The sequence below is a fragment of the Sneathiella sp. HT1-7 genome (assembly GCF_020731145.1).
GTDB lineage: Bacteria > Pseudomonadota > Alphaproteobacteria > Sneathiellales > Sneathiellaceae > Sneathiella.
Genome location: NZ_JAJFZN010000003.1, coordinates 57672 through 115342, shown reverse-complemented (window position 1 = coordinate 115342; position 57671 = coordinate 57672). Strand labels below are relative to the sequence as shown.

General features: G+C 50.8%; 45 protein-coding genes (2 of these 45 cut by a window edge). 4 read left to right on the top strand and 41 right to left on the bottom strand.

Translation table 11 applies throughout. The features are described 5' to 3' along the window. From LKE13_RS10280 to LKE13_RS10240, 9 genes are all read right to left on the bottom strand, one after another. Positions 1-1133, bottom strand: the 5' portion of a protein-coding gene (locus LKE13_RS10280) for a PEGA domain-containing protein (protein WP_227950957.1). Its footprint begins 874 nt before the window's first position; only the first 1133 of its 2007 coding nucleotides appear in the window; the start codon lies at positions 1131-1133; the stop codon falls past the left edge of the window. Next, on the bottom strand, positions 1120-2586 hold the full coding sequence (locus tag LKE13_RS10275; protein WP_227950955.1) for a hypothetical protein: 1467 nt from the start codon (positions 2584-2586) through the stop codon (positions 1120-1122). Before LKE13_RS10275 ends, LKE13_RS10280 begins: the two co-directional genes overlap by 14 nt. 9 nt (positions 2587-2595) lie before the next feature. Continuing rightward, complete coding sequence (locus LKE13_RS10270) at positions 2596-3825, bottom strand: hypothetical protein (RefSeq protein WP_227950953.1); 1230 nt, start codon at positions 3823-3825, stop codon at positions 2596-2598. A gap of 27 nt (positions 3826-3852) precedes the next feature. Continuing rightward, a complete protein-coding gene (locus LKE13_RS10265; protein ID WP_227950951.1) occupies positions 3853-4461 on the bottom strand; it encodes a hypothetical protein in 609 nt (202 codons plus the stop codon). A gap of 193 nt (positions 4462-4654) precedes the next feature. Beyond that, positions 4655-5524, bottom strand: coding sequence for a ChaN family lipoprotein (locus LKE13_RS10260; protein WP_227950949.1), 870 nt, complete (start codon positions 5522-5524; stop codon positions 4655-4657). Between the two features lie 16 nt (positions 5525-5540). Then, the gene (locus LKE13_RS10255; RefSeq protein ID WP_227950947.1) at positions 5541-7265 is read right to left on the bottom strand and encodes an ABC transporter ATP-binding protein/permease; all 1725 of its coding nucleotides are present in this window, start codon (positions 7263-7265) and stop codon (positions 5541-5543) included. Positions 7266-7346: 81 nt separating this feature from the next. Continuing rightward, entirely contained in the window at positions 7347-9623 is a 2277-nt protein-coding gene (locus LKE13_RS10250; protein ID WP_227950944.1) for a TonB-dependent hemoglobin/transferrin/lactoferrin family receptor, read from the bottom strand. Between the two features lie 381 nt (positions 9624-10004). Then, the gene (locus tag LKE13_RS10245; protein ID WP_227950942.1) at positions 10005-11066 is read right to left on the bottom strand and encodes a TauD/TfdA family dioxygenase; all 1062 of its coding nucleotides are present in this window, start codon (positions 11064-11066) and stop codon (positions 10005-10007) included. A 34-nt stretch (positions 11067-11100) separates the two neighbouring features. Further along, complete coding sequence (locus LKE13_RS10240; RefSeq protein WP_227950939.1) at positions 11101-11937, bottom strand: PhzF family phenazine biosynthesis protein; 837 nt, start codon at positions 11935-11937, stop codon at positions 11101-11103. A 119-nt stretch (positions 11938-12056) separates the two neighbouring features. On the opposite strand from LKE13_RS10240, the gene LKE13_RS10235 reads away from it, so the two are divergent. Next, positions 12057-12515 (top strand): Lrp/AsnC family transcriptional regulator, encoded by a 459-nt coding sequence (locus tag LKE13_RS10235; protein WP_227950937.1) that lies wholly within the window; start codon positions 12057-12059, stop codon positions 12513-12515. 68 nt (positions 12516-12583) lie between these two features. Here the strand turns inward: LKE13_RS10235 and LKE13_RS10230 are convergent, their stop codons facing one another. From LKE13_RS10230 to LKE13_RS10195, 8 genes are all read right to left on the bottom strand, one after another. After that, entirely contained in the window at positions 12584-14110 is a 1527-nt protein-coding gene (locus tag LKE13_RS10230) for a class I adenylate-forming enzyme family protein (protein WP_227950935.1), read from the bottom strand. A 73-nt stretch (positions 14111-14183) separates the two neighbouring features. After that, positions 14184-15734 carry a class I adenylate-forming enzyme family protein gene (locus LKE13_RS10225; RefSeq protein ID WP_227950933.1) on the bottom strand — a complete coding sequence of 517 codons (1551 nt, stop codon included), beginning with the start codon at positions 15732-15734 and terminating at the stop codon, positions 14184-14186. 21 nt (positions 15735-15755) lie between these two features. Next, positions 15756-16994 (bottom strand): thiolase family protein, encoded by a 1239-nt coding sequence (locus LKE13_RS10220; protein WP_227950930.1) that lies wholly within the window; start codon positions 16992-16994, stop codon positions 15756-15758. A 16-nt stretch (positions 16995-17010) separates the two neighbouring features. Further along, entirely contained in the window at positions 17011-17712 is a 702-nt protein-coding gene (locus tag LKE13_RS10215; RefSeq protein WP_227950928.1) for an ABC transporter ATP-binding protein, read from the bottom strand. After that, entirely contained in the window at positions 17709-18473 is a 765-nt protein-coding gene (locus LKE13_RS10210; RefSeq protein WP_227950926.1) for an ABC transporter ATP-binding protein, read from the bottom strand. The genes LKE13_RS10215 and LKE13_RS10210 overlap by 4 nt, the downstream gene beginning before the upstream one ends. Then, entirely contained in the window at positions 18470-19417 is a 948-nt protein-coding gene (locus tag LKE13_RS10205; protein ID WP_227950924.1) for a branched-chain amino acid ABC transporter permease, read from the bottom strand. Before LKE13_RS10205 ends, LKE13_RS10210 begins: the two co-directional genes overlap by 4 nt. Continuing rightward, positions 19414-20271, bottom strand: a complete 858-nt coding sequence (locus LKE13_RS10200) for a branched-chain amino acid ABC transporter permease (RefSeq protein ID WP_227950922.1) — start codon at positions 20269-20271, stop codon at positions 19414-19416. The genes LKE13_RS10205 and LKE13_RS10200 overlap by 4 nt, the downstream gene beginning before the upstream one ends. Positions 20272-20350: 79 nt before the next feature. Next, on the bottom strand, positions 20351-21541 hold the full coding sequence (locus LKE13_RS10195; protein ID WP_227950920.1) for an ABC transporter substrate-binding protein: 1191 nt from the start codon (positions 21539-21541) through the stop codon (positions 20351-20353). 535 nt (positions 21542-22076) lie between these two features. Here LKE13_RS10195 and LKE13_RS10190 point away from each other — a divergent pair. Then, positions 22077-22586 (top strand): MarR family winged helix-turn-helix transcriptional regulator, encoded by a 510-nt coding sequence (locus LKE13_RS10190; RefSeq protein WP_227950918.1) that lies wholly within the window; start codon positions 22077-22079, stop codon positions 22584-22586. 29 nt (positions 22587-22615) lie between these two features. Here the strand turns inward: LKE13_RS10190 and LKE13_RS10185 are convergent, their stop codons facing one another. The 3 genes from LKE13_RS10185 to LKE13_RS10175 all read right to left on the bottom strand — a co-directional run bounded on the left by LKE13_RS10185 (position 22616) and on the right by LKE13_RS10175 (position 26417). Further along, positions 22616-23440 (bottom strand): SDR family NAD(P)-dependent oxidoreductase, encoded by an 825-nt coding sequence (locus tag LKE13_RS10185; RefSeq protein WP_227950916.1) that lies wholly within the window; start codon positions 23438-23440, stop codon positions 22616-22618. A gap of 207 nt (positions 23441-23647) precedes the next feature. Beyond that, a complete protein-coding gene (locus tag LKE13_RS10180) occupies positions 23648-24829 on the bottom strand; it encodes a lipid-transfer protein (RefSeq protein ID WP_227950915.1) in 1182 nt (393 codons plus the stop codon). A gap of 28 nt (positions 24830-24857) precedes the next feature. Then, the gene (locus LKE13_RS10175; RefSeq protein WP_227950914.1) at positions 24858-26417 is read right to left on the bottom strand and encodes an acyl-CoA synthetase; all 1560 of its coding nucleotides are present in this window, start codon (positions 26415-26417) and stop codon (positions 24858-24860) included. 196 nt (positions 26418-26613) lie between these two features. Between LKE13_RS10175 and LKE13_RS10170 the strand changes: the two genes are divergently transcribed. Beyond that, the gene (locus tag LKE13_RS10170; protein ID WP_227950913.1) at positions 26614-27231 is read left to right on the top strand and encodes a TetR/AcrR family transcriptional regulator; all 618 of its coding nucleotides are present in this window, start codon (positions 26614-26616) and stop codon (positions 27229-27231) included. Between the two features lie 149 nt (positions 27232-27380). Here LKE13_RS10170 and LKE13_RS10165 read toward each other — a convergent pair whose 3' ends face one another. The 8 genes from LKE13_RS10165 to LKE13_RS10130 form a co-directional block, all read right to left on the bottom strand. Next, positions 27381-29150, bottom strand: coding sequence for an AMP-binding protein (locus tag LKE13_RS10165; RefSeq protein ID WP_227950912.1), 1770 nt, complete (start codon positions 29148-29150; stop codon positions 27381-27383). A gap of 15 nt (positions 29151-29165) precedes the next feature. Then, complete coding sequence (locus LKE13_RS10160; protein WP_227950911.1) at positions 29166-31559, bottom strand: amidase; 2394 nt, start codon at positions 31557-31559, stop codon at positions 29166-29168. A 3-nt stretch (positions 31560-31562) separates the two neighbouring features. Beyond that, entirely contained in the window at positions 31563-32279 is a 717-nt protein-coding gene (locus LKE13_RS10155) for an ABC transporter ATP-binding protein (protein ID WP_227950910.1), read from the bottom strand. Beyond that, positions 32272-33303: a branched-chain amino acid ABC transporter permease gene (locus LKE13_RS10150; RefSeq protein WP_227950908.1), complete on the bottom strand. Its 1032-nt coding sequence runs from the start codon at positions 33301-33303 to the stop codon at positions 32272-32274. Before LKE13_RS10150 ends, LKE13_RS10155 begins: the two co-directional genes overlap by 8 nt. Next, positions 33303-34169, bottom strand: a complete 867-nt coding sequence (locus tag LKE13_RS10145; RefSeq protein WP_227950906.1) for a branched-chain amino acid ABC transporter permease — start codon at positions 34167-34169, stop codon at positions 33303-33305. The genes LKE13_RS10150 and LKE13_RS10145 overlap by 1 nt, the downstream gene beginning before the upstream one ends. 111 nt (positions 34170-34280) lie before the next feature. Further along, on the bottom strand, positions 34281-35501 hold the full coding sequence (locus LKE13_RS10140; protein ID WP_227950903.1) for an ABC transporter substrate-binding protein: 1221 nt from the start codon (positions 35499-35501) through the stop codon (positions 34281-34283). 15 nt (positions 35502-35516) lie between these two features. After that, positions 35517-37127 carry a flotillin family protein gene (locus LKE13_RS10135; protein WP_227950901.1) on the bottom strand — a complete coding sequence of 537 codons (1611 nt, stop codon included), beginning with the start codon at positions 37125-37127 and terminating at the stop codon, positions 35517-35519. Positions 37128-37345: 218 nt separating this feature from the next. Further along, on the bottom strand, positions 37346-38488 hold the full coding sequence (locus tag LKE13_RS10130; RefSeq protein ID WP_227950899.1) for a substrate-binding domain-containing protein: 1143 nt from the start codon (positions 38486-38488) through the stop codon (positions 37346-37348). Between the two features lie 125 nt (positions 38489-38613). Here LKE13_RS10130 and LKE13_RS10125 point away from each other — a divergent pair, with 125 nt between their 5' ends. Next, the gene (locus LKE13_RS10125) at positions 38614-39057 is read left to right on the top strand and encodes a MarR family winged helix-turn-helix transcriptional regulator (RefSeq protein ID WP_227950896.1); all 444 of its coding nucleotides are present in this window, start codon (positions 38614-38616) and stop codon (positions 39055-39057) included. A 132-nt stretch (positions 39058-39189) separates the two neighbouring features. Here LKE13_RS10125 and ppc read toward each other — a convergent pair whose 3' ends face one another. The 13 genes from ppc to LKE13_RS10060 form a co-directional block, all read right to left on the bottom strand. After that, positions 39190-41958, bottom strand: a complete 2769-nt coding sequence (gene ppc / locus LKE13_RS10120; protein WP_227950894.1) for a phosphoenolpyruvate carboxylase — start codon at positions 41956-41958, stop codon at positions 39190-39192. Between the two features lie 249 nt (positions 41959-42207). Continuing rightward, positions 42208-43563 (bottom strand): acetyl/propionyl/methylcrotonyl-CoA carboxylase subunit alpha, encoded by a 1356-nt coding sequence (locus LKE13_RS10115; protein ID WP_227950892.1) that lies wholly within the window; start codon positions 43561-43563, stop codon positions 42208-42210. Between the two features lie 79 nt (positions 43564-43642). Continuing rightward, complete coding sequence (locus LKE13_RS10110; RefSeq protein ID WP_227950890.1) at positions 43643-45586, bottom strand: TRAP transporter permease; 1944 nt, start codon at positions 45584-45586, stop codon at positions 43643-43645. 174 nt (positions 45587-45760) lie between these two features. Beyond that, positions 45761-46741 carry a TAXI family TRAP transporter solute-binding subunit gene (locus LKE13_RS10105; protein ID WP_227950888.1) on the bottom strand — a complete coding sequence of 327 codons (981 nt, stop codon included), beginning with the start codon at positions 46739-46741 and terminating at the stop codon, positions 45761-45763. A 74-nt stretch (positions 46742-46815) separates the two neighbouring features. Beyond that, positions 46816-48432 carry an acyl-CoA carboxylase subunit beta gene (locus tag LKE13_RS10100; RefSeq protein WP_227950886.1) on the bottom strand — a complete coding sequence of 539 codons (1617 nt, stop codon included), beginning with the start codon at positions 48430-48432 and terminating at the stop codon, positions 46816-46818. Then, on the bottom strand, positions 48414-48635 hold the full coding sequence (locus LKE13_RS10095; RefSeq protein WP_227950884.1) for an acetyl-CoA carboxylase biotin carboxyl carrier protein subunit: 222 nt from the start codon (positions 48633-48635) through the stop codon (positions 48414-48416). Before LKE13_RS10095 ends, LKE13_RS10100 begins: the two co-directional genes overlap by 19 nt. Positions 48636-48659: 24 nt before the next feature. Then, positions 48660-50219: an acyl-CoA carboxylase subunit beta gene (locus LKE13_RS10090; RefSeq protein ID WP_227950882.1), complete on the bottom strand. Its 1560-nt coding sequence runs from the start codon at positions 50217-50219 to the stop codon at positions 48660-48662. Further along, the gene (locus tag LKE13_RS10085) at positions 50216-51502 is read right to left on the bottom strand and encodes a CaiB/BaiF CoA transferase family protein (RefSeq protein WP_227950880.1); all 1287 of its coding nucleotides are present in this window, start codon (positions 51500-51502) and stop codon (positions 50216-50218) included. The genes LKE13_RS10090 and LKE13_RS10085 overlap by 4 nt, the downstream gene beginning before the upstream one ends. 14 nt (positions 51503-51516) lie before the next feature. After that, complete coding sequence (locus LKE13_RS10080; RefSeq protein WP_227950877.1) at positions 51517-52215, bottom strand: GntR family transcriptional regulator; 699 nt, start codon at positions 52213-52215, stop codon at positions 51517-51519. A 366-nt stretch (positions 52216-52581) separates the two neighbouring features. Then, positions 52582-54108: a sugar ABC transporter ATP-binding protein gene (locus LKE13_RS10075; RefSeq protein WP_227950875.1), complete on the bottom strand. Its 1527-nt coding sequence runs from the start codon at positions 54106-54108 to the stop codon at positions 52582-52584. After that, a complete protein-coding gene (locus LKE13_RS10070) occupies positions 54108-55220 on the bottom strand; it encodes an SMP-30/gluconolactonase/LRE family protein (RefSeq protein WP_227950872.1) in 1113 nt (370 codons plus the stop codon). Before LKE13_RS10070 ends, LKE13_RS10075 begins: the two co-directional genes overlap by 1 nt. After that, positions 55220-57343, bottom strand: coding sequence for an ABC transporter permease (locus tag LKE13_RS10065; protein ID WP_227950870.1), 2124 nt, complete (start codon positions 57341-57343; stop codon positions 55220-55222). The genes LKE13_RS10070 and LKE13_RS10065 overlap by 1 nt, the downstream gene beginning before the upstream one ends. Positions 57344-57426: 83 nt before the next feature. Beyond that, positions 57427-57671: the 3' portion of a sugar ABC transporter substrate-binding protein gene (locus LKE13_RS10060; protein WP_227950868.1), read on the bottom strand. It continues 787 nt past the right edge of the window; 245 of the gene's 1032 nt are visible here — the last part of the coding sequence; the start codon falls outside the window, past its right edge; its stop codon occupies positions 57427-57429.

The window sequence follows — 57671 nt, the reverse complement described above, 5'->3', positions numbered from 1 at the left end:
TTCTGATCAAGTTTTATAACTTTATTGACGCTCACATAGCCCGGCCGTTGAAGAGTGAAATCATGCGCAGTTGCCGGAAGCCTAACGATAAGCGGCGTGTTTCCTGCTGGCTTGCCATCAATGAGAATTGATGCGGGGGGCGTGGACGTGATATGGATTTCGCCAATTTTAAGCGCCATATCAAACGTCACATCCAGATGCTCATCCGGCTTGAGATTAATTTCCTCTTCCTTCGAGCCATAGCCGTCTTTTTCATATCTCAAATAGTATTTTTTATTGGCCGAGAGTTGCAATTCTTTCCCCGCCGAGACCGACTTGCCGTTTAATGTAAGGCGTCCGCCTTTCGGAGTGGTGGAAACAGTTACATAGGCAGGCTTTTTTTGTAACCGGTAGTGTCGCTCGATCTCATTCTGCTGGAAGGTCAGATTAATGACATCCTGTATCGGCGCAAATCCGTCTTTTGTTACCTCAATCTCATATTGCCCTGCTTCTATGCTGATTTCCGCAGGAACTTCGCTGACGGATTGTCCGTTGAATATCACATTGGCATCAGAAGGCGTGACATTCAGACGTATGGTGCCGACAGCTCTTTCGAGAGAAAGTTCATCTGAATAGCTTTCCCCCCGCTCCAGATCGTATTCCCGCTCCACCGGCTGAAAGTAGGGATGCTCTGCGCGCACAACGTAGTGCCCTGCGTCAAGTTCCGCCTCCAACTGTGATGTCGATGGATAGGTTTTCCCATTGATACGCCAGTTCAACGCCTCTTCCGGCGCTGCGACCTTCACCGTCAATTTAGCAGGGAGTTCCCGGAGGACAACTTCAACAGCCGCTCCCTCCTCAGAGGGGCCAATTTCTCGCTCGGCCGTTACATATCCCTTTGCCGCCGCAGAGATGACAGGATAGCGAGAGAGTGAAAAAAGCGACCCTTGGAAATAAATCGCAGCTCCTTTCTCGACAGTAACAACTGCCTCTGTTGCGGCAGGAACCGGAGATACCTTAACCGGTGTTACCTTCATCAGCAGAAAGCCGACGGCTACCACCAACATAAAGCCGAGACCGAAACCACCAAAGCCCAGAAGCAGGAGCCGTTGACGGCGAGCGGCATTCTCGATTTGTTGTTTAAATTCGCTCATCGCTTTTGACTGTCACCTCAAGCTGACTATCTTCCGGAGAAATCGTGATCTGGACCGATTTCGTCCTGAACCCTTCACGGCGCCCTTCGAACGTATATTGCCCCGGCTTCAAACGTATTTTATATCGCTCCACCATACCGACCTTGCCGACGCCCCGCACAGTTACATTTGTCAATTTATCGGAAAGGACCCAGACTTCAATTTCCTTGTTTCGTTGGATAATTTCCGTCTGCAACCGTTCAACATCATTCGCAAGAGCCGGGCTCATCGCACTATAGATTTCCGCATCAGCAATTGCCTGTTCTGCGGCCTGCCGTATATTATCCACCGATAATCGTGATGCATTTTTAAGAAACCCCTGAACTTCCCCACTCATACGCAATATTTTCTGCGATAGAGAAATAGCCTCCTGGACTTCTATTTTGTCCGGATATAGTGCCGACGCATTCTGGTAGGAAGCAAGAGCATCTCGCCAATTGTCTTGTTGAATTGCGGTGTCTCCCTCCTTTACGAAGGTGCGAAAGCGCAACTCGCGTTTTAGCTCTTTTAAAAGGGATGCAAGGTTCTTCGTTTCCTCTCGCGACGGGAAAAGAGCATTTGCCTGATCATATGCACTTTGGAGATTCCCAAGCTGTTCTTTTTTGCTCGCGATCAGGCCTGAAGTAACGATCTTTTCAAATCGTGCTTCACGCAGCAAAACATCAATCTCCTCTATCCGCTCTTGATACAGTACGCGTGTCGGATCAAGCCGTATAATTTCAACGGATAAATTTCGTTCCTCTTCCAGATTATTCTCTATATTCGCGACGCGCGCTTTTTCCATTAATTCAAATAATTGCGGAAGCTTTTTAATTTTTTCTTGCAACTCCAGAGCAACGGCGTCATCCGGTTTGAGCTCAAGCGCTCGTTCCACTTCAATTGTTGCCCGCGTCACATCCTCAGCCTCATAGGCGCGTATCGCATTTGCCATCGCTTCTTCAAAGACAATCTCATACTCACTTACTGCGGTGGAGGCATCTGCGATTAGATTATTTACTTCTTCGAATGCTCGATCCGTTTCGCCATTCGCGAGATCCGTGATGACTTTGTCTTTTCGCGTGATCAGATCATGCTGCAAGCTGCCGTTCCATTTACCGAACCCGCCCGATTGGATAATACCTTCAAACTCTTCTTCATACCGGCGCAGCGCTCCGACCACCTCCTCGGTGGTACGATTTTGCTTTATCTTTTCATCGGCGGGTTTTGACTGCTGAACTGGTGATATCTTCGGAGAGATCTCTATATTTTTCTTTTCGGCCTCAATCCCGGATACATTTGAAGTTTGTTGTAACGAGAGCTGCGTTATAAGAAAAGCAACGGCACCCCCCAAAATCAGGATAGCGACCAACAGTAACAACACAAACAATTGTTGCCGGGATTTCCGGGCAGCTTCTTCTAGTTTTTTTTCAAACATTGTCGTTACTTAAAGCTGTTTTTCTGGTGTTTTTTCCTGTTCATATACTTGTTTCAGAAAACTTCTCCATTCCGCAAACTGTTTCGCAGCATTACCCGTAAGTTTTTTTGTCTCACCCTCGAACTCAACAACCTGTGGTGCCAATTCAGAATCCACAGACTCGCCTAGCTCTTCAAGAGTACTCGCATGAAATTTTGTCTCATTGCCCGTTTTAAATCCTTCTGAGAAGAGAATAACCGATCCAACACCGGCGGCCGCAGCCCCGGCAAATGCTCCTGCGGACCGGGCGGCATTTCCACTGTTTGAACTTGCAGCCGCGAGACCAACCCCCAAAATCGCCAAAAGAACACCCCCGACGATTTGCGTCGTCTGCTTCACTCTTGCCTCGTTCAACGCGATCTGGGCTTCCTGGCTCTGTTTCTGCCAGACGGTATAACTCGGGGCCATCTTGGCATTGAACGCCTCATAGTGCTGTTGAAGATTATCCACATACAGTTGATCTCGGACCCAAATCGCCCTGATCCGGCGTAACATTGGATCATCCTCACTTGGCAGGCCGGTCAATTCAATCTCTCCGCCGTCATCTTTGATATACTCAGAGAAGGATTCCTCAGAAAAATTCGCTCCAAAACGCATTTCTGTCACAGGTTTCAGCAAGGCAAGTTCGGTATCATCCGCATCATCCAAATGCTCGACTAGGTCTTGCGCGGCTTCCACGAAGACAGGGTCATATGGGTCTTTCCCTTTATTTCGTATGGACATAAAGAATTTCTCCGGCACTTCATGCTCATATTCTTCATCATACCATTTTGCACCTGAGATATCAAAAACGTCGACACCGATTTCCACGTCCAATCCGTTGGATTCTATGATCTTACCAATGACATATAAGTCTCCCGTCGCCTCAGCATTCGGCGTCACGCGAACGGCACCAAATTTTCCAGTTGCTTCAATTTTTTCTTTTAATATCAAGGCAAAGCGTACGGCCTCTGCGCGCCGCAACTCCGGCCAGACTTCTTCATCATCTTCGAGAGCAGCGTCATCCTCCGGGATGCCCGGATCGAACACCGGAATGATGACATCAAGCTTGGGTTTCGGCGAAGAAGGGTCAATTTTTGCCGCAGTCATGACTTCGCTAGAAACCCGGGGACCAACGCGCGACGACATTCCGGGCGTGACACAGCTCGTCAACAAAAAGCAGCTACAGATCAACCAGCCGACAAAACGCTGAACGTTCATCCTATCTCTCTCACTTTGCTTTCAACCTTAAATTTGCGATAAGCCCTTAAGCTTACGATATTCATTCCACAACTTGGCACGTTTTTCGGGGTCAGGCTCATTCATCGCCGCCTCTTTCACCTTTTGTTGTAGCACAGTGTCGTTGTCAGACGACGGAATATCATCGGGCAGCTTACCATTTGGCAGCACCTTATCCTGCGTTTGCGCTTGTGCCTGTTTATTTTCAGCGGCGTCAGCTGCCGTCGTGGGCGAACTGGATTTATCCGTTGTGTCGGTTTTCTCCGTCCCCTGAATACCGGCAGACGCCGTTGAGGAGGAAGCCTCCGTACCAACCGCATTTCCATTGGCACCATTGATACCTTGGGAACCGCTGGCTCCGTTAGCGGAAGCCGCACCGCCAGACTGAGATTGTTGTAGGCAATCGTCATATTTATTGAGCGACTCGAACAGAGCCCTGTCCATCCGGTCTGTAATTTCTTCTTTTGTCAGACCTTCCGTCTGCTGGTAATCGACGCCATATTCCTTGCATTCTTGCGCGTCTGTTCCAGTCTCTGTTGCCTGTGCAACCGCAGTATCGATATCAGTCAACAGAATTGCCAACATAAAAATGACTAAAAACAGAGTGAATTTACTCATTCAAAAATCAAGCTTCCAACATAAATATTATTATAAAAATCTAATTAAATACGATCATTACGTCAATTTCAGAAAGAATATCATATTATCAATTAGCATGGCCTTAACGCAAAATAATTACAAGGCCATGCTATGTCAGTGTCATTGAACGGAAAACTCCGTTTATACAGCGCGATGGGTTTCCTGTTTTCGCTTATTCAGGCTCCGCCTCACAGCAATCCATGTCTCCTCTCTCGTGAACATTTGGCAGGCAAAAACAAGCGCGGGCAATACCGGGCTGCTGCTCTCTTTTCCCGGATTCTCCTTTAGATGGGAGAAGGACTGAGACCTTGTCGATGCCGAGATCTTCCAATTGATATGGCGTCCCATGCCCAAATTCCAAATGCCCACGCCCAATGATCCCGATGACGAGCGGTGGATTATCACCCGTTTGCGTCGCGGCGATATTACAGGCAAAAGCGCGATCCCATGTCTGCTGCGCACGGGTAAAACGATCTTTGCGCGCTTCGGCTTCCTCTGACTTTGTTAGAAAAATACCGTCCGGGCCAGAAACGAGCGAGAAGAGATAGTCGCGATAGGCTTCGGTAGCGGGCTTTGCGGGTGTCAGACCGTCACGATCCTCCTCAGCGACGGCCTCCCACCCCTCCTTGCCGACGCGGGTCACCAGCGCGCGATAGCAATTAAGCGCGATCATCCGAACTCCGACTTCCCGACAAAAGCGGAAGATCGGCAAGTAAAGCTCCGGCGGAAAGCCCCAGACTTTTTTCCAGTCGACCTTTTCCAGAAACGCCTCCTCCGACAAATCGCCCGCCGTCCATTTGTCCAAAATAGGTTGGGCGCTTCTTGGAAACATCTCGAAACCGACTACGATATTCGAGTTATAGGCATGAAGTGCGGCCGTCACATAAAGCTGCCAGCGATGGATGTCGTACTGATCATGGGTCTCCCCCAGCAAGACAACGCGATTTTGCGCAAGTTCTGAGATTAACGCAGCATGCGGAATCAAGGCGCCGGTATCTGGATCAAGCCAGCTTGAAACGGGATGTGGGTAACTTGCTGTCATTTAGAATAACTTCCTTTTACTTAGTGAGATCGAATATAGGAATTCCCGGGTTTGGGGAGAGCGGAATATAACGCAATTCGCCAAAGCCGTCGGGCGGACGATGCGCCACAAGAATAAAGGTCGTGTTCGGTAACCGCGCCCGCAGCCGGGCGAAAATTTCTGCTTCGCTATCACTGTCAATAGCGCTGCTGGCCTCGTCCATGAACACCCAGTCCGGCTTTTCAATCAATAGCCGCACAAGTGCCAGGCGTTGCAGCTCTCCTCCGGAGAGGCCCGAAATATCCGGCTTTAATCCCGCCTGCAACGCCCGAGCCTGATCCGGCAAACCAACGGCCTCCAGGTAATCCGACGCCTCATCAAGACTGATGCTCCCCTCTTCCAGGGGATAAACAGCGCTTTCGGCAAGACTTGTTCCGTTGATCGTGCTCCGCTGAGGAATAAAGGCACACGACTTTCCATCCGGAATTTGGATCTCGCCATGACCATAGGGCCAGATATTTGCAAGCGCCTTTAGGAAAGTGCTCTTGCCGAGACCGGAAGGGCCGGAAATCCAGACATGCTCCCCGGACTTCAGGTCCCACTCGGACGGAATTTGCAAAGATTTTCCGACCGGGCTTTCAAGGGTTAATTTCTTGACATGAATGTCACCGCCCGGATGTTTCGTCACCGAAATTTCGCTCTCTGGCGCATTTTTGCATCGCTCGATCGCGTCCAGCAGATCACCAAGCCGGGTTATCGTCGCCGCAAGTGCCGCAAGACGGTTATAGGCAAAAATAAACCACGATAACGTCGTGACCACACTTTGAAAGGCGGAGGCGAGCTGCATCAATCCACCAAAATTGACATGCCCAGCAAAATAGGCCGGCAACGCCAGCAGGAGCGGTATGCGCAAGATGGTGCGGAAATACGGGATCTTGAAACATCCAAGATAAAATTCCCGCAGTATCAGCCGCCGCCAGTTGGCAACGATAGCGGCGAACTTTTCATCCAGTCGACGCCGCTCCGCCCCCTCAAAGCCGGAGACGGCGATGGGGTCCGCATTTTCTCGCAACCGTACCAAATCGAAGCGAAAATCTGCTTCTTTTCTCTGTTGATTAAACGTCAGTTTCTTCAACGGGTAGCCCAGCCAATGAGTTAATCCGCTGGAGAGGAGAACATAAAGGAACGCCGCCCAGACCATGTAGCGAGGGATTGACACGTCCCAGTCGAACAGCGTGAATTCCAATGGAAAATTCGAAAGCGACCAGAGCACGGCGATGTAGGTGAACAGCCCCGTCACCGATGTAATGAGATCAAGCGTTTCGTCGACAAACTCTTCAACGAACAGGCGGCAGTCGTCGGCAATACGCTGATCTGGATTGTCGATTTTCTCGACCCCGTAGCCATTCTGGAGACGCCAGTAAATCTTGTCCGAGAGCCAGTCGTTGAGGACGGCGCCGGTCAGATCCTGCCGCCAGCGCATGATGAGAAACTTGCGAAGATACCCTCCAGCAAGCGCGAGTGCCGCGTAAGCCGAAATTAGCAGAGCGTAGATACCAACCTGACGTGCTGCTTCCGACCCGTCAAAGCGTTCCAGCGCGCCATAGAAATCGGCCGTCCATTGGATAAGGCGAACGGAAACCGGTATGCTGCCCAACTCAAAAAGCAAAACCACAATGTACAAAAATACATTGCGGCTGTTTGCTAGGTTAAAGAAGCTTATGCGCAGGATCATCCAGAGTTGTCGCGCGAGTTCTGTCATTCGTTCACTTTCCAAACGGGACTAACAGGCGCCCCGTTCGATAGTTTTAGGTTAAAGAAAAAGGGTTGGAGGTCGCCGCTGTCAGAAAGCGTAGCTGAGACCGACCTTGAGGCTACGCCCCGGTGCAGTTTGCAGCTCAATCGGGTTACCCCTCTTAACCGCATCCGTACCATTGATTGGAAAGCCACGTGTTTCCGGTCCAAAGTAGCGCGTATCGAAGATGTTGGTTAAGCCCGCCCTGAGCGTGAGATTTTCTGCCGCCTGCCAACCCGCAAGGACATCGAACACCGCATATCCGCCCGGTGAAAATTCTGTCGCAGGATCGGCCACATCGGCGGAACCGGCCTGAAATGTTCCGACCAGTTCTACATCGAAACCAAGCTTCGGATGCACATAACGTAAACCCGTCACAACTTGGAGCGGCAAAGCACCATTATAAGTTTCCTCAATGCCATTGTCCTTGATCTTGCCCTTCTGATAGGACAGCGCCACTCTTGTCGAGAAGTTGCCAGGAAGTTGCATGGCCGCGGTTGCCTCGATGCCATACATAAGAAGCGAGTCTGCATTGTCATATGTAAGGGTCATTGTTCCAGGAGGCAGGCCGTAATCCGCAGGATCTGCATCGACGAAGTTTTCGATAAAGTTCTTGTACTTCGCGACGAAGCCGTTGATTGAGAAATACCCCTTGTTTCCAAAGTCACCCCGGAAGCCCAGCTCATAACTATCGACCGACTCAGGTTCAAGATCAGGGTTCGGCACCAGCGCAAAGAATGGCAAGCTGTCAAGAGATTGATAGAGTTGTTGTGCTGTAGGCATCTTAAAGCCTTGCGCATATTGCCCATAAACGGAATAGACATCTGTCAGTTCGTAAATTGTGCCCAACTTGAACTGCAGATCCGACGCCGTGACCTTCTTCGGCTCCGCCCCTGGCACAAGTTGATAGTCGCCATCCGTCTTTGGATTGATGGAGTAATTAGTGAAGCGTACCCCCGGCGTTATCTTGAGCCGACCGTTATTGAAGGACATCTCGTCCTGGACATAGGCATCCAGGCGGGTCGTTGTTGCATCGGCGAAGTTGAAGCCCCCCGCCCGCGTCACCGTTGTCGTGTCTGTTGTAATGTTATGGGTGATGTCCTCGCGGTTATAATCTGTCGTCGTTACATCCCCGTCCAACCCATAGGTCAGGGTGTGCAGGCTCTCGCCCCAGTTAAAGGAGGATTCCAGTTGGAAATCACCTTCATAGAAAGTCTCGTCATAATACTGACTGATCTCCCGAACCTCCTCATCACCACTCGCAATGACCGTGCGGTAACGCTCACTGAAACGATCAACCTTTTGTGGGGAGTAGGTCACCTGCCACTTTATACGATCAAGCCAGTTCAGATCTTCAATAAGCCAGTCCTGATCAACGGACAGGCGATAGCGCTTGATCTTCTGCTCATGATCATATGCGTGAATATCCGAGGTGCCGTCCGGGCCGAGCACTGAATTCTGGTCAACGGAAGTGTCTCGGTTGAAATACTCGCCCGTCAGACGGAACTGGTTGGTGTCGGACGGATGCCAGACTAGCTTGGAAAGCAGGTTGTTCGACTGGCTGATGGTCGGGTCATATTCATTACAGGGCGTTGCCTCTGGATTTCTCGGGCATTCCTGAATAGCATAAGGACCGACCTCTGCATTCCCAAGATCTGTCTCCCGTCCGTCCCGACGTGTATAGCTCAACAAAGCCTCAAACTTGCGGCTGAACCGCGCGGCACCAGTGACAGACTCGGTAAAGGCCTCATCCAGTGTGCCATAGCTGAAATCAGCAGAACCACCGACCGCCTTCCCACCAGTCAGATAGTCAGAAGGATCCTTCGTGACAAAATTGACCGTCCCGCCAAGCGCGTCACTTCCCCAAAGGACCGAAGAAGGTCCGCGAATGATCTCCACGGCCTTAACGTTGGAGGATTCCACGATGTCGCGGGTTGAATCCGTAATCCGTTCAATCGTCCGGTTTCCGTCCACTAGAACCTGTGTCCGGTTACCGCCAACCCCACGTATGCGGATACCGCCCGAACTGGAGAAAGGATCGGTGCTGGTGCTTTGCTTGGGCACCTCAATCCCTGGCTCGTACTTGAACACCTCTTCAATCACGTTATCCATGCGCCGGTCGAGGTCTTCGCGCGTCACTGTTGACACATTACCGGGAGTTTCCAATAGGGTTTTCTGTTTGCGATCCGCTGTGACTGTCACCGGCGGGAGCGATGTCATACTTGGATTCGATTGTGTAGACGTTGTCTCATCTGCCTTATTCTCGTTATTTTCTACTTTGGTCTCGCCTTGATCGGCGTCCGTTTTCGAAGTTGTTTGCGCCACAGGCATGTCCGGTTTCGAATTTGAAGATTGTGCGTAAAGAGCTGTTGTCAAAGCAAAGTAACAGCAAGTTGTAAGGGCAACCAAGCGAGCAGACCTAGGCATTTCATGCACTCCGTTTTCTTGTTTATTTCGCTAACGACTATAACTGCTATTAAGAATCATTAGCATTAACTGGCGATAGTTAATAATGATTATCAATATCAATACAAGATGTTTTATAAAATTAGTTTGAAAATTGCGCCCGTTCAGACAAGCAGAAGGCTCCGCAGACGTTAGAATTCTGCGGGTTTCGGTAAGATAAAAAAACTTCGCTTTTTCAGTATTTTACCTAAAGAAGCAAAGTTTCGTTGGATGAAACATGATTAATTTGTCAGTCTAAATTCACGCGTCCAGAGGAACATTGAGCCTCGTTCCCTCAACGATGATGCCACCGCGATTACCGATTTCAATCGTACCATAACGCTGACGAAAACAATCCGGCAGCGGACGGTCACCGGGCAGAGACAACCATAACCTCAGCAAGTGACGCTTCTTATTTGTCTCTAACCAGTCAACAAACGCTGTCCGATCATGTAGCAAGGAATGATTATACACGAACTGAATGTCGCCCGGCTCCAGCTGCATGGAGAGATGCAACGTAGGGTCATTCGCGAGAGAATCAAAAAAATCGAGCGCCTCCACCTGCTTCTCGGTAAGACGGGGCGCATCGGGGAAGCGCTGTGCACTATTAACATATTGCCGTTGATACAGCCCTGTTAAAAGCCCTTGATGCCAGTTCAATACCGGTATTTCAAAAAAGGGCCTCTGACCCGCCGGCACTTCGCCCCGCCGATCTGTCGCCACGGGCTTGAACATTTCCGCAATCAAATCGGGCCTTTGGCGCTGCATCTCGTTATAGATCGTGACGGTACTGACAAGCTGGGAGAGCCCCCCCTCCTTCGCCCCTTGCAGGCACATCAGGCCAACAACATCGGTGGAATCCGTATGAAATGTCTGACGCTGTGCTGTTTGGTAGATTCTAGTTCCGGAATCTTTTGGGTCTTTCCCGACGTCACGTACATGCCCAAGGATATGACCTGCGGCGTTCTGCGATCGAGCACGCCCGAGATAAGATCCTATTCCACAGAATATTGTTGCCGCCTTTTTCTGGCTGTATTCCTGCACCGGCAGACCGCGCATAAGGCTGAACCCAATACCATGCATCAGATCATTGCGTAATTGCGTCAGTTTCGGCGCAAGAAGAGGGAGTGAAAAATTTTCTGGTGATATATTCGCCAGATCCAGACCATCGGACTGGAAGCGTTCCGCTGCTTTTTCAAGCTCAAATGCTTCGTCCGATGAAAGTTGTGTTATCCAGGCTTTCGTATCCTTTGCCAACTCATGGCCGTACCACGCGCTCGGTGTTTTTATCATTTGCGGGGGAAAGTCTTGTTCATTCTTCATTGTCGCCCTCCTCTTCACCCAGACAACTTATACCTTATTCAATCGAGCGGGTCACTCCGGAAACCCGTACTGAGCTTCCAATCTCTTCGCCAAATTCAACTGCGATCATTGACCGGGCTCCCATATCCTCCCCCTGTATAATATCTAGCTTACCGCCGCGGGGCCATTCAATATCTCGCAGATAGCCGGAAAAAGCTGCGGCGGCCGCTCCAGTAGCGGGATCTTCAAATACACCCCCCGAGGCAAAAGCGTTTCGGACATGAAACTTGCTACTGCTTTCTTGCCAGACGAGCATGATCGTAATCAATCCACGGCTGTTCATAAAATGACGGCCCGCGTTCAGATCATAATTCATAGATCGAAGATCATTCCGGCTTTTGAGCGCAATAACATAGTGGTCTGCTCCACCGTGAACGCGTGCGGGTGGAATGCTTTCATCCAACTGAAGCCGGGAATATCCAAATAGTGCCAGCACAGCCTCTATTTCTTCGTCGCCCAGTTTTTCACTCCGTGTAGGCGGAGATTGCAAAGCCGCAGCATACTGATTTCCAACCGGCTCTCCTTCAACACTAATTTCCGCATCATTAAGTCGAAGAAAATATTTCCCCGGACCGCATTTTTCCGCTAATGCCGCGCCAAGCGCTATTGTCGCATGACCGCAAAAGGGAACTTCAGATTCCGGGGAAAAATAGCGAACCCTCCAAAAATTTCTATTCTTTTCCCGCGCGGCAAATGCCGTTTCTGAAAACCCTACCTCTGCAGCAACCATTTGCATTTTTTCTGGACTCGGAAGTGTATCGCACAAGACGACACCCGCTGGATTGCCGCCGATGTTGCCATCAGAAAAAGCCGCAATTTTCAAAACATCCATTATCATCTCCAATTATCAAAACGATCATGCCTTGAATATGGCGGTTATTAAACCTAATATACATAACTTAAGTAAGGCAATTTTATATATTAATTATATTTTATTAGGAATTTTTCTGAATGACCTTAGTTTTTGAAAATGGCATTGATGGTACTGATCGTCTCATTCTTAAGAACCTTCAATCAGATGGTCGCTTGAGCATGAGTGATCTCGCAAAGGCTGTCGGAATGTCAGCGCCAAGCGTCAAGGACAGGGTACGTCGGTTGGAAGACCGCGGTGTCATCCGAAAATTTACTATTGATATCGACATGAAGGCGCTTGGCTACGAACTTGAGGCCATCGTCAGAATAAAACCGCGCCCCGGAAGTTTACATCTTGTTGAAAGAATGATCCTTGATGAGGCTCGTTTTACGAATTGCGACAAAGTAACCGGCGATGATTGTTTCATCGTCCGCCTTGCATTGAAGTCCGTTCAAGAACTGGACAGTTTGCTTGACCCATTTCATGAAAAAGCTGAAACGAATACGTCTATTGTAAAATCTTCACCTATTCGGAATAGAACGCCCGTAAGCCAGTAGATATCACAATCTTCACCCGATTATTCAATAAGCCTCAAAAGGTTTTTGACTTTGCAATCGAAGACTTATCATTTCGCAAATTGTTTACGGAGCTCAGTTTTCAGGATTTTTCCGTAATTACTTTTCGGCAATTGATCGACAAAGAAATACTCTTTCGGCCGCTTGAACCTGCCAATGTTATTCAGGCAGAGCTCTTCTAACTCTTCAGGAGTAACCGTCTCCCCTTCCCTCAGGACAACAAAGGCGACAACTTCCTCCCCCCAGTCCGGCTCCGGCCGACCAACAACAGAAACTTCATCCAAACGGCTGTCCATCAGCAGGATTTCCTCGATCTCACGGGGATAAATGTTGGTGCCACCACTGATGATCATGTCCTTCGATCGATCTTTCAGGGTGAGAAAACCGTCTTCATCCAGAAATCCAATATCCCCAGTATGAAGCCATCCATCCCGTATCGCCTGGTTTGTTGCCTCCGGATTATTCCAATACCCCGCCATGACGACGTCACTTTTCAAGACAATCTCACCGAGTTCCCCGGTCGGGACTTCATTGTCTTCCTCATCGACAATTCTGACTTCCACGCCTGTGCGCGGGAGGCCAACGCTGGAGAGGCGCTTTTCATACTTCGGGTTATCGTAATCGGCATGAAGCTGTTTACTGAGGCTGGTGCCGGTATTAGGAGATTCCCCTTGCCCAAAAATCTGGATCAGGCAGGGCCCAAATGTCGCAAGGGCGCGTTTGGTATCCTCCAGATACATCGGCGCGCCACCGTAATAGATTGTCTTGATATTCTCAGACTTGGCAGAGCCTGCCTTCGGATGGTTCGTCATCCGCGTCAGCATTGTCGGTGCCGCCATGAAGGTCGCATTTTTGTAGGTTTCAAGAAGTCCAAAAATTTCCTCTACGTCGAAACCGCCGCTTTCCGGCACGACATGGTGCGACGCCTTGATTAGATGCGGAATGGCATATAATCCATCCGCATGAGACATCGGGGCCGTGTGAAAATAGGTATCTTCCGGGGAGAGCTGATCCACATCCGCGTAATATCTAAGCGTCATACCCAGCAAAGTCCGGTGCGTGAGCGTCGCCCCTTTCGGTTGGCCCGTCGTTCCGCTTGTATAGAAGATCCAGGCCGGGTCCGTCTCTGAGACATCCACCATCTCAATCGGGGGGTGCCTTAGCAGCGCTTCATAGGCATCGTCATTTACGCACAGAACCCGCTCGAACCCGTCGACAGTTTCTAAAGACTCGCTGATACCATCCATCAAGTTTTCGGTAACAAAGCAGGCCTTAACGCCCGCATTCTTAATGATATAGCCGAATTCCTTCGGATGCAGCTTGGAGTTCATAGGCACGACACAAAGTCCCGCATGCCAGCAAGCCACCAGAATTTCCAGATACTGCGGTGTATTCAACATGGCGAGACCGACCCGATCCCCCACGCCCAGCCCAAGCTCACCGCGAAGCGCCCCCGCGAGGCCTCGCACACGATCGGCAAACTCGCTGTAAGTATGGAGTTGTGTCGTCCCGAGGGAGACGGCAGGTTTATCGGCGTAGACCCGTGCTACGCGGGATAGAAAATCTGAAATATTCATTACATTACGTCCCCAGTTCTTATTGCTGTTTCAGGGTCATATGTTTCGACCGTCAGCCCCTCACTTCGGGATGCTAGATTGCCCGCTCTTTATTGGTCCAGAAGCTGGCGCGAATATCCTTTTTCCGCACCTTCCCGACCGGTGTACGCGGCAGGCTTTTCCAGATTTCGACAGACTTCGGCGCCTTCACACTGCCAAGAGTTTTCTTGCAGAGGCTGATAATTTCCTCTTCTTCGAGTGTGCAGCCTGCTTTCAGCTCAATCACCGCCTTTACCGCCTCGCCCCATTTTTCATCTGGGGCACCAATGACGGCACAATCCTGAACGGAAGGATGGCCCCAGATCACCTGCTCGATTTCACTCGGGTAGACGTTGAATCCACCGGTGATGATCATGTCCTTCTTGCGGTCGACAATGTAGACATACCCGTCTTCATCGATATACCCGATATCGCCGGTATGGTGCCAACCGAAGGTAGAGACTTCTTCGGTCGCTTCCGGGTTTTTATAGTAACCCGTCATCACCAGATTTCCCTGCACGACAATTTCCCCACGTTCATTCGGCGGCAGAATATTACCCTCATCATCCATGATACGAACGCGAGTCTGCAAGGTTTGCCGGCCACAGCTCGCCAGACGCTTTTCCTTTGTATTACTGCCTATTACGAGATGATCTTGAGGTGAAAGATAGGTGCAGAACATGGGTGCCTCGGCCTGCCCGAAAGACTGACTCATGACCGGCCCAAAAATATCCAGACATTCCTTCAGCTTGTCGACTGACATCGGCGCCGCCGCATAGATAAAATGCTCCAGACTGCTGTAGTCAAATTTCTTTACATCCGGATAGGCGAGCAGCATGTAAATCGCCGTCGGCGGCAGGAAGAGATGCGTTACCCCCTCACTCTCGATTGTCTTCGCAACCATTTCCGCATCAAACTGCGGAAGAATGACCTGAGTTCCGCCATTCGCCATAGAGAGAATGGCAAGCACACCCGCCGCATGGGACATCGGGGCAACAACCAGATGAACCGGCGGTTTCTTCATCGGCATCGTAGTATAGAAGGCCGTAATCATGGCATCCCATATACGGTTGGTCCAGAGCACGCCTTTCGGAAGGCCCGTCGTCCCGCCAGAGGAGAAAATTGACGCAAGCGTGTCCTGATCACTCGGAATGTCAGGATCGTTACTCTCCTCACCCTCTATCCAGTCTTCCAGATAGACGCCGCGACCACCCGATTTATCGATACAGATTAAATGCTGGATTTTCGGGCAAAGCTTGGCGAATTTTCCGGCTTTCTCCTCGAATTCACTATGATAGAAAAGTATTTCCACATCACAGTTATCAAGGATATAGGCGTTTTCTTTGACTTCATTCTTCGCATTGAGCGGAACCCATACGATACCTGCACGCAACATACCAAGACAGCATTCAAATGCCGGCACGGCGTTGGAACTAAAAACAGCGCCTTTCACCTGAGGTTTCACACCCAGACGGATCAGGGCATTGGCAATCCTGTAGTTGCGTTCCTGCACCTCCGCATAGCTGCGCGAAATGCTGTTGTCTTTCAGGCAGATCCTTTCCGGATCCAGCGCAACGCCGCGATCGAAGTAATCAATTACACGCATGAAATTCTCTCCCGCAGTCGATCAGTTTTTTTGCAAAATAGTGATGCAGGCGGCGGCTTCTTCATAGCCTAGAAATCCACCACCGTTTTCGGCAATAGCTGTCCGTGCGCCGTCCACCTGTCGAGGACCCGCCTCCCCGCGCAGCTGTGTTACAAGCTCATAAACCTGCGCCAGACCGGTTGCGCCAATGGGATGCCCTCGGGATTCCAGTCCGCCGGACGGGTTGACGGGTATGCGACCGCCCACTGTAGTATGGCCTTCTGCGGACAAACGCCCACCTTCCCCAAAATCACAGAAGCCCAATGCCTCAACCTGGAGAACTTCAGCAAAGGCCGTCGCATCGTGAACTTCCGCGACGTCCATGTCCTTTGGCGAAAGTCCTGCTTTTTCATAAGCTGCATTTGCCGCGAGATGTGTGATTTGCTTATTAAATTCGTCATGTTTACGGTTCGTACCTGAGCGCAACACTGTAGCCGCGACACGCACTGCCCGTCCAAGTCCAAGCTGCCGCGCCTTTTCTTCCGAAACCACAATGGCCGCCGCAGCGCCGTCACTGATCGGTGCGCACATGGCTAGCGTAAGCGGCCAAGCAACAGGACGATCCTTTAGAACCTCTTCCACCGTCATCTTGTTCTGATATTGCGCTTTCGGATTATACTGAGAATGAGTATGGTTCTTTGCACAGGCAGCGGCAATTTCGGCTTGTGTAATGCCAAAGCTGTTCATGTGATTTCGCGCCAGCGATGCATAGACATCCATAAAAACGCTGCGCTGCCCGCCATCATCCTCGGCTTCCGGCGGTAAAGGCATATCCTTTGACATATCCTTCAGGCGGGCAATGGATTCTGCCGCCCTATGAACATCCCAGCCACCATCAAATACTGCGAATGAGCGGGCGCGATCCGTCGAATTCATCTTGTCTGTTCCGATTGCGAGCGCGATATCACCCTGACCCGACTGAACAAAAGCGCAAGCTGAATTGAGCGCGGTGCTGGCACTGGCACAGGCATTCTCGATATTGGTAATCGGAATTCCTTCAAATCCGGCGGCACGGAGGGCTATTTGTCCGGGCACCAGATATTGCGCCTCAACCGCCGCTTGGGAGGCATTGGCAAAAAAGGCCGCCTGAATGCTCTCGCGGTCCAAACCGGCATCTTCCAGTGCCTCCGCAACGACTTCGGCAGTCATGTCCTTGACGGAACGGTTCAAGAATTTCCCGAACTGCGACATTCCAATTCCAATGATATACACGTCTGACATTTTCTTCACTCCGAGTTTAGAGACTTATAAGCCCTTCAATTTTTTCCCGCTCCGCCAGTAATTCTTCGGTTTTCCCTGACCAGCGAATATGTCCGTTGTCGATCATATATTGCCGTTTCGCCAGTTTGAGAGGCACTTTCAAATTTTGTTCCACAAGAAGAATTGCCACGCCTTCGGCGTTAATCAGGGCCATGGCATTGATCAGATCCTCAACCACTAAAGGAGCAAGACCTTCAGTCGGCTCATCCAGCAACAATAGCTTCGGATTGGTCAACAATCCGCGACCAACAGCAAGCATTTGCTGCTCCCCACCTGACAAGGTATCACCGCGTGAATTCATCCGCTCCTTCAGACGTGGGAAAAGATCGTACACCCGATCGAGGTTCCAAGCTCCGTTGCGGCCCATCACAGTTGCAATTCGCAAATTTTCATCTACATCTAATGTCGCAAATATCCGGCGATCTTCCGGCACATAGGCAATGCCCGACCGCCCGAGCTTTTCTGTCGCGACTTTCGTCGCATCCTGTCCGTCATATATACGTTTTCCGGCAGCAATCGGATTCAACCCCATAATAGCCTTCAATAAGGTGCTTTTCCCCGCACCATTCCGGCCGATAAGAGATATGATCTCGCCCTCTTCCACATTGATGGAGACATCGTGCAAAGCCTGCGCCTTACCATAAAAAACATCACAGTTTTGCATTTCCAGAAGGCTCATTCTTCCTCTCCCAGATAAGCGGTGCGGACGCGCGGATCCCGTTTGATCGTTTCCGCCGCGCCGGACGCCAGAATTTCGCCCGCGAGCATGACGATAATCTCATCAGAAATTTCCATCACCACGTCCATGTTATGCTCAATCAACAAGACTGTGCGTCCCTCAGAAACTTTACGGATCAACTCGACGGCCTTTTCCGCAACATCATGACCAACACCAGCGAGCGGTTCATCCAGTAGCAATACCTTGGGTTCACTCAAGAGCGCCAAACCAATTTCAAGGGCACGCTGATCACCATGTGAGAGGCTTCCCGCACTGACATGCCCGAAGCCTTCCAGCCCAATCTCAGAAAGAACCCGCTCCGCATCACGGGCGATATCTTTAAACTTGCTCACAGGACGCCAAAAAGGCTGCAGCCTGAAACGATGCGCTTGCGCCGCAAGACGCAGATTTTCGAACACTGTCATCTCAGGGAAGATCTGTGTAATCTGGAAGCTCCGGCCGAGGCCCGCCCATGTGCGCGCATGAGGAGGCTGACCAGTTATTTCCTGCTCATTCAGAAACACCCGGCCATTGCTGAGTTGCGCCCGGCCCGACAACGCATTCATAAGCGTCGTCTTTCCCGCGCCATTGGGTCCAATCAGACCATACAACAACCCCGGTTTGAACTCATAGCTGACATTAGTGACGGCCTTGAAGGCGCCATAGGACACCTCGATATCCTCACAACGTAGTACAGATTTATTTTCTGCGGCGGTGTTCATGGCTTACTCCCCGGCATGATGCGGTTCCAAAGCTGAATAATCATGCCCGCAATACCTTTCGGCATGGCAATCGTGGAAATGATAAATATTAACCCCAGTATGCCGTACCAATGAGATGTCTGGGTCGAGAGCCATTCACGCATAATCTCGAATATCGCAACGCCAAGAATAGGCCCAAACAACGTTCCCATGCCGCCCAGCAGAACCATAATCACAACATCACCGGATGTTTTCCAATGAAGCATTTGCGGTCCGACATAGAAGATAAGAGAGGCAAGTAGACCGCCACTCACACCTGCATAAATACCTGAAATAGTAAATACCGACCGTTGCAGCCGCTGGACATTGAAGCCGATCTGCTCTGCCCGCACTTCGTTGGACTTAATGGCTTTCAGGGCCTGCCCCAGAGGGGATATCCGAATAAGACCGGAAATCAGCAATGCCAGCACGAACAACGTCAGCAAAAAGAAATAATAGTTGCTGTCATTATAGAAATCGATGCCGAACAGGTCCGGGCGCGGAACACCGGCGATACCATCGACACCACCTGTGAGCATTCGAAGCTTTGTTCCCGCCATGATATAAATAAGTTGGGATAACGCGAGCGTGAGAAGCGCGAAGAACAATCCAGATACCCGGATCGCAAAATAGCTGAAGACTAGCGCAAGAGCCCCGCCAACCAAACCGGCGGCCCCAAGTGCTGGAATGAAATCCCAGCCCATGCGCATTGTCAGCAGCGAAAGGGTATAGGCCCCCACGCCGAAGAAAGCGGCATGTCCGAATGACAGCATACCTGCAACACCGAACACCAAGTCAAAGCCGATAGCAAATATGGACCAGATCAGGATAGCGTTCACTAATCCAACATTTTGTCCATCAGGAAACATCAAGGGCACAGAAATTATGATGGCGACAACGAGCGCCATTAAGCGTTGTGCGTTCATGCCGTACGTCCCTTGCGACTGAATAGCCCTTCGGGCCGGAGAATGAGAGTTCCAATCAACAGGATAAAGGTGAGAAAATCGACCCAGCTCGGCGCGTAGCTATAGCCGAGTGCCCGCGTCATACCGATTAACAAGGCCGCCAACACCGCACCGCGAATGTTGCCAAGCCCCCCTATGATCACGACAATGAAGCTATCGATGATAATGTTAAAACCCATGCCAAGCTCGATTGGAAATAGCGGTCCGGCAACGGCTCCTCCAAGGGCCGCGAGGCCAGCGCCGAAGGAGAAAACCCCAGTGCGAACAAGCGAGACGTTAATGCCAAGCGTCCGCACCATCTCAGGGTCGCCGCTGGCCGCGCGGATGATCATGCCGTATCGACTGCGATCGAGCATGAAGAACAGGCCTGCTGAAACAGCTGCACCGAAGCCAATAATAAACAGTCGGTAACTTGGCACGGAACTACCGAACATTTCGATCGCGCCGGAAAATAACTCCGGCGGATACATTTGTTTATATTCCAGCCCCCAAATGATCCGGACGGCCTCGTCAATCACCAGAATGAACCCGAAGGTCAGCAAAAGCTGGTATACATGATCGCGGTTATAAACCGGCCGGAGCGCGATACGCTCCATTAACGCGCCAACAATCGCTGCAATAATCGGCGCAGCGATCAATCCTGCCCAAAAGCTTCCGGTGATATTTACCACCTGAAACGCGAGATATGCGCCGAGCATATAGAGCGAGCCATGGGCAAAATTGATTACCCGCAGCATGCCGAAAATAAGGGTCAGACCTGCCGCCAGCAAAAACAGCAGCATACCCATGGACAGGCCTATCACGATGGTAGACATAGCCGGATCACCTAACCTGGAAAGGAAATGGGGGCGACCAGAACTCGTTCATGGCCGCCCGGATTTTGATTAAGCCAGACTATTCTTCACAAGCCGGGAAGAGAGCCTCTGGCTGGAAGATATTCGTGATCTTCATTTTCAGATCAGGATATGGAGCCTCGCCTTTTTCAACAACACCCCAAAGGCCAACCTGCATCGCCTGATGATCACAGGCACGCATTTCTTTACGGCCTTCCACGGAATTCTCGCGAACACTTCCTTCAAAGGCTTCGACCCACTTTTCCCGATCCCAGGAGCCCGTACTGTCAACTGCATCAAGGAACCAGCTCATCCCGTCATAGGCTTCACCGGCGAAACTATCTGGCCATTCATTATATTTCGCACGATACGCCTCAACAAATGCCTTATTGGCAGGGTTGTCTAAGGAATAATGATACCGAACACCGGAAGCCGCACCTACTGCATCGGGACCAACCGCCGCTGCAAGAACTTCATCCTGCAAAACCGGACCGAACAGTGTCTTGTTCTTCCCAAGGCCCGCCTGACCGGCCTGCTTCAGGAACGTTACGCCGTCACTACCTGTCACGATAAGGACAACGCCATCAGCATCCGTCTTGGCAATTTTATCGATAATAACGGAATAGTCGCGATTGCCGAGTGGCGGATAGTCAATGCCGACGATCTCGATGCCAGCCTCTTCCGCAGCGGCCTTATAGGCTTCCCAACCGTCACGAGTAACAGCATAATCAGCACCAACACCATAAATTTTCTTCAACCCTGCGGCCTTGGTGAATTCCATCGCCATCCGAATTTCCATTCCGAGCGTATTTGATGTCCGGAATGAATAACGATATCCATTTGCGCGCGTCAGCTTATCATCAGCAGAAATCGTTATAAGAAGGGGAACTTTGCGTTGCTCAGTGATGCCCTGAAGAGCTGCTGTTGATGCAGAACTCGCCGCACCAAAAATCATCTGTGCACCGCCCGATATCAGGCGCGTTGCTTTTTGGACAGCCGGCTGTGGTTTGGTTTCACTGTCTTCCCAGGTCACCTCAATCGGTTTTCCCAGAACCTTGCCGCCCCGCAGATCAATAGCGAGCTGCGCACCCTGTTTCATGCCCTTACCGATAATGCCGTAAGGCCCGGAAAATGGCAGAACCGCACCAATTTTGAAGGTATCCGCCTCTTCCGAATGTGCATAATTGCCGCCCGTAATGGCAAGCACAGCAGCGCAGGCAACAGTTAAAACTGAAGACTTAAGAATATTCATGATCTCTCCCTATAAGGTCAGATGGTTTAATTACGGGCCAATTTTGCCCAACCGCTTTTTTAATCTTTTTGTCACGCGCAATGCCTGTGCCGCATGATCTCCCAGATTTATAAAAAATATAACAGTCTTCCTGTTTAAGTCAAATTGTTTGTTATAGTTGAAAGCTGGTTTAATCTGGGGGAAATTCCACCTCCATTTTCCTTGACTAGAGCCTTTATGATGGGCCGCGAACCTGCATTCCCGTAACAGATAAGATGTATTTATAACAATATAATTGATCTAATAAGCTATACTGTTATAAATACATCTTTAGGATGACTTATCCGTTGTCCGTATATCTGATTTTGAAGGACCAACTATTCGCAAGCCAAGACATAACGTTTTGTTCAAGCCTTTCGAAGTAGCTCGACCATCTTTCGTAGAATTGGTTTCATGCTACAACAACGGCGGCTACCTTCGAATTTAGATCATGCAGTTGAATTATGGGAAAAGGTCAATTATAGATGCCTCACCCAAACAAGGAGTAAGCGTCGGAATGGCATTTGACGAGGAGGACCTCTGCCCTGAGGATCATGCGCATTGGCTGTTTTCGGTCATGTATTTGGGTTACAATAGCATGCTCGAAGTGGGCGACGTCTACCTTCAATCAGTCGGCCTCCGTCGTCCTCATTTCCGAGTACTATACGTAATCCAACGGAAACCTGGGGCAACCGTCAAAGAGATACTCGCTTTTCTGGACATCACCCAACAATCAATCAGTCCGATTATCAAAACACTGATCGGTGGCGGCTTCATTGCCCAGAAGGAAGATCTTAAGGATCGCCGAAGCCGCCATCTCTATTTAACCAAAAAGGGGCGAACCGCTTGGCGCGGTGTAATTGATGAACAAACTGCGTATCTAGAACAGGCCTATAAAAAGGTCGGGTTCGAAAATGCAAAGGGGTATGCTCATACCGCCTATGCGATGATGAACGAGAAAAATCAGCGTCAGCTCGAAGTTGTCTGGAAAGATAAAACTTTTTTCCTGGACGACAACAAACCCTGAGTTGCGGCCCTACTCCGTCAACGTGAAAGCTAAATGGTCAATCCGCCGCCAACGATCAATGTCTGGCCGCTGATATAATTGGATTCCGGGATACAGAAAAGATAGACACCGTCCGCGGCCTCTTCCGGTGTGCCGGCGCGACCGAGCGGGATCATCATCTCCATCCCGCTGACCAGTTTTTCCGGGATACCAATGCCGACTTCGTTTCCTTCAACGACAATTGTCTTTTTCTCATTAGTCGCCTCGGTCAGTCGGGTCTGGATCATACCGAATGCGACGCAATTCACGTTCACTTTCAGCCGTCCCCATTCCTTTGCCATTGTCTTGGTCATGCCGAGGACGCCGGACTTTGCCGAAGAATAGTTGATCTGTCCCGCATTGCCGCCCGTGCCCGCAACTGAAGAGATATTGACAATCTTGCGGAAAACCTCCCGCCCCTCTGCCGCTTCTTTATCGGCCTCTGCCCGTATAAACCCGGAGGCCGCACGGATAATCCGAAACGGCGCCTTCAAGTGAACATCGATCATGGCGTCGAACTGATCATCACTCATTTTATGGACAAGCGCATCCCAAGTGTAACCCGCATTATTAACAATAATATCAACACCGCCAAAGGCATCAATTCCCGTATTGATGAATTTATCCGCAAAACCTGCTTCGGTCACACTCCCCGGAACAGCAATGGCTTCACCGCCGTTGGCTTTGATGACGCGGACAACTTCCTCGGCTGGCTCGACATCAAGATCGTTTACCACCACTTTTGCGCCCTCACTGGCGAGTTTAAGGGCGACGGCTCGGCCGATACCGCGTCCCGACCCCGTGATATAGGCGACCTTTCCATAAAGTTTGCTCATTTTTTCATACTTTTCTCTTAATGTTTGGGAAGGACGATGAAGGCATCAACAGCAAGTTTTATATCGCCGTCCTGATTGGCTGCCTAGAGAGTTACGAATGCGTGCCGGACTCGCGCCCTATATGGCTGAAATCAATCATGGTTATGATTCCGTTGCCGAAGGGAAAGGCGTGCCTTGCCGAAGCAAGACACGCAGAGGGAGAAGCGGTTAGGCCGCCTGATACATGGTAATGACGCAGGCTCCACCGAGTCCGAGATTGTGCTGAAGCGCGGTCTTCGCCTCTTCTACCTGTCTCTTCCCGGAGTTGCCGCGAAGCTGGTTGACAAGTTCATAGCACTGGGCAAGCCCTGTCGCACCGAGAGGATGCCCCTTCGACAGCAACCCGCCAGACGGATTGGTCACTACCTTCCCGCCATAGGTATTCTCTGCATCCCAGATAAATTTCTCCGCGCCGCCTTCTGAAGCGAAACCAAGACCTTCGTAAGTGATCAATTCATTTACGGTAAAGCAGTCATGAAGCTCTGCCACATCGACATCTTCCGGTCCGATGCCCGTCTGCTCATAGACCTGCTGGGCTGCGGCGGCGGTCATGTCATAACCAACAACGCGCATCATATCATTCATATCAAAGGTGGAGCCGAAATCTGTTGTCATGGCCTGACCGACGATCACAACACTGGCGTCAATGCCGTGCTTTTTAGCAAACTCTTCCGTACAAACGATTGCAGCCCCCGCACCGCATGTTGGCGGGCAGCATTGCAGGCGCGTCAAAAGACTTGTCATTTTTGGGGATTCCATGACGTCCTCAACGGAAATTTCTTTGCGGAAGATGGCCTTATCATTGTGGACAGCATGGCTGCTTGCCTTCGCCCGGATCTTTGCGAAAGTCTCATCCTTAGTTCCGTGTTTCCTCTGATGTTCTAGCCCGGCACCACCAAACATCTTAATGGCCATGGGGGAGGTAAAGTCCTGAGTTAGTTCATCCGTCAGATTATTGAACTTACCAAGCGGGCTTGGACGATCCGTCCAAACGTCAGCCAGAGCACCCGGTGTCATCTGTTCAAAACCGACTGCCAGTGCACAGTCGACCACACCGGATTCGACTGCCTGACGCGCGAGAAAAAGAGCGGAGGAACCGGTTGAGCAATTGTTATTTACATTTACGATGGGAATACCCGTCATCCCCACTTCATAAAGAACTCGCTGACCGCAAGTGCTATCACCATAGACATATCCGGCATAAGCCTGCTGAATTTTGTCATAGTCCAAACCAGCATCTTCCAGCGCCATGTTGATTGCTTTCACGCCCATAACCGGATAGGCCTCATTCTGACCCGGCTTTACGAAAGATGTCATTCCAACACCTGCAACAACGATTTTCTTACCCATGATTTCTCTCTTTCTTTTTTGATAAAACCTAGTTGACGTTCCGTTCCTTGCCTACCCAATAGGGCGCCCGCAAATCTTTCTTCAGGACTTTCCCCGCCGCAGAAAGAGGCATCGGTTCGGTTCGAAATTCGATGCTGCGCGGGCATTTGTAACCCGCGATCAGATCATGACAATGCTTGATAATTCCTTCTTCCGTTGCGGTCTCTCCCGGCTTCAGGATGACGATGGAATGCACACTCTCCCCCCATTTTTCATGAGGAATGCCAATGGTCGCGCATTCAGCTACAGCAGGATGTTTTGTTACGGCCTGCTCCACTTCGGCGGAGTATACATTCTCCCCGCCGGACACAATCATGTCCTTCATACGGTCCGCGATGAACAAAAAACCATCTTCGTCCAAATAGCCGCCGTCACCGGTATAAACCCAGCCATCTTGCAGCGCCTCCGCTGTTTGCTCCGGCTTATTCCAATAGCCAAGCATGGTGATCGGCCCTTTCACGGTAACATGGCCCACAGTGCCTGTCGGAACATCATTCCCGTCTTCATCAACGATTTTTAACTCGCATGTTCCGACTGCCTTGCCCGCAGAGCGTAACTTACCGGCGTTTGGCCCTTCGGTTACGTGGTATTCTGGCGGCAAGATTGTCGCAACAGGGCTTAGTTCGGTTTGTCCATACGCCTGAACGAATTTCGTATGCGGCAACTTGGTCATTGCCTCGACTAGCATGGCCTCACTAATGGCAGACGCGCCATACATTATCGTCGTTAATGAAGAGGTATCATATTTTTCAAAATCAGGATGTTGTATCAGCATCTGAATCATGGTTGGCACCAAAAGCACATTTGTCGGTTTATGCTCCTGAATTGCCTCCAACGCGCCTTCGGGCGTGAAGCTTGGGATCATGATATGTGTTCCGCCCGCAAAAGTCACGGCAAGCGATGCCGCCCCATCGGCCAGATGAAACATGGGTGCGGCATGAAGGTACCGTGCGCCATCTGGCATACAAAATTCGCGGCAAGAGGACAGATTACTAACGTAGAGGCTCCGATGAGACAGCATCACCCCTTTAGGAAATCCCGTTGTCCCGCCGGTGTAATAAATACCGGCGAGTTCTTCTCCTGAACGGTTTGCATCCCCAATAGGCTTTGATGCACCCAAAATTTTCTCGTAGTCTTCCATGCCGGGCGGGATTTCACCCTCCCCTGCGAAGACCAACGTTTTAAGGCACTCCGAATTTTCCTGTATGGCCGGCACCATAGCTGCAAAATTTTCATCGACGAGCATGATCTCAATGCCGGAATCATTGATGGAGTAGGCGTTTTCCGCCGCCGACCACCTCAAGTTCATCGGCACGATGACACCACCACCCCATAATACGCCGAAAAAATATTCCAAATAACGATCTGAGTTCAACGCAAGCATGGCGACCCTATCGCCATTTTTCATTCCCAACTTTTGCAGCGCGCCGCCCAGCTTAGCAACCCGCTCAACAAATTCATGCCAAGTCTGTTGCCTACCCTTGTAAACGGTCGCCATTCCCTTGGGATTTACCTGAGCGGCCCTTCTGATAACAGACGTTAGCTGCATAAAACTGCCTCCCCAAATCGCCCTGAAGCCTACCTGCTAAACTCGCATCTTCAAGCATAATTCTTATTTTTCAAAAATGTATCCCACCAGTGGGTTACATGTCAACAAATATGGTATATACTCACGGTTTCTAGCAACTTGCATAAGTAATCGAGGTTGTTTAGACGAGACCTGAGTCAGGGAAAAGGCGGGAAAAATGATATCAAACACATGGCGCGAGGTAACGCTTGATCAGGATGACCCCCGTGAGCAAAAGCGCATGGCGGTATTGCGCACCGGTGCCCGGCTTTTTAACGAGCACGGATTTGACCGAACGTCACTTGACGATATTGCCTCGGAATTGAATGTCTCCAAGCGAACACTGTACTATTATGTAAAAAACAAGGACGATATTCTTTTTGAATGCAGCCGCCTCGCGCTTGAATTTATGCATCACACTATGGCGGATAGCCATAATAACAACCTCCCCCCTCTTGAACGCATCGAACTGATCATGCGGAGCTATATGGACTTACTATCCAATGAATTTGGTGCCTGCCTTGTACTATCTACGGACCGGGTTTTATCGGAAGAATGCCGGAAAATTTTAAGGGACGGAAGAAGAAGTCTCGACCATACGATAAGGGACCTTTTGCAGAAGGGAATTGAAGATGGCTCGATTGCGCCCTGCGAGCCCAAATTAGCAGCCGCAGCCCTTTTTGGCGCCTTCAATTGGGTACCGCATTGGCGACCGGACAGAAACGGTGAAACCTACACAAAAATCGCTGATGATTTTCTCAAAATCTTTCTAAATGGCCTACGCAATGATAAGTAGCCTCTGAGTTCCTATATTCCGACGATGGATATATTATCTGCAGAGAGAAATATATCAGGATTAGCTAGAATGGAGCGACAAGGCAGAGAGTAGCAGGAATAAGATGTACCCTATAGTCTACAGCCGCTTTGCGTCTATTCGGTTCCCTTTTACAAACGTCCGGCCAGGGTTTTCATCATTTCATCACGCATGACAAATTTCTGGGGCTTGCCCGTTACAGTCATCGGAAGCTCAGGAACCATCTGCACGTATTTCGGAATCTTGTAGTGGGCGATCTGGTTCTGACAATAGGATTTAACATCTTCTTCCGTCAGAGTTGCCCCCTCTCGCGGAACGATCCAAGCGCAGACTTCTTCACCGAGTTTTTCATGCGGCACGCCAAAAACCTGAACCTCTTGTATGTCGTTGTGCGTAAATAGGAATTCCTCGATTTCTCGCGGATAGATATTTTCCCCGCCCCGGATAATCATATCCTTTAATCGACCAACAATTTGGCAATATCCCTCCGCATCCAGAATGGCGAGATCCCCGGTTCTCATCCATCCATTATTTACGATGGCTTCGCGCGTCTTTTCCTCATCTTCCCAATAGCCGCGCATGACAGAATAGCCGCGCGTCCAAAGTTCTCCTTGTTCTCCAACAGGCACATCGGCCCCTGTCTCGTCAACAATTCTGACTTCGACATGCGGCTGAACTCGGCCAACCGTAGAAACGCGCTTCTCAAGCGGATCATCGATATCACTTTGAAAGGACACAGGTGAGGTCTCAGTCATCCCATAACAGATTGTCACTTCCTTCATGTGCATTTGCTGCACCACCCGCTTCATAACTTCTATAGGACAAAGCGCTCCCGCCATGACACCCGTGCGCAAAGTGGAAAGATCAAATTCCTCCAGTCTGGGATGATCCAGCATCGCGACAAACATTGTCGGAACACCGTAAAGAGCAGTGCATCTTGATTTGGCGACAGCGGCAAGCGTTTCTTCAGGGTCAAACGCCTCTCCCGGAAAGACCATGCAGGCACCACGGCTGACACAGCCAAGTGATCCCATGACCATGCCAAAACAATGATAAAGCGGCACCGGAATACAGAGCCGTTCCGTATCCGAAAAATTCATCCGGTCGACGACATGCGACGCATTGTTGACGATGTTAAAATGCGAAAGCGTGGCTCCCTTCGGCGCCCCAGTTGTTCCAGAAGTGAACTGAATATTGATCGAATCATCCGGAGACAAGGACCGGGTAATATCATCGAGCCGCAGTTGCTGTGCGGGTCCGCCCAAGGTGCGAATCTGATCAAACGAGAAGATACCCTGCCCCGGATCTTCTTTGATCCCGATAACTATTTTCAGTGTTGGTAGCTTCGACGAGATCAGACGGCCCGGCTCACATTTTTCCAGCTCAGGTGCGAGCCTTCTGATCATTTTCAGATAATCAGAGGATTTGAACTTTTCCGCCGTGATCAAGGCTTTGCAACCTGATTTATTCAGCGCGTATTCCAATTCCGACAATCGATATGCCGGATTGATATTGACCAGAATAAGCCCTATACGCGCCGTTGCATATTGCGTCAGTATCCATTCAAGCTTGTTGGGAGACCAGATACCGATACGATCCCCTTTTTCAAGACCAAGCGCCAGAAAACCGGAGGCCAAACTATCAACTTCCCGATCCAGATCATAATAGGTCAGAGTCTGATTATCCGCCGGAAAAGCCAGAGCGTCCCTCGGTCCGAACTTAGCAACTGTTTCCCGGAACATTTCCGGAATTGTTACATACTTTAACGGGTTCGATTTATCTCCAGCGACGTAGGATCGATTGTTTACCGGTGCAATAATGGCAGAGTGAGTTTTTTCCCGTCCTTCCTCAAACATCGATTTTCCGATCTGATCTGCAAGGCTCTCATTCAGAATGGACATTTTATTTACTCCCGCTCAAAAGGTCCGCCAGTCACCGCTCTGTTCGAATGCATGGGCCGCCTGATAGATCGTCATCTCGCAAAAGTCATCGGCGACGAGCATCATTCCAATCGGCAAGCCCTCACTCAACCCGCAGGGAATGGACATGGCCGGAAAATGTCCTGCATTGAAAGCCGCGGTGTTCCCAACCATCTCGAAAGCGCGCGCTACATATTCGTTTATACTGACATCATATCCGGGAATTTTCTGGGCTTTCATCGGCACCGTCGGCATTAGCAGCGCGTCATATTGCCGGAACGCCTCTTTGTATTTTAGCCGAACGAGCCGCATCAAATTCTGCGCCTTGCCATAGAACCGGCCCCTATATTGCGTCTGAAAATGCTCACCGATGAACATGCATGTCTTAAGCGAATGAGATAACTCATCCGCCCGGCTGCGCCAGTTGGCAAAGTGATCGATCATCGATGGAAGGTAAAGTCCGGCGTAGTTTGTACCTGCACTATTGCCATGCATCATATGATCCTGAAGCCCTTCAACAGTGATCGCAACCCAAGCATCGCCGGCCAGTTCATGTTCAGGTATGGAAACTTCACTAACAATCGCGCCAAGGCTGGTGAATTTGTCAGCCGCCGCACGCACTTTTGCATCAACATCGGTCTCGCTTTCCGGACGGCCGAAGCCTTCTTTCAGGATGCCAATGCGTAGTCCACGGCAGCCTTTTCCAATAGCTTCCGTGTAGCGATAGGTTTTCGGAGCCCTCTGACGAGGGTCGAGCCCATCCTCCCCTGCGAGTACCTCCAGAAACAAGGCGTTGTCCGCGACATTGCTGGTGATCGGTCCGACATGATCGATGGTTTGTTCAACCGGCATAATCCCGGAATATGGAACCAGGCCATGCGTTGCCTTCATCCCATATACGCCGCAGTTCGACGACGGAATTCTTATCGATCCTCCCTGATCTCCGGCAATGGCCATATCTACTTCACCCGCGGCGACCAGCGCCGCGGAACCACTTGACGAGCCGCCTGCCATATATCCATGTTTCCACGGATTATGGACGGGACCAGTCGAGTTGGTATGGCTGCCCCCTGAAAGGCATAGATTCTCGCAATGAGATTTGCCGACAATTATTGCCCCTGCATCGAGAATGCGCGTGACGATTGTCGCATCAATTTCAGGGGTATAGCCTTCCATAATCGACGATCCGTTCATCATCGGCACACCGGCCAAACAGACCGTATCCTTGAGAACTATCTTCTTATCCCTCAGCGGACCATCCATAGCGCCTTTGATGTTCGTCTTATAATACCAGGCGTTCATCGGATTTTCTGCCGGGGATGGGCGATGTCCCGGCGATCGTGGATAGCGTACTTCTGGCAAATAGTCCGGCAACGCATCCAGCCTGTCATAAGACTGGATATAGGGTTCCATGATTTCGGAGAACTGCCTCAATTCGTCATCGCTCAGGGACATGCCGAAGCGGTCGGCCATGCTGCGCATTTGGGAGAGGCTGGGTCGTTTCACTGTCATGTTCGTCACCGGAAAATTATATTGGTTATTGGCCGTGGCTGTGGGTGCGTGTAAGGGAGCGGAAGCGGCCAGCGCACTTTGGCCGGTTAAAGGGGCGGATACGGCTGGCGCGGCGGTATTCTGGCGGACAGGTGCGCTATTACGGGTTGTCCGGGCTGTACCGAAGCCCAGAAAGCTATCCACTTTCGCCTTATCCAGAAGATCGCTGCGCGACAGTTCGCCAGTAATTCGACCTCTTTCAAGAACCAATACCCGGTCCGACAGATCGGATATAAAGTCAAAATTCTGCTCGACAAGCAAGATGGAAAGCCCTCGACTTTTGCGCTGTTGCAAAAGAGTTTCGGCTATTTCCTCGATTATCGACGGCTGAATACCTTCTGTTGGCTCATCCAGTAACAGAAATTCTGGATCGGACATCAGACACCGAGCCAGCGCCAGAAGCTGCTGCTCACCGCCTGACAGAGCACCGCCTTCCCGATCCAAAAGCCGTTCTAACCGCGGAAAATCACCAATAATTGTGTCAATGGAGTCCGCCTCACTCCCCTGCCCGTTATCAATATAGGCAAAACGCAGATTTTCGCGAACTGACAGCTGCGGGAAAATTCCGCGTCCTTGCGGGACATAGGCAATACCTAGTTGTGCCCGATCGTGGGGCGAATATCCCGTAATTTCTACGCCACGGTAACGCGCGTTTCCGGCAGTGGCTGGCAAGAACCCCATAGCCGTTTTAAGCAGGGTGGATTTCCCCATGCCGTTATGGCCCAGAATCCCGACAATCTCATTCTCCTGCACGTCAAGGTCAATGCCGTGCAGCACCGGCACCTTTCCGTATCCGCTCGCGAGGTTCCTTAGTTGAAATAGCAGGTCATTTTCTGACATGAATTATGCCTTTTTTCCGAGGTAGACATTACGGACTGTTTCATCCGACATGACCTGCTCGACATTCCCCTCCAACAGAATGCCGCCCTGATGAAATACGGTCACGTCCGTCGCGATGGAGCGAATAAACTGCATGTCATGCTCAACGATAATGACCGCCGCCGTCGTTGTCATTTCACGGATAATTTCCGTCATACGGTCAACATCTTCAGATGTCATGCCTGCTGCCGGTTCATCCAATAGAACCAGCCAAGGGTCACCAGCCGCGACGATCCCAAGTTCAACGCGCTGTCGTTCTCCATGCGCAAGTTGGCCAACATTGCTTTTCGCAATATCGCCGAGGTACAGCCTTTCGATCGTTTCTTTCGCCTTCGTTTCTGCAATGGAAGAGGAGAAAAACCGCCGCGCCGCCAGCCAGATATTTTCATGAACAGTTACCCCGTCCAATACACTTGCGACTTGGGTTTTAATTCCAACACCCAGTGATGAAATTTCATGAGTATGCCAGTTCGTCGTCTCTTCCCCCTGCATAAACACCGCTCCAGATGTTGGTTTAAGTAAACCCGTCAAGCATTTGAAAAAAGTACTTTTACCCGCACCATTTGGACCAATCAAGCAACGCAGTTCGCGCGCTTTGAGCTTGAAATCAACCGCGTCGCAGGCCGTCACCCCTCCGAACGTCATTGTCAGTCCAGATGTCTCTAAAACCGTTTCAGCCATTGGTAATGGCCCTCCCTTTCCGTCGGCGAGACGGATGGCAACGACGACGCTTGCCAACGCTGAGCTTCCAGACGCTTTCAATCGCCGGGATCAACCCCTTGGGCAGGAACAAGACGAACAGGACCAGAATGAGGCCCATGATAATGGTGTTATCGATAAAGGCTTGCTGACCCAATAGAAACTTGAGATAAGCGAGACCCGCCGCCCCGAGGATCGGCCCAAGCCGGGTACCAAGACCACCGACGATGCACCAGATTATAATTTCCGCAGTCTGGCTGAGGCTAAACAGGCCCGGGGTTACAATTTCCGCCCAATTGGCGAAAAGGGCACCGGCAAGTCCGGCAATGGCCCCGCCGATGGCAAACAGGATCGTTTTGCGCGCGCGAATGTCATAGCCCATAAGAGAAACGCGCTGCTCGTTCTCCCGGATCGCGACGGCAACCCGGCCAAACGGGCTTTGCAGCAACCAATTAACAAGCCAGTAGGCAACAACCAACAGCACGAAGGTGACGTAGTAGAGGCTATCGCCGTAAATATAGTCATCCGGAAGCCCAGGAATATTGAGCGTCTGAAATCCGGGAATACCATTAAATCCGCCCAGCCGTGCGGTTCCGATTACGTAGTCTGGTCCAGCAGTTGAATTCATGAACTTGAAGAAGATGAGAGTCACTACAAGTGTGATAACGCCGAGATATACATCGCCGAGGCGACCATAAAACATCATCGCGCCGAGAACTGCGGCAAAGATAGCCGGAACCATAACGGCAATAAGCATTGGAATGGTACTCTCGCCGATATTAATTGCCGAAATCGCATATGCATAAGCGCCGAGCCCAAAAAAAGCCGCCTGTCCGAAGCATAGAATGCCACCAAACCCCCAGATCAAGCCAAGACTCATCCCCAGCATTCCGTATATCAACAGTGGGGTCAGCACGAAGGTGTTCATGATGACGGGAAGGAAAAGCATCAGCGCCGCAGCGATAATAATCGACAGGGTGAAACGCTGAAGGGTGATTTCCCGCATTACATTTTCCCCTTGAAAAATCTTGCTGTGATACCCTGTGGCAGCAGCCTGAGAAGGATGACCGCGCAAACAAGCAGGGCAACCTCTCCGATCACCGGGGACATGGCGAAGGTAAAGAACTGATTGACGATACCAAAGACAGTGCCGCTGCTGATCAGTCCGGCGATGACGGATGGACCGCCAGCGATGACGGTAATGAAGGCTTTCGCGATATAGGCACCGCCTGACGACGGACCGAGCCCAACCAACGGAGCCAGCACTGCACCTGCAAGTCCTGAAACCGCAGAGCCAACAAAGAAAGTCGCCATATAAATCCTGTCAGGACTATAACCCAGCGCGGAGGCCATATCCGAGCGCTGCATCGTCCCGCGTGCGATCAGGCCGAGCCGTGTGCTTTTAAGGACCAGATATATCGCGAGCACAAGAAGGATCGTGACCACGATGATAAAGAAGTTGTATCCATTGATCTGGTAATTACCGACAGTAATTCCGGCGATCGGTGTTGATATCCCCGTTGTAGTATTGCCGAAAATCATCGTGACGATGCCGACGAAAAACAGGCTTAGCCCCCATGTCGCCAGCATAGTATCCACCAGCCGCCCATAGAGATGACGGATCACCAATCGCTCGACGATCAAGCCAATGACACCGACAACCAACGGTGCAATCACTAGTATCGCCACATAGATATTGATGCCGAGATTAACGGCAGTGATGGCCGCATAACCGCCCATCATCATGAATTCACCATGCGCCAGGTTGATAACCTTCATCATGCCGAACACAATCGCCAGCCCGGCACTGATAAGGACTAGACTTGCGATGACATATACCGTCTCTACAACAATGACTGCCGCCAGATCCATAGTCACTCCGAATTTGATCTATTGAGAAATTCCGTCCCTGTTCTGCCGTAAATCAGGGAAAGGCAAAGCCGGGACAGCCAATGGGCTGTCCCGTCGTCGGGTCGTATGCCGCTAAAACTTTATCTCATACTGGGTGTTGTCATCCGGGTTTGCCGCAAGATCGCAAACGGCCTGTGTATCGATCGGCTGACGTTGCGTGAAGGTTTCAATGACCTTCATTTTTTGACCTTCGAACTCCATGATATGAACATCGAGAACAGCATGATGAGTTTTCGGATCGACGGTCACCACGCCCCCAGGCCCGGTAATGGATATCCCCGTTTCCAGCGCCGACAAGACATCGTCTCGATTGGTTGAACCGGCCTGTCTAACCCCCTCGGCCCAAGTCAGAATGCCCTGATAATGCGACACAGCAATTTCGTGAATGGAGTTTGCATCACCATAGGCGTCGGCCCATTTTTTCTTGAAAGCGATGTTCTCTGGCGTTTCCAGTTCCTGCGAATAGTTGTAGGCGACCATGATTCCGTCGCCCTCCTCTGCAGTCAGAACTTTATGCTCGTTCCCGACACCCAGCGTTGTCGATGCCATAGGAATTTTCTTGTTCATGCCCGCAGCAGCCCATTGTCTAAAGAAAGAGAGATGCGCGCCGCCAACCAGAGAGGCGACAATCAGGTCCGGATCGGCAGCCTGAATTTTCGCGATGGTAGAACCGAAATCAGACACATCAAGCGGGAAGAAATCCACGGCAACCGTTTCGCCGCCATTATCCGCAATATATTTCTCGATCCATTTTGCTGTGATCTGCCCATAATTATAGTCAGCAGCCAGCACATAAACCTTTTTGCCCGCCTTTTTCATTGCGTAAGGAATAAGAACCTCTACCTGCTGTGCAGGTGTCACGCCGTTTATGAAAATATTGCGATCACAAACGCCACCTTCATAAAGAACATTATAAAAATAGAGTGTTTTGGATTTTCTCATGATCTGACGAATGGCTTCGCGCGACGCGGAAAGAATCCCACCATGCACCACATCCACTTCGTCCTGACGTGTGAGTTGCTGCGCGTACTGGGTATAAAGCGCCATATCCGACTGAGTATCATAGGCATTAATATCAATCTGAGATCCATTCAGGCCGCCATTAGCATTGATCTCGTCAATTGCCAGGCGCATGGCCATGTCCATCGGCTTGCCATAGGCATCGAAACCGCCCGAAGTATCCATGATGGATCCGAACTTGATATTATCGGCAGCACCGACTGAAAAGGGCAGCATGCTTGCCCCTGCGATAGCTGCGGTTGCGGTTAGAAACTGTCTCCGATCCATAGTCATAATAAAACCTCCAGGTTAATCTTTTTTCGATTTGTCACTTGTCTTAATTCGGTTGGCATAGTCAGCCGTCCGACCGGCTATATTCGGGTCGAAATCAACGCCGATTTCTTCGCCCATCTGCTTCATTGCAGGGAGACGGACTGCCATCCCGAGAATCTGATCCATGGCCGCGCCGAAGGCACCGTCAACGCCACCACCAGCCCCCGCCCCCGCACCTGATGAACCGCCCAAGCCACCAATCTGGTTAATGCGGATACTGTCGATTTTCTCCACCGGCTTCATCATCTGGCCAAGAATTTCCGGCATCCGGTCGAGTTTGCGCTCCTCAAGGCGCATAGAAATAATGCTGTCGCTGATACCATTCTCTGCGGCGATCCGCGCGGCCATGCCTGTCGCTTCAGCCTCCATACGGGTTTTTTCTGCTTTTGCCCGAACTTCGACCGTTCGCGCTTCGGATTGCGCAAGCAAGGTCTCGGTTTCGACTTTGCTTTTTGCGGATTCCTGGGCGACCGAAAGTTCCTTGTTCAACCGCAGCATCGCGATTTTCCGCTCGCGCTCAGCGGCCGCCTGCTCTTTCTCGGTCTGCACAGCTTCAGCCGCCAAAATTACCTGTGCTCGCGAAGCTTCTTCCGCGGCTTTTGCCTTTGCTTCTTCTGCCCGCCGGTTAGATATAAAGATGGAATGATCGATCTTGACGCCTTCTAGTTCGCGGATCGCTTCCATCTCTTTCCGGCGCAGGGCCTCGTCATGATCAATTTTGAAGGCCTTGATATCCCGTTCCTTCGATAACGTCACTTCTTCCGCCATCAAGGAAGACTTGACCCGGGCACGCACTGATTCAGACTCAGTTTCCGCCTCCAAACGTGTTAAATAGGCTTGCTGCGCCATTTCTGCTTCCCGCTCGGCCCGTTCAATATCAAAGCGCCGCTGAGACTGGGCGAGACGGCTTTCGCGCACTGCAATATCAGCTTCAGTCTCAATCTTGATCCGCTCCTTCTTGTTCATAGATACCAACTCGGTCACTTTTCGCATCCCAATCGCATTGAACACGTTATTCTCATCAAGAGAGCCGAAAGCCGCCTGATCAAGATGAAGTAACGAGGAGGATTCCAGGCGAAGCCCGAGGCTCTCAACAAAAGTTGAAACAGAAGCCGCGATCTGATCCGTGAAGGATTTCCGGTCGCTATGGATATCCTCCAGAGTCAAGGAAGCGCAGGCTGCCTGAATGGTATCGATAATCTTACTTCCCAGAACCTCGTGAAGCGCATCCCCGCTTCGGGCAATCCGCGGCCCCAGCGCCTGTGCTGCCGTCGCGACGCCTTGCTCGTCCGGTGTGACCCGGACTTCGAAGTTCATTTCAATATCGACGCGTAAATGATCCTTGCTGATAAAGGACTGCGCGCCCTGCCGGGAAACCTTAAGCGGGATAGCTGACATCATGACTTTTTGCGACTGATGCAGGATGGGAAGTGACAGGCACCCCCCGTCAATCACGACCCTTTGGCCGCCGAACCCTGTACGGACGAGAGACATTTCCCTTGTTGACTTTAGATAGAAGGCGCGGAGGAACAGAATTGCGATGAGCAATACAACAAGAGCGCAAATAACGGCTGCGAACCAAATCATTCAAATCTCCCTTGGCTGAGCAAACTGCTGACATGCCAGATTATGAGGAGACTCCTAGCCTATTTTATTTTCCAATTCAAATAAATTGTTTTCCATTTCAAGTAAAATTTTTGATCTATATACTTTTAGAAGAAGCAAGCTATTGAAATTAAAATATAAATTATGTTAGCGCGAAAATGCTTACCGGGCAGATGAGTGCCTAATATCGACTTTGCGTATCAGAGTTTCTCAACTATCGAGAATTTGTAACCGTCCGCACGGGCGAGATACATCGGCAAGGTCTTACGTTTATTATTGATATAACATGCGTCTCTTGCGGACCGATACTTAATGGGCGAACGTGTATGCACATAGTCTTGACCCGCCGACTGCATTCTCGTCAGTTCAGCGAGAAACTGAACACCTTCATATAAGGATTGCCCGATCGAATTCAGCGCGGGCGCGCGCTCCCCATGAAAGCTGTGATATCTTTCCTTAAAGCTATTATTCGACGGTGTATCTAAGACAGAAAAATAGGATGAGGATGAATAGAGCTTCTTGGAATTTTCATCGCCAATCGCCAGAAGGCAATTCTCCTCGATGGCACAAGACAACCTGACAATCTTCTGATCCAGTCCGAAGGCACCAAAGGCACGGTTGAAGTCAATCGAGTCCTGCCCGACGAAAGATATCAGTACCGCGTCAACGCCTTTCTCTTCAAGCTGATAGAGCAACCTCTCCGTATGATCGACACCGAACGGCACATAGTCTTCAATAGCGACATTGCCTCCCAAGGCGCGAATACTTTGCTTGGCGAGAAAATTTGACGCCCGGGGCCAGACATAGTCACTCCCAATCAGCGCCCAATTCTTGACTTTATGAAGACTGCTGATCGCCTGTATAGCGGGAAGCAGTTGGTCACTTGGCGTTTCCCCGATGGCATAGACCCCAGGGCTATTCTCTCCGCCTTCATAAAGAGGCGTGTAAACATGTGGCACCCTTCCCCGAACAACCTTGGCAAGCTGTTGCCGGACGGCGCTGATTTGCATGCCGACAATCGCGTCAATCTCCTGACGCTCGATCATTTCATGAATGGTGTGGTACAGGATGTCTTCCGATTCAATGGCAGAATCTATCAGGACAAACTCCACCTGCTTACCCATAATGCCATTTGCGGCGTTCAATTCAGAAAGAGCGATCTGCGCACTCGCAATACAGGAAGGGCCCCATAAACCCGCTGCGCCGCACATCGGCACAAGCAGGCCAATGCGAAAACAGTTATTGCAATCCGTCAGGCGAAATCTCTCAAAGGCTGTAATATTCTGATCGAATATTGCTTGCCCCATTACAAATCGACGGCTCAGGTCCATGTCACCATGCATTTCGATCCTGCCCCCACAGAAATACGAAACATCATTGAAGAAAATAATTTTCCATTTCAAGTATACAGGCTATCATTAATATTGTAAATCACCTGCAATTGTTCGCAAAAAGGCGCTTTTTGAAGATGAGTAATCGTAAGGAAAAAATTACCGACAATCTGGCCTATGTCCTTGCTCAGGCCCACCGCAATGTTCACCAAATGCTGGAAAAGCAGCTCCGGCTTGAAGGCATGCAGGTGGAGAACTGGCGCATCCTTGATGTGCTGAGCGATGAGAAAGGCCGATCCATGGGCGACCTGGCAGAAATTGTTCTGATGAACCATCCGGCCCTGACAAAAATGCTGGATAAGATGGTTGCCAATGGCCTCGCTCATCGGACGCTCGATCCAAACGATCAACGAAAAGTCATTGTATTTATTACCAATTCCGGCCTTGAACTGCATCAGAAGCTGAACGCGCATGCCGTCGAGTTCAACAAGAAATTTTCATCGAATATCGGAACGAAGAAGCTGCAGGAGCTTAAAGATTTACTCAACGAAATCATCGATGAAACAACACCGGTGCAATAGCTAGAGAACGGTGTCGAGCCCAGAGTGCATTGCAAGGTCAGGCTGGAGGTGAAAATATCCATCTTCTTCCAGAGACCTCAAATCACTGAAAGTGAGTAGCTCCCCGCCACGCATCAAATTTTTGATTTCACATTACCCACTGTTGCGTAAACCCGCGGCGATGCCATTGATTGCAATATGGATCCCGCGCAACAGTCTGGGATTATCAGCACTGTTTCGGCTTTGCTTTAAAAGCTCTACCTGAATATGGTTTAGCGGATCAAGATAGGCGTATCGGTTATGAATTGATCGATCGAGCAGCGGGTTCTCCTGCAATAGCTGATTGTGATCCGCAATGCTGAGTAGTGCATCAATTGAACTCTGCCATTCGCCGCGGATTCGGCCAAAAATGGCCTCTCTTAGCTCGACATCCGGAACAAGGCTAGCGTATCTTGAGGCAATCGCTATGTCGCTTTTCGCCAATACCATATCCATGTTCGATAGTTGAGTTTGGAAAAATGGCCAGTTTGCATACATATCCCTCAGAGTAGATAGACCCGTCTCAGGGTTTTTCTCAAGCCATAGCTTCACGGACGTTCCGAACCCGTACCAGCCGGGAAGCATCAATCGGCATTGCGCCCAGCTAAACACCCAGGGAATTGCGCGCAAGTCCTCCACCCGACGGGTCTTTTTTCGTGACGCCGGACGTGAGCCAATATTCAGGGTCGAAATTTCATTAATAACTGTCGACGCCCAGAAGTAATCTTCAAAACCCTCCGTTTCATAAACCAGATTTCGATAGGCCTTAAAGGCTTCCTCAGACAATTCATCCATCGTATCAATATAATGGGCGGGAACGGATTTCTGATCTTCCCCTAGGAGCGAGGCCTCAAATGTTGCCGCCGCTAGGCTTTCGAGATTCCGGCGGCCAAGTTCCGGTTTTGAGTATTTGAAGGAAATTGTCTCCCCCTGCTCTGTAATCCTGATCTGCCCCTGTACCGCGCCCTTTGGCTGCGCGAGAATGGCCTCATAGCTCGGCCCACCACCGCGCCCAACTGTCCCCCCCCGGCCATGAAACAAACGCAGCCCAACGCTGTGGCGGCTAAAGAGCTCAATGAGAGCCGTTTCCGCTTTATAGAGTTCCCAACCCGACGTCACAAAGCCACCATCCTTGTTGCTATCGGAATAGCCCAGCATCACTTCCTGAACACCGCCGCGCGCATCTAGCAGCTTCCTGTATTCCGGAATGGAGAGCAACTCATCCATAATTCCTATGCAATTGCGCAAATCTTCAATTGTCTCGAACAAGGGAACAATATTGATCTTGCTCCTCCCTTCGGGAGAGACAAGTCCGACCTGCTTTAAGAGCGTTGCCAGTTCCAGTAAATCGGAGACACTTTGCGTATTTGAAATAATGGCGGTCATAATAGCTTCATCGCCATATTGCTTTTGCGACGCGGCAACCTCCTCCAGAATTTCAATCTCTGAAGCGGTTTCCTCCGAATAAGTCCAAAAAGGCCGTAGCAAAGGTCGTCCTGAACGCAGCTCAGCGATAAGAAGCGCTACCCGCTCCGACTCCGTCAATTCTCCATAATGGATATCCGGATCAACCGCATTTAGCAGCTCGGCAACGGAACGGGCATGCACATCTGAGTTTTGTCGCAAATCAAGCGTTGCCAGATGGAACCCGAAACAGCGAACGGCCCGCCGGAGCTGCTTGAGTCTGCCATCGGCGATTAATTGTGACTCATGCGCCATCAGGGAGGCATGAATGATATCAAGATCCGTCAGATACTCCTCTGCATTTAAATAGGCCGGTGCCGGGCCTAATGGCGCACGTGCGGGGGCAGGCGATCCAAACGCCGTCAAGGTTGCAACAAGTCGCGCATAAATTCCCGATATTGCCCGCCGATACGGCTCCCCCTGTCGATGGGGCGAATGATCAGGCGATTTGTCGGCCAGCGCCAGCAACTCTGGTGACATTTCAACGATATTTGTCGAAATCGACAGTTCGCTCCCTAATTGATGTGTTTCCTCAAGATAAAAATTGAGAGCATGGGCATTCTGCCGCTGAAGCGTCTGACGCAGCACTTCCGCTGTTACGAACGGGTTTCCGTCCCGATCGCCGCCAACCCAACTCCCCATTCGCAAAAATGATGGAATTGAGACATTCTCCGATCCAAGCCCCTGTCGCGCAAGCTCATCTTCCAGATCGGCATAGAATCTCGGAAGTTCAGCAAAGAACGTTTGGTCGTAATAAGAAAGGCCATTTTGTATTTCGTCAGAAATCTGCAATTTTGTCCGCCGCAGGATATCTGTTTGCCAGATCGTCAGAACCTCACGGCGGAGTGCTTTGTCCAGGGCGTCAATTTCCTTCTTGGTCCAATCGACACGCTCCCGCTTTTCCAGCAAATCTGCAATCGCCATTTCCCGTCGCATTGTGCTCTTGCGTCTCACTTCTGACGGATGTGCCGTCAAGACCGGGCTGACTATCGCAGTTTTAAAGAAGTGATCAAGTTGCTCGGCTGTAACATTCTCATTCTTAACTTTCGCCAGCGCATTAGCCATGGTTCCGGGCCGTGGCAGAGAGCCTGTAATATCGTGGAAACGGTTGCGCCTGATATGATGCTGATCTTCCGCGATATTGGCAAGCTGCAGAAAATAGCTATACGCCCGGAGAACCAAAACTGCTTGTTCTATCGACAGTTTATTGAGAATCCCTTCAAGTTCCTCCCTGTCCTCAACCGAATTACCACGCTGGAACTGGATGGAAGATCGCCGAATGGCCTCAACCAAGCCGAAGATCGTCTCGCCTTCTTGTTCAAGAATTGATTCCCCGAGCAACCGCCCCAACAGCCGAATGTCTTCTCGCAACGGTGCATCTTTTTCTGACACATGCTCATCGGCTTTTGTTGTCATCATTCACTCATTTCGCCATTAATGGGAGTCGGGCCACATTTCTAAATACGTCACAAAGTGCATTTCTCTAATAACGCTTTCTGCACCCTAACTCTTAAAATGCACCCAAAGCAATAAGGACCTCAACTTCACAATCTCGCGCTTTTGGGCGAACCGGCAGGCGCAAGTTTCCATTATAAGCCGTCTGATAAGATCAAAGGCTATTAGATCTTGATGCTGTCTCAAGAATAGCGATTACGGCAAGGGCATCTCCTATTTGGAGAGCTTTTCAATATAATTCGTGGTGATGTTAACTTCAGCAAAATCAGGGTCTGACAGAACGTCCAATAGAAACGCAATATTGTTCCCTAGCCCTTCTATCCTTGTTTTGGACAGGGCCTCTCGCATTCGTGCAATGGCGGCCTTCCTATCTACGCCCGAAGTAATAATTTTCGCGATCATCGGATCGTAATAGGGCGTGATGGTATCGCCTTCAACCACCCCTGTGTCGATACGCAAGTCTGCTGTCTCCTCTGGAAATGTAAGCGTGGCGAGCGTTCCGGGGGATGGCATGAATTTCTTCTCCGGCCGCTCCGCATATATCCGGCACTCGAGCGCATGACCGGTCAATGAAATGTCGTTCTGGTTTGCTGACACATACTCCCCAACCGCAGCCTCAATCTGACAACGAACGAGATCAATACCGGTCACCATTTCTGTCACCGCATGTTCCACTTGAATGCGGGTATTCATTTCGAGGAAATAGAAGTCATTCCGGTCGCAGTCATAAATAAATTCTACCGTACCGGCCCCGAGGTAGGCTTGATGCCGAACAAGCGTTAGTGCGGCCGCGCGCATACGCTCCCGTATGCCGTTTGAAAGAGCGGGTGCCGGGGCTTCTTCGATAATTTTCTGGAAGCGCCGCTGGATTGTGCAGTCCCTGTCAAACAGGTGAATGCCTTCACCGTTGCCAAAGCCGAAAATCTGGATTTCCACATGCCGTGCATTGGGAACATATCTTTCCAGAAAAATGGATGGATCGCCAAAAATACGTTCTGCCAGCTTCTGTGTAGTCTCAATCTGCGATGTGAGTTTCTCGGCCGCATTGACCGCCCGCATGCCAATTCCCCCGCCACCTGCGGCTGCCTTGACCAGCAACGGGTAGCCGATCGTCTCTGCGATCTTGGTGGGATCACCGTCATCTCCGGGACGAAAACGGCCACTCCCGGGTAGCACCGGCACATCCAGACTCATCGCGAGTTCGCGCGCACGTTCCTTGTCACCCATCGCATCGATAGTCGCCGGATCAGGCCCAATCCAGATATGTCCAGCATCTTGAACCGCCCGCGCAAAACCTGCGTTCTCAGCAAGCAACCCATAGCCCGGATGTACGGCATTTGCCCCGCTTTTCTGCATTACTTTCAGAATCATCTCGATGTCGAGATAGCTCTCGTTTACTGGCGGCGGACCAATTTCAAAGGCCTCATCCGCCATTTTTACATGCAGAGCTTCCTTGTCCGCCTCCGAATAGACGGCAACGCTTGGTATCCCCATAATCTTACAGGTACGAATAATCCGGCAAGCAATTTCACCGCGATTGGCGATCAGTAATTTATCTACAGAAGGCATGATTTTCTTTTTAATCCGTATTTTTATTATTCAAAGCTTATTTCTTTGTTTAAGACGATGCATCGTCGGCAACAGGTTATTATGTTTGCGCTTTTTCACCAAGCCAAACTGCCCGGCGTTGTCCGACGACCACAATTGCAAGCACGGCGATTGCGGTAACATCCAGCCACCATTCATTCGCAGCGACCAGTGCCCCGGTGATCCCAAGGAATAAGGCAATCGGGAGTGAAATACGCTGACGATAGAACCGTCCACCGCCAATAGCGAGGAGCATTGACGCAACAAAGCCCATGACAACTGACCACAGGATTTCGAGAGTGCCCGCCTCTAACAATACCGCCGGGCGAAAGACGAAGAACAACGGCATCAGGTATTTCATCAACGCAAGTCGAATAGAAACCAAGGAGACAGACCACCAGTCCGTCTTGGCGATAACAGCCGCCGTAAAGACAGCAGTGCAAACAGGCGGTGTGAGGGCGGAAAGCAATGCAGAATAGAATACAACAAAATGGGCAACCAGAGGATCAATGTCCAGGCTGATAAGGGCTGGTGCCGCGACTGCGGCGGCCAAAAGATAGGCCGCGGTAGTGGGCATTCCCATCCCCAAGATCAGCGCGACAATCATTGACAGCAAGACGCCGACAAACAGCTGCCCCCCGCCTATGCTGACAATCATTTCCGAAAGCTTGATACCGGAGCCGGTCAACCCGATGAGTGACAAGGCCACCTGCGCCGTAACCAGCAGGGCGAGGATACCGGTAATCCCAAATGCGGCCGAAATAACCGCTTTTTGTAGGTTCAAAATTCTCTGCTTAAGGTCCTTGCCATGGAATAGCCCTATCAACAGATAAAGCCCGACATTCGTGCAAATTGCATAGAAGGCGGCAAGGGTCGGTGTATTGCCCGAAAACATGCTGGTCAACAAGACCCCGAGAGTGACAACCAAAGGTCCGATACGCCCTATGGCAAGCACTTCCGCACGGGTAGGAAGTTCTGTTTCATCGAACGAGCGCATGTCTTCACGGCGCGCCTCAACATCGATTGACATCCAGACACAGACGTAAAACAACAGGGCCGGAATCGCCGCCGCATAAACAATATCTAGATAAGGCACAGAAAGTAGCTCGGCCATGACAAAGGCCCCAGCCCCCATGATCGGTGGGGTAATCTGGCCACCGGAAGAGGCTGTTGCCTCTACCGCGCCAGCAAAACTCGGTTTATAGCCGAGCCGTTTCATGGCAGGGATGGTAAAGGCCCCTGTACTTGCAACATTTGCGACCGCCGCTCCATTTAACATGCCAAACAGAGCACTGGATACGGTTGCAACTTTCGCCGCTCCGCCCGGAAATCGTCCGGCTGCCAGCAGAGCCATATCCATGAAGGTTTGCGCCGCCCCCGTGGCCATCAGGAACGCTCCGAAAATGATGAAGATCGCAATAAGGTTTGCAGACAGTCCCGTGACGGTTCCCCATATCCCTTCCGTGCCGAGATATAAATGCTCAATCAGATACTGAAAATCAAAGCCCGGGTGGCCCCAGGTACCGGGGATATGCTGGCCCAACATCGTATACAGCAGCATAATGATAGCGAGAATAGGAAGGGCCGGCCCAGTCGTTCGCCAGGCGGCAACGAGTAAAATAATCGTCAGAATGGATCCCAAAATCAGGTCTATCGGCATCACTGCTAGATTAAAGGATTCTGTTATCCTTGTTTCCTGCGTCAGGATGTAAATGGTTGCCACTATGGAGAGAGCTGCAAAGACCATATCGCTGGCCTGCCAGAGATTTTTCCGCGAACCCATATTGCCGTAAAAACGGACAAAACCTAGGAACACAATAGCAAGGCCGAGCCCAGCATGAACTGCGCGCTGTGACAAGGGCGGCAATTGTCCGAAACCGGCAGTATATATCTGGAAAAAGACGAGAGCCATGCATAGTGCCCACATCAATGGCCGATAGAGCCGGGGCATCGCATCCAACGCGTTCTCTTCGTCTTCTTCCTGCAATAATTCTCCCGCGCTCATATCCTTTGATCCCTGCCGAAATTTTGAGCTGAATTTTGGGTGATCACTGCTTACCCAAAGCAAATAATTTAGGGTAAGCGATGCATCTGTCTCCCGTTAGAACGACATTCTTCGAGGCGGGTATGTCCGGCGAGCCTGTCACACGCCGGACATACTTCCTCAAAGAAAAAACGCTTATTTCATTTCTGGTGGAATAAGACGTTCCGGAACCTCAAGACCACGAGAACGGTAGAATTTTACCGCGCCGCTATGCAGAGGAATGGTGATAAGGTTCAAAGAATCCTGCATCACGTCAAGTTTCCCAAAGGACGGAAAAGCCGCGACCTGTGGTCCCGGGTTATCGACGACCCCCTCCAGAATGGCAATGACTTGCTCATCTGTCATACTATCCGCAAGTGCAAACTGGCCGATCACCTGAACGGGTGACGTAAATGCTGGAAAGTCTTCAACTTCATTATCTTTATATTTCTGAAAGTTGATGAACGGAAATTTTTCTTTCACCTTACCAACTTCTTCATCCGTAAAGCCGAGCAATCTGATCGGAGTAAAAGCCATCAATTCTAGCGTCGTACCATCCAAAACGGCCGTTCCACCCGCTTTTACATAGCCATTTGACCGATTGTCTTTAACCGCCGCGACGGCGTCGGCCAAGCTGGCACGATAAAGCTCTGGTTTTACATCAACTGCTTCAAGCATCTGGATGGCAAGCTGCTCTGTGGCAGAACCGCGTTGACCGGGGGTAAACTCCTTACCAGCCAAATCCGAAATTGACTTAATACCGGAGTCCTCCCGCACAACCCATGCCTGCAGGGCCGGCGCATGTACCCATAGACCCCGAAGATTTGGCATGGCGTTACCCTCGAATTTACCAATGCCTTTATAGGCCTGATAAATTGTTGCATAGGTGCCGAGGCCCATGTTGATCTGGCCCTGACCAATGCGTTTCAGGTTATCAACCGCACCGCCAGTCGAGATGACGGTAATATCAACTTTGTCACCTGATTTTTCATTGATGGCTTTCGCCGCTGACGCTGCATAGGTGTAATGCACCGATTTTAGAGCCGTTGTACCGAAAGCTATCCGGTCGGCGGCATTTGCCCCACCTGCAAGCATAAATACGGCACAAGCTGCCGCCAAACTGTTACGAATTTTCATTTTTATTACCTCCCTCTTCTTTATTTTAAGATCGAACCGGCATTCTTTAAGGACCGGCACCGATATGGCACCCGTCAGGGTGAAACGCCCGCCTTCCTTTTTGGACCAAGATTGGCCTTGAGCCGACCTTCCGCAAGCGCGATATACTCACAAAGGATCGGGCGGGTTTCGCTCGGGTCGATTATTTCCTCCACTGCAAATGCTTCTGCTGTCCGGAATGGAGAGGCATAGGCCCTGAGTTCCGCTTCGAGTTCTTTTTCGCGCGCCTTCGGATCGGCTGAATTTGCGATATCACGGCGGAATGCAGCGGCAACGCCCCCTTCCACCGGCAAAGATCCCCACTCACCGCTTGGCCAGCTTAATTTCAAGTCGATATCATTCTTGTTGCAGGTCGCCATACCCGCCATGCCATAGCATTTTCGAATGACGAGAGTGAGCGTCGGCACGGTTAGTTGACCCGCCACATAAACGGCGCGCATACCTTCACGCAATGTCGCCTCCTGCTCCGCCTTCAGGCCCACCATGAAGCCCGGCACATCAACAAGAAAGACCAGCGGTATATGGAATGTGTCGCACAACTCCATAAAACGGATCTGTTTATGGGCAGAGGCCGCATCCATGGCACCAGAATAGAATTTCGGATTATTGGCGACGATGCCAACCGGACGACCGTCCAATCGGGCCAAAGATGTTATGACTGATTTTCCATTCGTTGGCTGAATCTCGAACACTGATCCTTTGTCAACGACCAGATCGATCAGATCGTGCATGCTGTAGGGCTGCGTGCGCTTTTCCGGCACAATATCGCGCAGTGCCGTCTCACACCGATCTACCGGATCGTCGCAAGGAACAACTGGCGGCATCTCCCATACATTCTGCGGCATATAACTTAGGAATCGGCGGATCTGATCAAATGCCTCTTCCTCTGTATCAACGGCATTGTGAATTGTTCCCGCCTTGTCGACCGCGACTGCGGCCCCGCCAAGCTCTTCCTTATCGATGTCGCGTCCCAACGATCTTTTCACAACTGGCGGACCGGCGGCGAAAATCTGGCTCGTCCCCCGAACCATGACCGAAAAGTGGGACAGAATTGCGCGTCCCGCTGGTCCCCCGGCAGCAGTTCCCAACACAGCGGAGACGACAGGCACTTCACCCAGTAGCTGAACCGAGCGTTCAAATCCATGTACACCTGGAAACGCGACATAGCCACGTCGCTTGGCTGAAGTAACCGTTCCCCCGGCCCCGTCAATCAGGTTGACCAGAGGAATTTTATAGTAATGAGCAAGATCTTCAATAAAACCGCCCTGCCCGCCCTTACGACGCGCAGCACCAAAGGTCGTTCCGCCGCGAACAGTGAAGTCCTCACCGCCAATGGCAACAGGACGCCCATTTACTCGCGCCATTCCGGCAACGTAAGGTGCCGGTGTTACCCGAACCAGTTTATTGTTTTCATCATATTCGCCTGAGCCGCCAAGCGTGCCGACCTCACGAAAGCTGTCTGCATCCGTCAATTTGGAAAAACGTTCACGGACAGTCAGCCGCCCATTTGCATGCTGGCGCTCAATCGCTTCCGCTCCCCCCATTTCGAGGGCGGAGACACGCCTAAAGTGGAGCTCCTCATTAATGGGGGTCCCGGCGGTCTCTTCGTCGTCCGCTTTCGCCTTTTCTGAGTTTAGCTCTCGATTGTGCATAGCACCTGATCCTCATCGACGGAATCTTCCGGTTTTACTTTCAGTTCAGACAACGTACCGTCAGCCGGGGCCTCAACCGGGATTTCCATCTTCATAGATTCCAGAATCATAATGATGTCGCCGGTTTTCACCGCATCGCCCACCTTCATTTCCACTTTCCAGACCGAGCCAATTACCTCGGATGAAACATTCGTGATGCTCATTTACGCGTCTCCAATTTGCTGCGTTTAAAATGTCGTCGGCCAGTTGGCCAATTTATGACGGCCGATACCACGACTGCGTCTTAAGTGCTGAATTTTCAATTCTTCAATGAGATATCTGCGGGTATCCTGTGGCGCAATAACACTCTGTGCCGCGAATATCTGCGCGAGACCGAGATAAGTGCTATTCCGCTCCATATCCTCGCGGATGGCTTCTTTTTCTGCGTCACTGGCATTCCGCCCCCAGGTCACGACGTCTGTCGCATATCTCGGGTCCATGAAGCTGACCTCCGCCGTTGGCCAGGCGGCTACGGAATCGGAATTACGCCCACCGCCCATATTGAGATACGCTTGCCCATAGCTCTTACGCATAATCACGGAAAGTTTGGGAACTGTGCACATCTGCAGGGCGGTCATGAAATTGATGATCTTACCCGGTGCTTTCTTTTTCTCGCCTTCGATACCGATCACGAAACCTGGTGTATCGACCAGCATGATAATCGGGATATTGAAACTATCGCACATCACTAGAAAGCGTGTGACCTTCTCGCACCCAGCGACGTCCAGCGCCCCGGCCTTTGCTATCGGATTATTGGCTACAACACCGACAACGCCGCCATCCAGTCGAGCAAGCCCGGTTACCGCTGCTCGTCCGAAGCGTGGCTTGAACTCAAAGAAGCTCTCCTGATCAACAACGCAATTGATAATTTTACGTACGTCGTAGCCGCGCTTCCGGCTGTCCGGCAAAATTTGCGGAATATTCGCCGCCGCCTCATCGCTGCCTGCAGGCACATCCGCGACTGGCGGCGTTTCGCCATTGTGCGAGGGCATGTAGGAAAGGAATTTGCGAATTTCGACGAGCGCTTCCTCATCTGTCTCAACGACGCGATCCACCATCCCGGTTTCCTCACTATGGAGTTTCCAGCCCCCCAGATCTTCAGGGTCAACCGTCTGTCCGATAGCTAGAGAGGCTAGAGCGGGACTGGCGACGGCAAGAACGCCGCCTTTGCGCATAACCGTGAAATCGGCAAGGCAGGAATACCACGCGGAAGAACCAAAACACTGACCGAGAACTGCCGACACCCAAGGTGTTTCGCGCTCCCTTGCGTATTGATGTGGATCGTTGCCGAGCATGGTTCCCATACCTTCCGACCCCATATTATCGGGCATCCGGGCGCCGGAAGATTCTCCCAGGAAGATCAGTGGAAAACCCCGATCCGTTGCGGTACGCTTGATATGTCCGATTTTCTTCATGTTGGTCATGCTGGACGATGCGCCCTTGACCGTAAAATCGTTGGAAACCACACCAACCATGCGATCTTCGATCAATCCAAATCCAGCCACCTTGCCGTCCGCAGGTGTCTTGTCCCGGTCTTCATCAAATACCGTGGAAACCCCGAGCAATCCATTTTCAGAGAAAGTCCCCGGGTCGAGCAAGGCATCGATACGACTTCTGGCATTCATAACACCAGCAGCCTCTCGACGCGCGAGCTTTTCCTTACCGCCCATCTGCCGCGCACGCTCTTCCAACGCACGCAATTGCGTCAGGCGACCGTCAAGGGTTTCTGATTCTTCTAGCTCACTCATTTTGTTACTCCGGCAGGCTGTTTTTGGTTCTTGTTTTTTACGTCGGCAGATTTCTGTTCTGGACCTTTGACGGTTGAATTGCGCTCAAGCTGATTGATTTGATCCACCGAAAGGCCCAGCTCCTCACCCAGCACGTCATAAGTATCTTCACCGCATTGTGCACCGGCCCGCCAAATCTCTCCTGGCGTGCCCGAAAGTTTTGGTACGACCCCGGCCATCGTCACATCGCCTAGCTTTGGATCTTCCACATCAACAAGCATATCCCGTTCTCTAAAATGTGGGTCGACGAAAATATCCTCCATCGTATAGATGCGCGCAGCAGGGACATTTGCGGCCAGCAATTCGTTCTCTATCTCTTCAACCGATTTTGAACGAGTCCATTCTGTAATTATGAGATCACATTCATCCTCATTTTTTGCGCGGGCTACAGCCGTTGCAAATAGCGGGTTTTCACTAAGTTCTGGTTTGCCTATAGCAGTGGCGAGACGCCGGAAAACCGGATCGGACGCAGCCGCAATCACAACAAACCGATTATCGCCTGTTGGATAAATCGAGTTTGGTGTGTTCCCTGGCAGGCGAGAACCGGCGCGTTGAGCAACTTGTCCCAGTTGCTGAAAGGCTGGCACATGAGGTTCCATAAAACTAAAAGCAGACTCATACAGCGCAGAATCAACAACCTGACCAATGCCGGTACGATTTCGCTCCACCAGCGCCATCATCGCCCCGAATGCGCCATAAAGGCCGGTAATATAATCCGTAAGAGATGTCGCCACCCGCGGTGGTGGCCTGTCCGGATCACCGGTAATTTCCCGAAGGCCACTTACCGCTTCGCCAACAACACCATAGCCGCTTCTGCTGCTATAGGGGCCTGTCTGACCGAATCCACTGATCCGAACCAAGACAAGGCCCGCATTTTCCTTAGAAAGGTCTTCATAGCCAAGCCCCCAACGTTCGAGCGTACCGGGGCGAAAATTCTCAACAACGATATCGGCTCCGATACAGAGTTTTCGAACCAGATCGCGGCCCTGTTCCTGCCTCATATTAATTGAGACCAGCCTTTTGTTTCGAAGTATTGAAGCCCCATAAAGTGATTGCCCCTTCCGCCGGGTTCCCATGGAACGCACAGCGTCCCCCTCCGGCTGTTCGACCTTGATGACATCTGCGCCAAAGTCGGCCATGAGGCGCGCGCAGAAAGGCCCGGCAACTGTCGATCCCAGCTCTATGACCCGCACTCCTTTCAAGGGGCCTGCCCCGGTATCTTTTTTGTTTTTACTGGGTGTCATGATCTGGCCTGATGTCAGAGGAGGAAGTCGTTATATTTAAGGAACCACTGACGCGCGCTTCGAATATTGTCTCGCTTTAACTCTTCCGCTCTGTCTGCGTTGCCCGCCTGAATAGCCCGAAGGATTTCCTGATGCTGACGGAAGCCCTCACTCGCCCGTCCGGGCACCAGCATCAAACGGCGCGTCATACTCAGGACGCGATCATAGATATCGTCGAGCAACCCTCTTAATGTGTCGCTGCCCGCCGCTTCGATGCAACCTTGCCGAAATTGGGCGATCGCCGCCATATAGGCGTTAAAATCGTTATCTTCGACGGCCTTTCCGAGATCATCCCCAAATAGATTGATCAGGTCATCCCAATACTCTGGCTCCGTATTCTGTGTCGCCAGCCGGACCATTAATCCTTCCAGCACCTCTCTAACATCAAACAATTCAAGAAAGCTGTCCGCCTCAAGGCGCATGACAACGGCACCTTTATTCGGAATTCGCTCGATAAGCCCGCGCTCTTCCAGTATCCCGAAGGCATCCCGAACCCGGGATCGCGATACGCTGAATTCTTCGGCCAACTCATTCTCTCGGATGCGAGACCCAGGCGGCATTTCATTGGTCACAATGCGTCGACGCAGCTCGTCGACGAGTCTGTCAGTATCAGAACCAGCGGGCTTCGGATTAGACGCGACAGTTGTCAGCTTGGTGACATTTCTTTTTGTCATAAATTTTCGATTTTTCTCGTTTGACTTCCCTGTTAAGCAAACGATATGCATTGCCAATAATATTGTCAACAATATAATATGCAACTATGTCGGCAACAAAGAATTGGGCAGAAACCAGCATCTAGAGACAGGGCCGCGATGTCGCACTAAATGGATTAGGAAGTCGATTTCGAGGAGGTGACACGAGATTCGAGCCAGCCCTAGTAAATGACGAATTCACCTCATCGGAGGCGGCATCCGACAAAATAATCATCGTCCTTCGAGGGGGAAACGACAATGCCCCTCGCCCGCCGCTTCGTCGCAGCAAGCAGAGCATCGAGCCAGTAACAGTGGGACTTGTGGACGAATAATAATTGAAGAACTATTTTAATGCACCGCCGCATACATAATTTTTTCTTCTGTTACATCTGTTGAGTTAAATTCTTCAACGATGCGTCCCTGCCGCGCTACAAGCACACGATCCGCTAATGCCATCACTTCTGGCAGATACGAGGAAATCACAAGTACCGTAACGCCTTCCGCCGCCAGATCGCGAATGATCTGATGAATTTCAGGAATGGATCCCACGTCAACCCCGCGGGTTGGCTCGTCAAAAATCACGAGTTTTGGCCTCTGCACGACGGATTTTGCGACAACAACTTTTTGCTGGTTGCCCCCTGATAGTTCATTGACCCGGGTTTCTCCGGATGGCGCCCGGACGGCCATCTTCTTGACCATTTCAGGGCCAAGCGTATTGCGCTGCTTTTTTGATACCAGAAAAGAACTGCCTAGTTTGCTGGCGAGCCAGGACAAATAAATGTTGTCGTTAATGGACATCGTTTCCAGAAAACCTTCAACTTTCCTGTCTTCGGTAATATAGACAATACCATCATCGACGGCTTGTTTGGGAACGCGGTATCGAACGGCTTTGCCGTCAAGAAAAATACGCCCTCCATGAAAAAGGTTTCGCTTATAAGCTCCGACAATAATTTTGGCAATTTCCGTCCTGCCGGATCCAACCAAACCGGCTAACACGGCGATCTCTCCTTCATACGCTGAGAAAGACATGTTCTTGACCATATTACCCATGGTTACATTTTCAACGGTCAGCATTTTTTTCTTTTTCTTGGCCACCCCTGAAGTCGTACCGCTTGATCCTTCGTGATGGTAGATCGTCTGCTCCTCGCTCCGGCCGACCATATGCCTGACAAGGTCATCACGCGACATATTGCCAGTTTCATCGGTGACGATATGCTTGCCATCGCGGAGTACGGTGATCCGATCGGAGATTTCGAGAGATTCTTCCAATGCATGCGAAACATAGATAATCGCAACACCGCGGGCTTTCAGGTCACGGACAAGATCAAAAAAATGTTGTTTTTCTTCCGGTGTCAGTGTGGCCGTTGGCTCATCAAATATGATGACCTTGGCGTCATGATAAACGGCGCGCGCAATTTCAACCATTTGTCGTTGCGCGGCACCAAGCATAGACACTGACAGCGTTGGATCGACATGAAAGTTCAAGGTTTGTAGCATGACCTGACCTTCAATATAGAGGCCACGCATGCGTGTCAGGAATTGCTCCTTACCCAATCTCAAATTCTGCGCAACAGACATTGACGGCACCAGGCTGGTTTCCTGATACACCATGGCAATCCCGACATCGAGAGCTTCACCCGGATCGGCGAAACTCCGCTCTTCACCGTTGATATAAATCGAGCCCGATGTCAACTTGATGGTACCTGCCATGGACTTGCACAAGGTCGATTTTCCTGCCCCGTTTTCTCCCGCCAAAGCATGTATCTCACCCGGATACAAGTCGAAGCTAACATTCTCAATAGCGTGAACGCCACCGTATATTTTCGTCGCTCCCTTTATCTCAATAATTGGTTTAGGCGTAGTGTTTTCGTTCATTATTGACCGCCTTGTTCAATGCAAATTACCATCTCACTACCCTTTGCCGCCGCCACAGCTTTACCAGACCAAGACGCCAGCCCTGTTACTCCGTGAACCTTTCCGTCAGCCCGGCTGTGCATACTGCCGACTATCTCAAAATCCTCATCAAGTCGCACAACCAGCCCGTACGACCGTGGGGGCGCCCAAGGCTTGATAATGCCCAGCACGCGAAATCCACCCCCTTGAAGAGGTTCCAGAAAATGCCTCTCTGGCTCTAGTTTCGGACGAACCCAGTATTCAGGATCAATGGTTTCCATCATTTCCTGCCGATAGTCATCCTCTTCCAGAACGAATTCCAGCATCTCGGTTCGCATGCCGAACAACGCCAGCCAAAAACCACCATTTTCTCGGGCGCAGATACGACCGGGATACCCTGGAAGATTGGGAATGAGCACCTCTCGCTTGAAAGTGACTTTTGGGTCTGATGACATGCGGAAAAGCGAATGTGACCAGCTTTCACAAACGACAAGTTTCTGTCCATCTTCTTCAACCAGTATGCCATTGGGATAGGCTAGGTTATCGGCAAGAACCTCGGAAGTGCCTTGCTCAGGATGCCAGCGTAGAACCCTGCCTGAACGGTTTTTTTCCATTAAGTCATGAACCCAATCGGATGCGCTATGCTGCGATGACCCTTGGCAAATATATAGATGGCCGTCATCGGATTCGGTAACAGCTGTAGGGCAAACAATTGGTACGCCGTCAACTGAGTCAAGCCGCGCACCCTCCATGGGGCCGCCTTTGATCTGGACTCCCGTTCCATCAAGGCAGACAGCAATTCCACCATTGCTCAAACAGGTAATCGCTCCAACAGCGCTGTCAAATATCGCAAATTCGACAAGTCCCGTGTCCGTCGTGTGTCGAAAGACGCTGTTTTGACTGGAAATGTAAAGAGCGCCATCATTTCCGAAGGTCACATCATCCGGTTTTATGATCTCACCTTCGCCCAAAATGACCTCGCAATCATCCAGTCTGTTATTCGGCCGCAAAGGCCCATCCATTGACGGAATAGCATGAGTTTCGCGATCAGGAGAGACAATATCCCTAATCATTTCCATCCATCTGGCCGCCATTATTTCGGTCCCCAGTAATTTTCCGGGCCGGTCCAATTCGGATCTGCATCCGGTAGATCGATAACCCCGATCCGGTTATTCATCAACCCACCCAAATACAATTTCCCTCGATGTTCCCGCATAGAGGTTATGGCAGGATGACTCTCACCGCCTTTGTCCCAATAGGTTTCCAACACTTCACCGTCCCCTGAGAACTTGATAACACAACCGTTATTGATATTTGAATATATCCACTCGTCAGGTGGCACGCGCTTGACCATACGCGTTCTGAACCCTGGCTTCTTCATAGCCAGATCAAAGGCCGGCGTACGCATGCCGGTTAAAGCGAGCCAGTAATTCCCGTCCGATGCCCGATTAATATTATCCGGATTTCCCGGCAGGTTTTCTATCGCGACTTCCAGTTTGCCTTTGTTCGGCCCGGCAATCCAGTATTGCATAATATTACATGCCCAGGTTTGCGCGAAAAACAGAGATTGGCCATCGTGAGCGATACAAACGCCATTCGGAAAGACGAGATCACGCAAAATCGTACGTGTTTGCTTTTTTGCCGGGTCATAGCAGACCAGCCGCCCGTTACCGCGACCTTCCAGACCGTCCATTGCCCAGCTGTGCATCTCGTAGCGTATGGTCGCTTCACTGAAATAGATTTTACCATCCGGGGCGATATCAAGGTCATCTGCAAGCCTGAGGCGACTGTCATCATTAATTTTCCATGGTGTCCGATTGGTTTCATCTGTGATTTTGTAAACTTCACCATCGGGATGAACACCATAAACACCCATTCCACCAATGCAGATAATCAGGTTATCTTCGGCATCGAAAGCCATTCCCAACGGCCTCCCGCCAATCCGGGCGAAGACTTCCTGATGTTCATGATTGTCGCCGCTAAAACGGACAATCCAGCCCTCCCGCGTGCCTGCATATAGCCTGTTTTGTCGATCAAGAATAACATCCTCCGGACCGTCAATTGTACCCAGGCCAATCGCACGAGCGTTATTGAGCTTACTGTTTTGCTCAAACACCGTGTGCGAATTAATACGCGCATCCGGCCGCTCCCCTAAGTCCAGAAATGCGGGCACTACATAGATCTTTGAAATGGCCTTGTTCTTGTTCTTCAACCATTTCACGTCGATGCCCACGGCGATTAACATAATCATGCCCTGCATCACCAATGTGGGGCCACCAGTAACGCCGAGACGGACCAGCCCGTTAATCAGCACCAGAATTGTTGTAGCTCCGATCAGGGCACGCCCGACAGAGCCTTTCCCGCCGGCAAGACTTACACCACCAAGGACTGCCGCTGTTAAAGCCATGACCTCCAGGCCATCGCCGGTGTTAGATGAAGAACTGTTCAGCCGAGTAGCGTAAACCAAACCCGCAGTAGCACTCAAAATACCAGATAAAACATAGGTGCAAAAAATCGTAAAATCGATCCGTATACCGGCATGACGGGCGGCTTTACGGTTCGATCCGATCGCAGCCACATGCCAGCCCGGCCGAGACCGACTGAGAAGAATATGGGCAATTACTGCCACGATAATCAGAATAATAATATTCGCCGGAATTCCGAACAGGGTGCCATCGCCAATGAAGTCCCAGACTTCGCTTTCCTGATAGCCCGTTGCAATCTCCACCGCGTAAATCGGCGTTATCAGATCGAAGGTCGCCCTGAAGAGCAACAAAGTAACAAGGGTCGTAAGAAAGGCTCCCAGTTTCAAGTAACCAATGAGCACGCCATTGATCGCCCCCATCAGAGCGCCCGTTAAAATTACTAAGGGGATTACGCCCCAGACCGGAATTTCAAACACATTAAACAGGACCAGCGCAACGAAATCAGCGAGTGCGAACATTGCCCCGACACTCAGATCAATGCCGCCAACCATCAAAACCAGTGTCATCGCCAACACGACAAAACCGAATTCAGCAAACTGGCTGAAAGTATCAGATAGGTTGGAGAAAGAGAGGTACCCGGGTATCGCAACGGCGCAGAATATTAACACCATGCACATCATCAAAAACGGAATGATAGATTCCATCCATCGCTTGGCAAGAAGTTCAGCGACCGCACGCTGAAAAGACCATTTATACCGGACTTTCTGGATAGTTTCAGTGATAGATGACATGGAGGGGCTCACTCAGATTCGGGGAAAGACATTATGTGTGGACGACGTACATCAACATCGCCCACTCTTTTTTTCCAGACCAACTACTTGGCTATCAAATCGTGACAGTCTGTTGCCTTAACCGTTTTTGAATCCTGAATCATGATCGGTGAATAGAGTGCAAATGGCTTCTCCCCGGGTTCCAGGCCCGTCTGGGCAATAGCCTGAATGGCATTGACCACATCACGACCTTGCAAGATAGAGTCATAACTGAAGTGCTTGTGTAGTACTCCGGATTCCAGCGCGTCACATACCGGACGAGAATTACTACCGCTTCCGTAGACAAGCA

Bases quoted from the DNA above. Each gene is read 5' to 3' on its own strand.
- LKE13_RS10275 (WP_227950955.1), bottom strand. From the start codon at position 2,586: ATGTTTGAAAAAAAACTAGAAGAAGCTGCCCGGAAATCCCGGCAACAA.
- LKE13_RS10270 (WP_227950953.1), bottom strand. From the start codon at position 3,825: ATGAACGTTCAGCGTTTTGTCGGCTGGTTGATCTGTAGCTGCTTTTTG.
- LKE13_RS10265 (WP_227950951.1), bottom strand. From the start codon at position 4,461: ATGAGTAAATTCACTCTGTTTTTAGTCATTTTTATGTTGGCAATTCTG.
- LKE13_RS10260 (WP_227950949.1), bottom strand. From the start codon at position 5,524: ATGACAGCAAGTTACCCACATCCCGTTTCAAGCTGGCTTGATCCAGAT.
- LKE13_RS10255 (WP_227950947.1), bottom strand. From the start codon at position 7,265: ATGACAGAACTCGCGCGACAACTCTGGATGATCCTGCGCATAAGCTTC.
- LKE13_RS10245 (WP_227950942.1), bottom strand. From the start codon at position 11,066: ATGAAGAATGAACAAGACTTTCCCCCGCAAATGATAAAAACACCGAGC.
- LKE13_RS10240 (WP_227950939.1), bottom strand. From the start codon at position 11,937: ATGGATGTTTTGAAAATTGCGGCTTTTTCTGATGGCAACATCGGCGGC.
- LKE13_RS10235 (WP_227950937.1), top strand. From the start codon at position 12,057: ATGACCTTAGTTTTTGAAAATGGCATTGATGGTACTGATCGTCTCATT.
- LKE13_RS10230 (WP_227950935.1), bottom strand. From the start codon at position 14,110: ATGAATATTTCAGATTTTCTATCCCGCGTAGCACGGGTCTACGCCGAT.
- LKE13_RS10225 (WP_227950933.1), bottom strand. From the start codon at position 15,734: ATGCGTGTAATTGATTACTTCGATCGCGGCGTTGCGCTGGATCCGGAA.
- LKE13_RS10220 (WP_227950930.1), bottom strand. From the start codon at position 16,994: ATGTCAGACGTGTATATCATTGGAATTGGAATGTCGCAGTTCGGGAAA.
- LKE13_RS10215 (WP_227950928.1), bottom strand. From the start codon at position 17,712: ATGAGCCTTCTGGAAATGCAAAACTGTGATGTTTTTTATGGTAAGGCG.
- LKE13_RS10210 (WP_227950926.1), bottom strand. From the start codon at position 18,473: ATGAACACCGCCGCAGAAAATAAATCTGTACTACGTTGTGAGGATATC.
- LKE13_RS10205 (WP_227950924.1), bottom strand. From the start codon at position 19,417: ATGAACGCACAACGCTTAATGGCGCTCGTTGTCGCCATCATAATTTCT.
- LKE13_RS10200 (WP_227950922.1), bottom strand. From the start codon at position 20,271: ATGTCTACCATCGTGATAGGCCTGTCCATGGGTATGCTGCTGTTTTTG.
- LKE13_RS10195 (WP_227950920.1), bottom strand. From the start codon at position 21,541: ATGAATATTCTTAAGTCTTCAGTTTTAACTGTTGCCTGCGCTGCTGTG.
- LKE13_RS10190 (WP_227950918.1), top strand. From the start codon at position 22,077: ATGGCATTTGACGAGGAGGACCTCTGCCCTGAGGATCATGCGCATTGG.
- LKE13_RS10185 (WP_227950916.1), bottom strand. From the start codon at position 23,440: ATGAGCAAACTTTATGGAAAGGTCGCCTATATCACGGGGTCGGGACGC.
- LKE13_RS10180 (WP_227950915.1), bottom strand. From the start codon at position 24,829: ATGGGTAAGAAAATCGTTGTTGCAGGTGTTGGAATGACATCTTTCGTA.
- LKE13_RS10175 (WP_227950914.1), bottom strand. From the start codon at position 26,417: ATGCAGCTAACGTCTGTTATCAGAAGGGCCGCTCAGGTAAATCCCAAG.
- LKE13_RS10170 (WP_227950913.1), top strand. From the start codon at position 26,614: ATGATATCAAACACATGGCGCGAGGTAACGCTTGATCAGGATGACCCC.
- LKE13_RS10165 (WP_227950912.1), bottom strand. From the start codon at position 29,150: ATGTCCATTCTGAATGAGAGCCTTGCAGATCAGATCGGAAAATCGATG.
- LKE13_RS10160 (WP_227950911.1), bottom strand. From the start codon at position 31,559: ATGTCAGAAAATGACCTGCTATTTCAACTAAGGAACCTCGCGAGCGGA.
- LKE13_RS10155 (WP_227950910.1), bottom strand. From the start codon at position 32,279: ATGGCTGAAACGGTTTTAGAGACATCTGGACTGACAATGACGTTCGGA.
- LKE13_RS10150 (WP_227950908.1), bottom strand. From the start codon at position 33,303: ATGCGGGAAATCACCCTTCAGCGTTTCACCCTGTCGATTATTATCGCT.
- LKE13_RS10145 (WP_227950906.1), bottom strand. From the start codon at position 34,169: ATGGATCTGGCGGCAGTCATTGTTGTAGAGACGGTATATGTCATCGCA.
- LKE13_RS10140 (WP_227950903.1), bottom strand. From the start codon at position 35,501: ATGACTATGGATCGGAGACAGTTTCTAACCGCAACCGCAGCTATCGCA.
- LKE13_RS10135 (WP_227950901.1), bottom strand. From the start codon at position 37,127: ATGATTTGGTTCGCAGCCGTTATTTGCGCTCTTGTTGTATTGCTCATC.
- LKE13_RS10130 (WP_227950899.1), bottom strand. From the start codon at position 38,488: ATGCATGGTGACATGGACCTGAGCCGTCGATTTGTAATGGGGCAAGCA.
- LKE13_RS10125 (WP_227950896.1), top strand. From the start codon at position 38,614: ATGAGTAATCGTAAGGAAAAAATTACCGACAATCTGGCCTATGTCCTT.
- ppc (WP_227950894.1), bottom strand. From the start codon at position 41,958: ATGATGACAACAAAAGCCGATGAGCATGTGTCAGAAAAAGATGCACCG.
- LKE13_RS10115 (WP_227950892.1), bottom strand. From the start codon at position 43,563: ATGCCTTCTGTAGATAAATTACTGATCGCCAATCGCGGTGAAATTGCT.
- LKE13_RS10110 (WP_227950890.1), bottom strand. From the start codon at position 45,586: ATGAGCGCGGGAGAATTATTGCAGGAAGAAGACGAAGAGAACGCGTTG.
- LKE13_RS10105 (WP_227950888.1), bottom strand. From the start codon at position 46,741: ATGAAAATTCGTAACAGTTTGGCGGCAGCTTGTGCCGTATTTATGCTT.
- LKE13_RS10100 (WP_227950886.1), bottom strand. From the start codon at position 48,432: ATGCACAATCGAGAGCTAAACTCAGAAAAGGCGAAAGCGGACGACGAA.
- LKE13_RS10095 (WP_227950884.1), bottom strand. From the start codon at position 48,635: ATGAGCATCACGAATGTTTCATCCGAGGTAATTGGCTCGGTCTGGAAA.
- LKE13_RS10090 (WP_227950882.1), bottom strand. From the start codon at position 50,219: ATGAGTGAGCTAGAAGAATCAGAAACCCTTGACGGTCGCCTGACGCAA.
- LKE13_RS10085 (WP_227950880.1), bottom strand. From the start codon at position 51,502: ATGACACCCAGTAAAAACAAAAAAGATACCGGGGCAGGCCCCTTGAAA.
- LKE13_RS10080 (WP_227950877.1), bottom strand. From the start codon at position 52,215: ATGACAAAAAGAAATGTCACCAAGCTGACAACTGTCGCGTCTAATCCG.
- LKE13_RS10075 (WP_227950875.1), bottom strand. From the start codon at position 54,108: ATGAACGAAAACACTACGCCTAAACCAATTATTGAGATAAAGGGAGCG.
- LKE13_RS10070 (WP_227950872.1), bottom strand. From the start codon at position 55,220: ATGGCGGCCAGATGGATGGAAATGATTAGGGATATTGTCTCTCCTGAT.
- LKE13_RS10065 (WP_227950870.1), bottom strand. From the start codon at position 57,343: ATGTCATCTATCACTGAAACTATCCAGAAAGTCCGGTATAAATGGTCT.